The organism is Nesterenkonia sp. E16_10 (genome assembly GCF_017347085.1).
Taxonomy (GTDB): Bacteria; Actinomycetota; Actinomycetes; order Actinomycetales; family Micrococcaceae; genus Nesterenkonia.
In genome coordinates this window covers 1-49,206 of the sequence record NZ_JADPSA010000011.1, presented here as the reverse complement: position 1 = coordinate 49,206, position 49,206 = coordinate 1, and the positions used below count along the sequence as shown (strand labels likewise).

46 protein-coding genes and 3 tRNA genes are annotated in these 49,206 nt (G+C 68.6%); 26 read left to right on the top strand and 23 right to left on the bottom strand.

Annotation, left to right across the window (positions count from 1 at the left end; genetic code table 11):
* The first annotated feature begins 201 nt into the window (after nucleotides 1-201).
* The 3 genes from I2487_RS03795 (at nucleotide 202) to I2487_RS03785 (ending at nucleotide 1,834) form a co-directional block, all read left to right on the top strand.
* Nucleotides 202-278: transfer RNA gene (locus I2487_RS03795), tRNA-Pro, on the top strand.
* 204 nt (nucleotides 279-482) lie between these two features.
* Nucleotides 483-1,175 (top strand): hypothetical protein, encoded by a 693-nt coding sequence (locus I2487_RS03790; protein WP_207170040.1) that lies wholly within the window; start codon nucleotides 483-485, stop codon nucleotides 1,173-1,175.
* A gap of 86 nt (nucleotides 1,176-1,261) precedes the next feature.
* Nucleotides 1,262-1,834 (top strand): TetR/AcrR family transcriptional regulator, encoded by a 573-nt coding sequence (locus tag I2487_RS03785; RefSeq protein ID WP_207170039.1) that lies wholly within the window; start codon nucleotides 1,262-1,264, stop codon nucleotides 1,832-1,834.
* Here I2487_RS03785 and aceB read toward each other — a convergent pair.
* On the bottom strand, nucleotides 1,824-3,425 hold the full coding sequence (aceB, locus tag I2487_RS03780) for a malate synthase A (RefSeq protein ID WP_207170038.1): 1,602 nt from the start codon (nucleotides 3,423-3,425) through the stop codon (nucleotides 1,824-1,826). The two genes, I2487_RS03785 and aceB, sit on opposite strands and share 11 nt — an antisense overlap.
* Before the next feature lie 110 nt (nucleotides 3,426-3,535).
* On the opposite strand from aceB, the gene I2487_RS03775 reads away from it, so the two are divergent.
* On the top strand, nucleotides 3,536-4,318 hold the full coding sequence (locus I2487_RS03775) for an IclR family transcriptional regulator (RefSeq protein WP_207170037.1): 783 nt from the start codon (nucleotides 3,536-3,538) through the stop codon (nucleotides 4,316-4,318).
* Here I2487_RS03775 and I2487_RS03770 read toward each other — a convergent pair.
* The 3 genes from I2487_RS03770 to I2487_RS03760 are packed head-to-tail and all read right to left on the bottom strand — an operon-like array spanning nucleotide 4,299 to nucleotide 7,927.
* Nucleotides 4,299-5,570, bottom strand: coding sequence for a DUF4032 domain-containing protein (locus tag I2487_RS03770; RefSeq protein ID WP_207170036.1), 1,272 nt, complete (start codon nucleotides 5,568-5,570; stop codon nucleotides 4,299-4,301). The two genes, I2487_RS03775 and I2487_RS03770, sit on opposite strands and share 20 nt — an antisense overlap.
* A 9-nt stretch (nucleotides 5,571-5,579) precedes the next feature.
* Nucleotides 5,580-6,389: a trehalose-phosphatase gene (otsB, locus tag I2487_RS03765; RefSeq protein ID WP_207170035.1), complete on the bottom strand. Its 810-nt coding sequence runs from the start codon at nucleotides 6,387-6,389 to the stop codon at nucleotides 5,580-5,582.
* A gap of 2 nt (nucleotides 6,390-6,391) precedes the next feature.
* Nucleotides 6,392-7,927, bottom strand: a complete 1,536-nt coding sequence (locus tag I2487_RS03760) for an alpha,alpha-trehalose-phosphate synthase (UDP-forming) (RefSeq protein ID WP_345941328.1) — start codon at nucleotides 7,925-7,927, stop codon at nucleotides 6,392-6,394.
* A 210-nt stretch (nucleotides 7,928-8,137) separates the two neighbouring features.
* Between I2487_RS03760 and I2487_RS03755 the strand changes: the two genes are divergently transcribed.
* From I2487_RS03755 to I2487_RS03745, 3 genes are all read left to right on the top strand, one after another.
* Nucleotides 8,138-8,989: a DsbA family protein gene (locus tag I2487_RS03755; protein ID WP_207170033.1), complete on the top strand. Its 852-nt coding sequence runs from the start codon at nucleotides 8,138-8,140 to the stop codon at nucleotides 8,987-8,989.
* Between the two features lie 53 nt (nucleotides 8,990-9,042).
* Nucleotides 9,043-9,115 (top strand) — tRNA-Thr (locus I2487_RS03750).
* 72 nt (nucleotides 9,116-9,187) lie between these two features.
* Nucleotides 9,188-10,882: an MDR family MFS transporter gene (locus tag I2487_RS03745; RefSeq protein WP_345941327.1), complete on the top strand. Its 1,695-nt coding sequence runs from the start codon at nucleotides 9,188-9,190 to the stop codon at nucleotides 10,880-10,882.
* Nucleotides 10,883-11,039: 157 nt separating this feature from the next.
* Here I2487_RS03745 and I2487_RS03740 read toward each other — a convergent pair whose 3' ends face one another.
* Both I2487_RS03740 and I2487_RS03735 read right to left on the bottom strand, forming a co-directional pair.
* Nucleotides 11,040-11,345: an AzlD domain-containing protein gene (locus I2487_RS03740; RefSeq protein WP_207170032.1), complete on the bottom strand. Its 306-nt coding sequence runs from the start codon at nucleotides 11,343-11,345 to the stop codon at nucleotides 11,040-11,042.
* Nucleotides 11,342-12,052, bottom strand: coding sequence for an AzlC family ABC transporter permease (locus I2487_RS03735; protein ID WP_345941326.1), 711 nt, complete (start codon nucleotides 12,050-12,052; stop codon nucleotides 11,342-11,344). Before I2487_RS03735 ends, I2487_RS03740 begins: the two co-directional genes overlap by 4 nt.
* A gap of 121 nt (nucleotides 12,053-12,173) precedes the next feature.
* On the opposite strand from I2487_RS03735, the gene I2487_RS03730 reads away from it, so the two are divergent.
* The 3 genes from I2487_RS03730 (at nucleotide 12,174) to I2487_RS03720 (ending at nucleotide 15,167) form a co-directional block, all read left to right on the top strand.
* The gene (locus tag I2487_RS03730; protein ID WP_207170031.1) at nucleotides 12,174-12,872 is read left to right on the top strand and encodes an SDR family oxidoreductase; all 699 of its coding nucleotides are present in this window, start codon (nucleotides 12,174-12,176) and stop codon (nucleotides 12,870-12,872) included.
* Nucleotides 12,873-12,934: 62 nt separating this feature from the next.
* Nucleotides 12,935-13,008: transfer RNA gene (locus I2487_RS03725), tRNA-Val, on the top strand.
* Nucleotides 13,009-13,109: 101 nt separating this feature from the next.
* Nucleotides 13,110-15,167 (top strand): threonine/serine exporter family protein, encoded by a 2,058-nt coding sequence (locus I2487_RS03720; RefSeq protein ID WP_207170030.1) that lies wholly within the window; start codon nucleotides 13,110-13,112, stop codon nucleotides 15,165-15,167.
* 90 nt (nucleotides 15,168-15,257) lie between these two features.
* On the opposite strand, the gene I2487_RS03715 is transcribed toward I2487_RS03720, so the two are convergent.
* Nucleotides 15,258-15,956: a uracil-DNA glycosylase gene (locus I2487_RS03715; protein WP_207170027.1), complete on the bottom strand. Its 699-nt coding sequence runs from the start codon at nucleotides 15,954-15,956 to the stop codon at nucleotides 15,258-15,260.
* A 101-nt stretch (nucleotides 15,957-16,057) separates the two neighbouring features.
* On the opposite strand from I2487_RS03715, the gene I2487_RS03710 reads away from it, so the two are divergent.
* Together I2487_RS03710 and I2487_RS03705 are read left to right on the top strand one after the other, a co-directional pair.
* Nucleotides 16,058-16,291, top strand: coding sequence for a DUF3263 domain-containing protein (locus I2487_RS03710; RefSeq protein ID WP_207170026.1), 234 nt, complete (start codon nucleotides 16,058-16,060; stop codon nucleotides 16,289-16,291).
* Between the two features lie 93 nt (nucleotides 16,292-16,384).
* Complete coding sequence (locus I2487_RS03705) at nucleotides 16,385-16,999, top strand: LytR C-terminal domain-containing protein (protein WP_207170025.1); 615 nt, start codon at nucleotides 16,385-16,387, stop codon at nucleotides 16,997-16,999.
* 54 nt (nucleotides 17,000-17,053) lie between these two features.
* Here I2487_RS03705 and I2487_RS03700 read toward each other — a convergent pair whose 3' ends face one another.
* Nucleotides 17,054-18,256: an acyl-CoA dehydrogenase family protein gene (locus I2487_RS03700; RefSeq protein ID WP_255545916.1), complete on the bottom strand. Its 1,203-nt coding sequence runs from the start codon at nucleotides 18,254-18,256 to the stop codon at nucleotides 17,054-17,056.
* Nucleotides 18,257-18,401: 145 nt separating this feature from the next.
* On the opposite strand from I2487_RS03700, the gene I2487_RS03695 reads away from it, so the two are divergent.
* Both I2487_RS03695 and I2487_RS03690 read left to right on the top strand, forming a co-directional pair.
* On the top strand, nucleotides 18,402-20,153 hold the full coding sequence (locus I2487_RS03695; protein WP_207170024.1) for an AMP-binding protein: 1,752 nt from the start codon (nucleotides 18,402-18,404) through the stop codon (nucleotides 20,151-20,153).
* Nucleotides 20,154-20,291: 138 nt separating this feature from the next.
* On the top strand, nucleotides 20,292-20,798 hold the full coding sequence (locus tag I2487_RS03690; protein ID WP_207170023.1) for a MarR family winged helix-turn-helix transcriptional regulator: 507 nt from the start codon (nucleotides 20,292-20,294) through the stop codon (nucleotides 20,796-20,798).
* 9 nt (nucleotides 20,799-20,807) lie between these two features.
* Here I2487_RS03690 and I2487_RS03685 read toward each other — a convergent pair whose 3' ends face one another.
* From I2487_RS03685 to I2487_RS03675, 3 genes are read right to left on the bottom strand one after another with little or no spacing between them, the layout of a single operon-like run.
* Nucleotides 20,808-21,584 (bottom strand): enoyl-CoA hydratase-related protein, encoded by a 777-nt coding sequence (locus I2487_RS03685; RefSeq protein ID WP_207170022.1) that lies wholly within the window; start codon nucleotides 21,582-21,584, stop codon nucleotides 20,808-20,810.
* A gap of 3 nt (nucleotides 21,585-21,587) precedes the next feature.
* Complete coding sequence (gene mmsB / locus I2487_RS03680) at nucleotides 21,588-22,523, bottom strand: 3-hydroxyisobutyrate dehydrogenase (protein WP_207170021.1); 936 nt, start codon at nucleotides 22,521-22,523, stop codon at nucleotides 21,588-21,590.
* 30 nt (nucleotides 22,524-22,553) lie between these two features.
* A complete protein-coding gene (locus tag I2487_RS03675; protein ID WP_207170020.1) occupies nucleotides 22,554-24,050 on the bottom strand; it encodes a CoA-acylating methylmalonate-semialdehyde dehydrogenase in 1,497 nt (498 codons plus the stop codon).
* Between the two features lie 189 nt (nucleotides 24,051-24,239).
* Here I2487_RS03675 and I2487_RS03670 point away from each other — a divergent pair, with 189 nt between their 5' ends.
* Complete coding sequence (locus tag I2487_RS03670; protein ID WP_207170019.1) at nucleotides 24,240-25,013, top strand: SDR family NAD(P)-dependent oxidoreductase; 774 nt, start codon at nucleotides 24,240-24,242, stop codon at nucleotides 25,011-25,013.
* 61 nt (nucleotides 25,014-25,074) lie between these two features.
* Here the strand turns inward: I2487_RS03670 and I2487_RS03665 are convergent, their stop codons facing one another.
* The 3 genes from I2487_RS03665 to I2487_RS03655 form a co-directional block, all read right to left on the bottom strand.
* On the bottom strand, nucleotides 25,075-26,355 hold the full coding sequence (locus tag I2487_RS03665) for a 4-hydroxybenzoate 3-monooxygenase (protein WP_207170018.1): 1,281 nt from the start codon (nucleotides 26,353-26,355) through the stop codon (nucleotides 25,075-25,077).
* A gap of 140 nt (nucleotides 26,356-26,495) precedes the next feature.
* Nucleotides 26,496-27,239 (bottom strand): IclR family transcriptional regulator, encoded by a 744-nt coding sequence (locus I2487_RS03660; protein ID WP_207170017.1) that lies wholly within the window; start codon nucleotides 27,237-27,239, stop codon nucleotides 26,496-26,498.
* A gap of 50 nt (nucleotides 27,240-27,289) precedes the next feature.
* Nucleotides 27,290-28,672, bottom strand: a complete 1,383-nt coding sequence (locus tag I2487_RS03655; RefSeq protein ID WP_207170016.1) for an MFS transporter — start codon at nucleotides 28,670-28,672, stop codon at nucleotides 27,290-27,292.
* 165 nt (nucleotides 28,673-28,837) lie between these two features.
* Between I2487_RS03655 and I2487_RS03650 the strand changes: the two genes are divergently transcribed.
* The 6 genes from I2487_RS03650 to pcaC all read left to right on the top strand — a co-directional run bounded on the left by I2487_RS03650 (nucleotide 28,838) and on the right by pcaC (nucleotide 33,825).
* Nucleotides 28,838-29,581, top strand: coding sequence for an IclR family transcriptional regulator (locus I2487_RS03650; protein ID WP_207170015.1), 744 nt, complete (start codon nucleotides 28,838-28,840; stop codon nucleotides 29,579-29,581).
* A gap of 107 nt (nucleotides 29,582-29,688) precedes the next feature.
* Nucleotides 29,689-30,486 (top strand): protocatechuate 3,4-dioxygenase subunit beta, encoded by a 798-nt coding sequence (pcaH, locus tag I2487_RS03645; RefSeq protein ID WP_207170014.1) that lies wholly within the window; start codon nucleotides 29,689-29,691, stop codon nucleotides 30,484-30,486.
* A 2-nt stretch (nucleotides 30,487-30,488) separates the two neighbouring features.
* Entirely contained in the window at nucleotides 30,489-31,070 is a 582-nt protein-coding gene (gene pcaG, locus I2487_RS03640) for a protocatechuate 3,4-dioxygenase subunit alpha (RefSeq protein ID WP_207170013.1), read from the top strand.
* A 23-nt stretch (nucleotides 31,071-31,093) separates the two neighbouring features.
* Nucleotides 31,094-32,563, top strand: a complete 1,470-nt coding sequence (locus I2487_RS03635; RefSeq protein WP_207170012.1) for a lyase family protein — start codon at nucleotides 31,094-31,096, stop codon at nucleotides 32,561-32,563.
* Nucleotides 32,556-33,446, top strand: coding sequence for an alpha/beta fold hydrolase (locus tag I2487_RS03630; RefSeq protein WP_207170011.1), 891 nt, complete (start codon nucleotides 32,556-32,558; stop codon nucleotides 33,444-33,446). Before I2487_RS03635 ends, I2487_RS03630 begins: the two co-directional genes overlap by 8 nt.
* Nucleotides 33,439-33,825, top strand: coding sequence for a 4-carboxymuconolactone decarboxylase (gene pcaC / locus I2487_RS03625; RefSeq protein ID WP_207170010.1), 387 nt, complete (start codon nucleotides 33,439-33,441; stop codon nucleotides 33,823-33,825). The genes I2487_RS03630 and pcaC overlap by 8 nt, the downstream gene beginning before the upstream one ends.
* Nucleotides 33,826-33,844: 19 nt before the next feature.
* Here pcaC and I2487_RS03620 read toward each other — a convergent pair whose 3' ends face one another.
* On the bottom strand, nucleotides 33,845-34,660 hold the full coding sequence (locus I2487_RS03620; protein WP_207170009.1) for a MerR family transcriptional regulator: 816 nt from the start codon (nucleotides 34,658-34,660) through the stop codon (nucleotides 33,845-33,847).
* Between the two features lie 151 nt (nucleotides 34,661-34,811).
* Here I2487_RS03620 and I2487_RS03615 point away from each other — a divergent pair, with 151 nt between their 5' ends.
* Complete coding sequence (locus tag I2487_RS03615; protein ID WP_207170008.1) at nucleotides 34,812-35,168, top strand: hypothetical protein; 357 nt, start codon at nucleotides 34,812-34,814, stop codon at nucleotides 35,166-35,168.
* 38 nt (nucleotides 35,169-35,206) lie between these two features.
* Here the strand turns inward: I2487_RS03615 and I2487_RS03610 are convergent, their stop codons facing one another.
* On the bottom strand, nucleotides 35,207-36,409 hold the full coding sequence (locus I2487_RS03610) for a lipid II:glycine glycyltransferase FemX (RefSeq protein ID WP_207170028.1): 1,203 nt from the start codon (nucleotides 36,407-36,409) through the stop codon (nucleotides 35,207-35,209).
* 351 nt (nucleotides 36,410-36,760) lie between these two features.
* Between I2487_RS03610 and groL the strand changes: the two genes are divergently transcribed.
* Nucleotides 36,761-38,398 (top strand): chaperonin GroEL, encoded by a 1,638-nt coding sequence (gene groL, locus I2487_RS03605; protein WP_207170007.1) that lies wholly within the window; start codon nucleotides 36,761-36,763, stop codon nucleotides 38,396-38,398.
* An 84-nt stretch (nucleotides 38,399-38,482) separates the two neighbouring features.
* On the opposite strand, the gene I2487_RS03600 is transcribed toward groL, so the two are convergent.
* From I2487_RS03600 to I2487_RS03575, 6 genes are all read right to left on the bottom strand, one after another.
* Complete coding sequence (locus tag I2487_RS03600) at nucleotides 38,483-38,773, bottom strand: WXG100 family type VII secretion target (protein ID WP_036473115.1); 291 nt, start codon at nucleotides 38,771-38,773, stop codon at nucleotides 38,483-38,485.
* A gap of 237 nt (nucleotides 38,774-39,010) precedes the next feature.
* Nucleotides 39,011-40,573, bottom strand: a complete 1,563-nt coding sequence (locus tag I2487_RS03595; protein ID WP_207170006.1) for a sensor histidine kinase — start codon at nucleotides 40,571-40,573, stop codon at nucleotides 39,011-39,013.
* A 61-nt stretch (nucleotides 40,574-40,634) separates the two neighbouring features.
* Complete coding sequence (locus I2487_RS03590) at nucleotides 40,635-41,363, bottom strand: response regulator (protein WP_207170005.1); 729 nt, start codon at nucleotides 41,361-41,363, stop codon at nucleotides 40,635-40,637.
* 96 nt (nucleotides 41,364-41,459) lie between these two features.
* Nucleotides 41,460-43,118 carry a DNA repair helicase XPB gene (locus I2487_RS03585; protein WP_207170004.1) on the bottom strand — a complete coding sequence of 553 codons (1,659 nt, stop codon included), beginning with the start codon at nucleotides 43,116-43,118 and terminating at the stop codon, nucleotides 41,460-41,462.
* Nucleotides 43,111-45,444, bottom strand: a complete 2,334-nt coding sequence (locus I2487_RS03580) for a helicase-associated domain-containing protein (RefSeq protein ID WP_207170003.1) — start codon at nucleotides 45,442-45,444, stop codon at nucleotides 43,111-43,113. The genes I2487_RS03585 and I2487_RS03580 overlap by 8 nt, the downstream gene beginning before the upstream one ends.
* A 1-nt stretch (nucleotide 45,445) precedes the next feature.
* Nucleotides 45,446-45,712, bottom strand: coding sequence for a hypothetical protein (locus I2487_RS03575; protein ID WP_207170002.1), 267 nt, complete (start codon nucleotides 45,710-45,712; stop codon nucleotides 45,446-45,448).
* A gap of 125 nt (nucleotides 45,713-45,837) precedes the next feature.
* On the opposite strand from I2487_RS03575, the gene I2487_RS03570 reads away from it, so the two are divergent.
* Together I2487_RS03570 and I2487_RS03565 are read left to right on the top strand one after the other, a co-directional pair.
* Nucleotides 45,838-46,221 carry a cold-shock protein gene (locus I2487_RS03570; protein ID WP_036473128.1) on the top strand — a complete coding sequence of 128 codons (384 nt, stop codon included), beginning with the start codon at nucleotides 45,838-45,840 and terminating at the stop codon, nucleotides 46,219-46,221.
* A 2-nt stretch (nucleotides 46,222-46,223) separates the two neighbouring features.
* The gene (locus I2487_RS03565) at nucleotides 46,224-46,679 is read left to right on the top strand and encodes a DUF3027 domain-containing protein (protein WP_207170001.1); all 456 of its coding nucleotides are present in this window, start codon (nucleotides 46,224-46,226) and stop codon (nucleotides 46,677-46,679) included.
* A 25-nt stretch (nucleotides 46,680-46,704) separates the two neighbouring features.
* Here the strand turns inward: I2487_RS03565 and serC are convergent, their stop codons facing one another.
* A complete protein-coding gene (serC, locus tag I2487_RS03560; RefSeq protein ID WP_207170000.1) occupies nucleotides 46,705-47,820 on the bottom strand; it encodes a phosphoserine transaminase in 1,116 nt (371 codons plus the stop codon).
* Between the two features lie 181 nt (nucleotides 47,821-48,001).
* Here serC and I2487_RS03555 point away from each other — a divergent pair, with 181 nt between their 5' ends.
* Nucleotides 48,002-48,730, top strand: a complete 729-nt coding sequence (locus I2487_RS03555; RefSeq protein WP_207169999.1) for an iron-dependent transcriptional repressor DtxR — start codon at nucleotides 48,002-48,004, stop codon at nucleotides 48,728-48,730.
* Nucleotides 48,731-49,206: the final 476 nt, after the last annotated feature.

Sequence of the window (49,206 nt, the reverse complement as noted above, 5' to 3'; positions counted from 1 at the left end):
TGGTACTGCACACTGGAGTGTGTGGGAGAGTAGGTCGCCGCCGGACACTATTTGGTAGAGAGGGTTCAAGCCCGGTCCCTGTGTGGGACCGGGCTTGACCTGTATCCAGAGCACTTTCGCAGCTTTTGCTCGTGGGTGGAGTTCCTGGATAGGATGAACTTCTGCGCGGTAGAGGCCAGCGGCCTCCACAACGCAGAACCACGGGGTGTGGCGCAGCTTGGTAGCGCGCGTCGTTCGGGACGACGAGGTCGCAGGTTCAAATCCTGTCACCCCGACCAAAGAGGCATCAGGGCCGCTGACACTGCAGCAATGTAGTGTCAGCGGCCCTTTGTCGTATGCCCTTCATGAGCGTCCCAGCCTCGTGTCCCAGACGGCAGTATTCCCCGATCTCTGCCCTGCCTCTCCGGGTTCGTTTCGCTGCCCGAGCGTTCAACCCTTACCTGACCCCTCGTCCAGAGTCTGCCCATCCGCGCCATATATCCTTGGACGATACCCAGCAGCATGAGCAGGAGGTCGTCATCGGCTCTGAACTCTCGCGTGGTGAGCACCAGGGCGCCGACGCCCTGCGCCGCACGCACCTCGCCCTGCCTCTGCTCGCCTTCCTGCTGGGGTTCGGCCTGATGCTGCTCATCATGCTGCCCAACCTCTGGGCGCTTCTCGCGGGCACGATAGTCGGAGGTGCCGCCGCGGCGGGCACCTACGGGGCCGTGGTCGGGCGTGCGCAGAGCCGTCTGCGTCTTTCCGAGCGGCTCGATAACGATCGGGAGCGGATGAACGCCGAACTGGCGGAGATCAGTGCCACGGTGCGGAACCGGTCCGCGCAGCTGCCGCCCTCGACCCAGGGACAGCTGCGGATGATGGTGGTCGGACTCGAAGAGATCGTGGACCGATGGGACTCCCTGTCCCGCTATCCCGAACACCAGGATGCGGTGAACCGGACCATCCACCGGCACCTCCCGCGCACCCTGGAGCTGTTCCTGGGGCTGCCCGACAGCGAGAAGCCACGCCACGCGGCGGAGTTCAAGGCCCAGATCGGCCTGTTGGCCGAAGGGGTCGCCAAGACGCGTGACACTCTTGTCTCGAAGAACCTGCAGGCGCTGCAGACCAATCGGTGGCTCATCGAGGAGTCCACGACAGACCCGGATGAGAAGCTCTTCCGGGACAACGGCCTGTAGCCCAGCCCCGGATCGGCCCCTCCTGCGCAGCACCGATGTCGTGCCCGCGATTCTCCCGCCCCTGATCCCGTGAGGACCTGACACCCTTGGCACTCTCCCTGGAGCTGATCACCACGACTGCACGGTCGCTGCTGGTCCAGTACGGTCTCCAGGACGTCTCGATGCGTCGGCTGGCCAAGGAGCTCGACGTCGCCCCAGGAGCCCTGTACTACCACGTGCCCAGCAAACAGGAGCTCCTGCGCAGTGTGGCCCATGAGATCCTCTCGCCGCTGCAGCAGGAGCCCGGCGATGCGCTGGAGCTGATGCTGCGCTTCCGAGAGCTGGTGCTGCCGCTGCGTGACGTGGGTGATCTGCTCCTGCTGGCCTACGCCTTGGACGAGAGCCTGCCGCCGGCGCGACTGCTGCCTGAGCGCCTGATCGCCGCGGGTTGGCCGCAGAGCTCGGCGGAGGAGACCTCTGCGGTGGTGATGCGCTTCGCCCTGGGTGCTGTGGCGACCGAGCAGAATCAGGCCCTGCTGCAAGGCCCGGCCGCGACGCCCCGGCAGGTCCAGAACGCGCAACAGGCCCCACACGCGCAACAGGCCCCACACGCGCAACAGGCCACGGCGGCAGAACGAATCTACCGCCGTGGCCTGCAGAAGCTGCTGATCAGGGCATGAGCTCATAGGCCGGCAGGGTGAGGAAGTCGACGTACTCCTCATCCAGGACCAGCGCGCGCACGATCCCGGCCGCAGGCTCGAAGAACTTCGAGAAGGCCTCGGCATCCTCGATCTCTCCGCGCAGCCGCTCGATCTCTTCATCGAGCAGCCGGGAGACCAGCTCTGCGGTCACGGTGACCCCGGTATCGGCGGTGACGGTGCCGTTGTGGATCTGCTGCCAGACCTGGGAGCGCGAGATCTCGGCGGTCGCGGCATCCTCCATCAGGTTATGGATCGCCACGGCACCGTTGCCGGAGAGCCAGATGGCGGTGTAGTAGACCGCCACGTAGAGGTTCATCCGCACCCCGGCCTCGGTCACATCTCCCTCGGCGGCGGCGACGTCGAGCAGATCTGCGGCGGAGACGTCCACGTCCTCGCGCTGCCGGCCGAGCTGGTTCGGCCGGTCCTTCAGCACCGCGTCAAACTCCTCACGGCAGAGCTCGACCAGGTCCGGATGGGCGACCCATGAACCGTCGAACCCGTCGGCAGCTTCCCTCGACTTGTCATCGCGGACCTTCTCGATGGCCTGCGCGGTGACCTCGGGTTCACGCCGGTTGGGGATGAACGCCGCCATCCCGCCCATGGCGAAGGCGCCGCGCTTGTGGCAGGTCTTGACCAGCAGCTCGGTGTAGGAGCGCATGAAGGGCTGGGTCATGGAGACCTGCGCGCGGTCTGGCAGCACGAACTGCTCACCCGAGGCCCGGAAATACTTGATCAGCGAGAACAGGTAGTCCCAGCGTCCGGCGTTGAGACCGGAGGCGTGGTCGCGGAGCTCATAGAGGATCTCCTCCATGTGGAACGCGGCGGGCAGCGTCTCGATCAGGACCGTGGCGCGGACCGTGCCGTGGGGGATCCCGAGCTTCTCCTCGGCGAAGCTGAAGACCTCGTCCCAGAGCCGAGCCTCCTTATAGTGCTCCAGCTTGGGCAGGTAGTAGAACGGTCCGCGGCCCTGCTCGGTGAGGGTCTTCGCATTGTGGAAGAAGTGCAGCCCGAAGTCGACCAGGGCGCCGATGGCCGGAGTCCCGTCGAGCTGGAGGTGCTTCTCCGGCAGGTGCCAGCCGCGTGGGCGCACCACCACGGTGGGGGTCTCGAGGTCCTCGCGCAGCCGATACTGCTTGCCCTCGGGGGAGGTGAACTCCAGAGTCCCGGAGGCGGCGCCGGCCAGGTTGCGCTGGGCATCGATCACGTTGAACCAGTTCGGGGCCAACGCGTCCTCCAGGCAGGCCAGCCAGACCTTGGCGCCGGAGTTCAACGCGTTGATCGCCATCTTGGCCGGGGCCGCCGGGCCGGTGATCTCCACCCGGCGATCCTGCAGCGCGGCGGGGTGCTCCGCGACCGACCAGTCGGAGTCCCGCACCTGCGCGGTCTCGGCGGGGAAGTCCACGGTGCCGGAGCTCGCGGCTGCCGCCTGCGCGGTGCGCCGATCCTCCAGCAGCTCATTCCGGGTGCCGGCGAACCGGGTGTGGAGCTCCTCCAGGAAGGCCAGCGCCTCCTCGGTGAGGATCGCCTCGCTGCCCGGGACCTCGTAGGGGGCGTGGATGCTGATGCTCATGCGCTGCTCCTTTGCAGGGATGACGAACGTGGACGCTGGAGAACCCTCGGAAGCCGAAGACTATGCCTTGGTGCTCTCGCTCACACCATTCTTGGCATAGAGTTCGCATCATGGAAGCCAATGTCCGCGATGCGGACTCCCAGCGGGTGCAGGTGGTGGAACGCGCCTTCAACCTGCTCACCGTGCTGGCCGGCCTCGGCGGGTGCGCCACGGCCGGGGAGCTCAAGGCCGCCACCGGCCTGGCCGGACCTACGGTGCACCGGCTGCTGCACACCCTCACGGGCCTCGGGGTGGTGCACCAGCTCAGCGATCGGCGATACGCCCTGGGGGCGAACCTGGTGCCGCTGGGGGAGTCTGCCACCCGGCAGCTGGGCGGACCCGCCGTGCCGCAGATGCAGGCGCTGGTGACCGAGCTGGGGGAGAGCGTGAACCTGGCGGCCATGGAGTCGGAGATGATCGTCTACATCGGCCAGGTGCCCTCGCCGCATACGATGCGGATGTTCACCGAGGTCGGACGCCGGGCGCACCTGCACTCCACCGGGGTCGGCAAGGCGCTGCTGGCCGGGATGGACCCGGTGCGGGTGCGCGAGATCCTCGCCGCCACCGGGATGCCCTCGCTGACCGAGAAGACCCTGACCCGCCCGGAGGCGCTGCTGGAGCAGCTGCCGCGGATCGCCGCGCAGGGCTACGCCCTCGACGACGAGGAGCAGGAGATGGGGGTGCGCTGTCTCGCCGTCGTCGTCCCACACGGACCCTCGCCCATGGGACTCTCGGTGTCTGGGCCGACGGGGCGGATGCATGACGGCTTCGTCCGGCATGCGGTGCCGCTGATGCGCCGCACCGCGGTGGAGATCGGGCGGCGGATGAGCCGGCTCAGCCCTCGCCGCGGTTGAGCCGGTCCAGCTGATCGATCACGTCCCCGGGGGGATCGATCATCAGGGTCGCCTCATCGCGCAGGCCCTTGAGCTCCTCCTCGATGAAGGAGGGAAGAGCCTGTTCCAGGCCGATGTCGCGGTGCTCCCGCTCGGAGAGCCGCCAGCGGTGATCGATCAGCTGGTGCATGATCTCCGCCGGTTCGAGCTTATTGCGCAGCTCCTTGGGGATCTGGGAGATCAGCGGCTGGAAGACCTGCTGGGTCCACATATGGGCCGCCACCGCCTCGTCGCCATGCGGATCGGTCTGGGCCCGGTAGGCGTCGATCGCGCCGAGCAGCCGCCGCGCCTGGTTCTCCTGCACGTCGAGTCCGGTGAGGTTCATCAGACGCCGCTGGTGGTGACCGGGGTCGACCACCTTCGGGCGCAGCAGCAGCTTGGAGTCCTCACGCATGGTGCGGATGTCGTACTCCTCGACGTCGAAGCCGAGCTCGTTGAGCCGTCGGATCCGCTCCTCGATGAGCCACTGCTGGTCCGGGTTGAAGGCGGTGTCCCCGGTGAGCTCCTGCCACAGCCCCCGGTAGGCGTCGATGAACTGGTGCGAGGTCGCGATCGGGTCCACGTCCTCATCGACCATGCCACCCTCCATGAGGTCCATCAGCTCTCCGGCGATGTTCACCTGGGCCACGTCCAGGTCATACTCGCGCTGGCCGGTGGAGAGCTTCGGGTGGATCTCACCGGTCTCGGCGTCCACGAGGTAGGCGGCGAAGGCGCCGGCGTCACGCCGGAAGAGCGTGTTGGACAGCGAGACGTCGCCCCAGTAGAAGCCGATCAGGTGCAGCTCCACCATGAGCAGCGCCTGGGCGTGGATCAGCCGCAGCAGCGTCTCCTTGCGCATCATCTGGTTGAACACCGCGCGGTAGGGCAGCGAGAAGCGCAGGTGCCGGGTGACCAGGGCCGGAGAGAGCTCCTCACCCTCCGGGGTGGTGCGCCCGGTGACCTCGGCCACGGGCTTCACGCAGGGGGCGCCGAGCTTGCCCAGCTGACGCAGCATCCGGTACTCGTGCCGGGCTGCCCGCTCGGAGGTCTCCTTGACCGCGATCACCGATCCGCCCAGGTAGGCGAACCGCACGATGTGCCGCGAGATGCCGCGCGGCAGGGCGGCGATGACATCTTCGGGCCATTCCTCCAGCGGCAGGTGCCAGGGCAGATCCAAGAGCTCCTGAGGGATGGTTCCTGAGGCGGTGAGTCCGAGACCGGGGATCGTCGTCATGAGCAGTCCTTAGGAGGTCGGGCGGGTTTCCGAGTGGGCGGCGCTGCGCTGCTGCGCGATGAGGCGCAGCACACCGGCGAGATCCTTCGGCTCAGCGATCCGGTGGCCGGCGGCGGTCTCGCCCTCGCCCACCTTGATCCCGAGATCTTCACCGTGAAGGACCGCGAAGCCGTGTTCATCGGTGACGTCGTCGCCGGCGAAGAGCACCGCATCCGGGGAGGTGTGCTCGCGCAGATCGGTGATCCCCTCGCCCTTGGTGGCCAGGACGACGACGGACTCCAGCACCTTCTTGCCGTTCTTCAGATAGGCGCCGTCGACCAGCGACAACGCTGCCCGGCCGTGTTCGAGGACCCGTTCACCCAGCTCATCTCCCTCGACGTTGCGCACATGCAGCGCGGCACCGGCGGGCTTGTGCTCCACCCAGGCGCCTGGGGCGTCGGCGGCCACCTCTTCCAGGGTGGAGATGATCTGTCCGCGAGCCAGGGTCTCGGTGGTGCTCAGCTCCAGACCAGGGGCATCTGCGCCGAGGTCCTTCTCGGCACCGTGGGAGCCGATGAGCAGCGCGCCCTGCGGCGGCTGCGCCAGCTCACGCAGCGACTCCAGGGAGCGCCCGGAGACGTAGGCCACCTCGACTCCGTCGAGGTCGGCCAGGGCGGCGATGGCCGCGGCGTTCTCCGGGACCGGCCGCGCGTCGGCGGCATTCGAGACCAGTTCGGCCACACACCCGTCGAAGTCCAGGGCGATCAGAATCCGCCGGTGATCGGCGAAGCGCTCCAGGGCGCGGCGCAGGGCCTCATCCATCTCCAGTGGCGATTCCATGCTCAGCCCTTCACACTCGGGGACCCGGTGAGCTCACCCAGCCGGTCCAGGAAGTCGGTGGCCCAACGGCGGACGTCGTGGTGGACCACCTGACGGCGCAGATTCTCCATCCGAGCGCTGGCGTCATGACTGTCCATGGTGGTCGCGCGCAGGATGGCGGCCTTGAGCTCGTCCACGTCATGCGGGTTGATCAGCAGCGCCTGACGCAGCTGATCGGCGGCGCCGGTGAACTCGGAGAGCACCAGCACGCCGTCGTCGCCGCGCCGCGCCGCCACGTATTCCTTCGCCACCAGGTTCATGCCGTCGCGCAGAGCGGTCACCAGCATCACGTCGGCCGCCATGTAGAGCGCGACCATCTCTTCGATCGGATAGGAGTGGTGGAGGTAGCGGATGGCCGGGTGTGAGAGCGTGTCGAACTCCCCGCTGATCCGGCCCACCGTGCGTTCGATCTCCTCCTTGAGCAGCCGGTAGCTCTCCACTCCTTCGCGGGAGGGGCTCGCCACCTGCACCATGCAGACCTGGCCCACGGTCAGCGAGCCGTTCTGGAGCAGCTCCTCGTAGGCCTTCATGCGGTGCCGGATGCCCTTGGTGTAGTCCAGCCGGTCCACACCGAGCAGCACGGTGTCCGGGTTGCCCAGCTCCTCCCGGATCTTCTGGGAACGGGCGATGATGTCCTCGCGCTTGGCCAGCGCGGTGATGGTGGCGGTGTCGATGGAGATCGGGAACTCCTTGGCCTCCACCAGGCGGGCGGCTCCGCTGGGCGGGGCGCTGTTGACCCGCACCGCGGTGCCGCGGTCGGCGTCGGCGTTGAAGCCGACCAGTGGGGAGCCGTGATCCGGTGCCTGGGTCTGCAGCGGCACGTGGATCATCGCGTCCTCCACGTAGTAGCCCATCCGGTTGTGCACCGCCCGGCGGAAGTTGGAGGCGTCGGAGGCGCGCTGGAAGCCGATCAGGTCCGCTCCGAGCAGCCCGCGCAGCACCGAGTGGCGCCAGGGCAGCTGTGCGAACAGGCCCGGGGGAGGGAAGGGGATGTGGTTGAAGAACCCGATGGTCAGATCTGGACGCAGGTCCCGCAGCATCGCGGGCACCAGCTGCAGCTGGTAGTCCTGGACCCAGACGGTGGCCGCATGGGCGGCGACCTCTGCCGCGTGCTCGGCGAAGCGCTGATTGACCCGGCGGTAGGCCTCGAACCAGTGCCGGTGGAAGTCCGGACGGGCGATCACGTCGTGATAGAGCGGCCAGAGCGTGCCGTTGGAGAACCCTTCGTAATAATCCTCGATGTCATCGCTGCTCAACGGGACCGGGACCAGGTGCATATCGCCGTGGTCGAAGGGCTCCAAGACGTCATCGGCGGCGCCGTGCCAGCCGACCCAGGCGCCCTCGGAGCTTTCCATCAGGGGGGCGAGTGCTGTGACCAGGCCGCCGGGGGAGCGTTCCCAGCCGGTGGTCCCGTCCTCGTTCGTGACGTGGTTGACCGCCAGACGGTTGGCCACCACCACGAAGTCATAGCCGTTGCCGTTCTCGGTATTCTCTGGCACGTGACACACCTTTCATGCGTAGCTGCAGACACCCCCTGGCGACAGCGATGCCGTCGTCATGAGCCTATACCCTGGCATCGCGCTCAAGCCTGACCCTGTATCTTGAGCACTGCCGCTCTCGATCACGGCACCATCACGACCCCAGCCACACCGCGATCATGGTCTGCGAATCCCACCAGACGTGATCCAGATCAGTCACCGGAGAACACCATGGCTCGCAGCTCAGATTCCCCCCGCAGCGCCAATGCGCGTGAACAGGCCCGCAAGATGCAGCAGGAGCAGGAGCGCAAGCAGAAGCTCACCTCGGTGCTGCTGCGCGTGGGCGTCGTCGTGGTGGCCCTCGCCGTCGTCGTGGGGCTGACCCTCTTCGTGCTCAACCGCGATGACTCCGGTGCGGCGCCCAGCGAGGGCCCGGCACCGGCCGCGGCCAATGAGCAGGGCGGGATCGTGCTGACCTCCTCCACAGAGCTCGCTGAGGGTGACGAGCTCGGGCAGATCGATGCCTCGAATGTGGAGGACCCCGAGTCCGAGCTTCCCCCCGGCGTCGCCGAGCGTGAAGCAGGCGAGGTGCCGCACATCATCATCTACTCCGATGCCTACTGCATCCACTGTGCGAACTTCGAGGCCGAGCACTCCGCGCAGATGGACGAATGGCTCGAGGAGGGTCTCATCACCTTGGAGTACCGCTCGGTCTCCTACCTGGGCTCCTCCACGAACTACCCGGCCCGGGCGGCCAACGCCTTCGCCTGCATGGCCGAGGAGTCCCCGGAGAGCTACAGCGGCTACGTCGCCCAGGTCACCGCGAACCGGGTCAACAACGACGAGATGTCCAACGACCAGCTCACCGAGCTGGCCAGCGAGACCTTCGACGCCGACCTCGGTGAGTGCATCGAGGACGGCACCTACCGCGCCTTCGCCAGCTACACCACCCGGCACGCCCAGGCCGCCGGAATCGAGGGAACGCCGAGCGTGTACGTGGACGAGGTCTCCTGGGCCGACTCCGAGCGTCCGTTCCGCGAACTGGTCGAGGAGCACATCGAGGAATACCAGTCCGAGAGCTGACGTTGAGGAACTGATACCATCGGTGACTGGCACCCCGCCCTGCGGAGTGCCGTGCCTCCTTAGCTCAGCTGGTAGAGCAGCTGTCTTGTAAACAGCAGGTCGTCGGTTCGAACCCGGCAGGGGGCTCTGAAAACCCCAGAGTGGTATCACCCCAGTGGTGAACCGCTCTGGGGTTCTTTCGTGTTCTATGGAGGATCTGTGCCCGCTTCACCCAATAACGTCTCACCGCAGGTGAAGGCCCAGAGCGCCCGGCCGGCGCGCGAGGACGGCAAGCTGCCTTCGGCCGACAAGCTCACCATCGGTGCGCTGCTGGTCTCCACCTTCGTGATGATCCTCAACGAGACCCTGATGAACGTGGCGCTGCAGCCGCTGATGGTCGAGTTCCAGGTCACCGAGCCGACCATCCAGTGGCTCACCACAGCCTTCATGCTCACCCTCGCCACGGTGATCCCGATCACCGGCTTCCTGATGCAGCGCTACAGCCTGCGTGCGGTCTTCACCGCGGCCATGGGCCTGTTCATCCTCGGCACCGCGCTCGCCGCAGCCGCCCCAGGATTCGAGGTCCTGCTCGCAGGCCGGGTGGTCCAGGCCAGCGGCACCGCGATCATGCTGCCGCTGATGATGACCACCGTGCTCACCCTGGTGCCGCTGCACCGCCGTGGAGTGGTCATGGGCAACATCTCGATCGTGATCTCGGTGGCTCCGGCCACCGGGCCGGCGCTCTCGGGGCTGATCCTGCATCTGGCCGACTGGCGCTGGCTGTTCCTGATGATCCTTCCCATCGCGGTGATCGCCCTTTTCCTGGGCCGGCCGCGGCTGAACAAGGATCCCGGCACGGTCGGCAAGCGGCTCTCGATCCCCTCGCTGCTGCTTGCGGTTCCCGGCTTCGGCGGCGTGGTCTACGGCATCAGCCAGATCGGCGGCGGACACGGGACCCAGGAGGTCTCCGCAGACGCAGCGCCCGGCGTGGACCCGGTGGCCATCGCCGTGCTGATCATCGGTGTGCTGTGTCTGATCGGCTTCGGACTGCTGCAGGTGAAGCTGCAGAAGACCGACTCCGCCCTGCTGAATCTCAAGCCCTTCGCCTTCACCATGTACACCCGGGCCCTGGGCATGATGCTGCTGATGATGATCGCGCTCTTCGGTGCGCTGATCCTGCTGCCGCTGTTCCTGCAGACCATCCGCGGCCTGGACACGCTGCAGACCGGCCTGATCATGCTGCCCGGCGGACTGCTGATGGCACTGATGGCTCCCTTCGTGGGGCGCCTCTACGACCGGGTCGGGCCGAAGCCGCTGGTGATCCCTGGCGCCTCGATCCTGATCATCGCGCTGTTCTGCATGAGCCTGCTCTCACCGACCACCCCTGTGGGGATGGTGCTCGGTCTGCACCTGCTGCTCTCCTCCGGGCTTGCGCTGCTGTTCACCCCGGCCTTCACCACGGCGCTGAACCCGTTGCCCAAGGCGCTGTACTCTCACGGCACCGCGGCGCTGAACACCCTGCAGCAGCTCGCCGCAGCCATCGGCACGGCCGCGCTGGTCGCCGCCGTCGGTCTGGGCACCGCCGCGGCAGTGAACTCGGGGATGAACCCCGAGGACGCCGCCGTCGAAGGCTTCCGGGTCGCGTTCCGGCTGGCCGCGGCGCTGAGCATCGGCACGCTGATCCTGGCCACGACCCTGCGAGCCACCCCTGCTGCCGACCCCGCTGCAGACCCTGCTGCGGAGGCCGACGCCGAAGCCGAGGTCACGGCCTCGGTCTCCGGCGGAACCACCCCGGCCGCTGCGGACGCTGATGGCAACGGGAGTGCCCAGACCAACTCCGAGGCCGTCGTCCCGGAGGCTGCGGACACCGATGTCGAGGATCGCGCACAGGCGGGTTCGAGCACCTCCTCCTGACTACCCCGTCCTGAGCACGCTCGCCTGAGCGCCGAGGGCTGATCGCCCCGACCCCGGTGAGCCCCGTTCGGTCCGCAGATGCGGACCGACCGAGGCTCGCCCTGTCTGGACCCGCAGGGGCTGCGCCTGGGACGGCTTCACCGGTGACCCTTCCGAGTCACCCCAGGGCGCGGATTCCGGCGGCGGCGCCGGCCCCGACCAGCACCACCAGGATGAACGGGGCGCGCAGCAGCAGCGCCAGCGCCGCTGCCAGCAGCGCGCCGAGCCGGGCGTCTATGGTCACCGACGCTTCGGCGGAGAAGGTGTTCATCGCCACCAGGGCGGCGAGCAGGCCGATGGTGAGCATCGCCGAGACCCGCCCCACGGCGGGATGGACCAGCCAGCTCTGTGGCACCAGGTAGCCCAACAGCTTGGTGGCGTAGACCGCGGCGCAGGCCGCCAGCACCCAGAACCACAGGCTCATGCGCGGGCCCCCTTGGACGCGAGTCCCCACGCCACAGCCACGACGGCGGCTGCAAGCACCGGGATCCCAGGCGCCAGCAGGGGCATCGTGACCGTGGTGACCAGTGCGGCCAGGACCGCCAGCGCCCAGGCGTCGAGCGACTTCAGCCGCGGCCACAGCAGCCCCAGGAACGCGGCGACGACGGCGCCGTCGAGCCCCAGCGCCTCGGGCTCGGCGATCACGTCACCGAGCAGCGCGCCCAGCACCGTGGCGAGGTTCCAGAAGAGGTAACAGGCGATGCCGGCGCCCCAGAAGCCTCGACGTCGCTCCACCGGATCCGGGGCCGACATCGCCACCGCCGCGGACTCATCGATGGTCAGCTGTGCCGCGGCGAGCCGTTTGAACCCCCGCGGGTTCAGCAGCGCCTTCATCTGCACCGCGTAGATGGTGTTGCGCCCGCTGAGCAGTGCCGCCGCACCCAGTGCCGCCGCTCCGGTGCCGCCCGAGGCCAGGATGCCGATGAAGGCGAACTGGGAGGCGCCGCTGAAGAGCAGCGCCGAGAGCGCCACTGTCTGCCACAGCGTCATGCCCGCCGCCGTGGAGAGCGCCCCGAAGGACACCCCGTAGAGCGAGATCGCGGTGGCGATGGACAGCCCGGTCCGCAGAGCAGGGGAGCGGCGCAGCGGCACGGGCGCAGCAGGGGTCATCGGCGGGGGCGGGGCTGGCACGCCACACAGTCTAAGGAATAGTGCGCTCGCGCAGACGTTGTGAGAGGAGAGCCGCCGGAAGCATCAGGATCTGGCGGACCCCGATTTGAGCAGGCAATCCCTGATCGCGAAGGAGAACACCATGGCTGAATCCCAGCGCGTCGTCATCATCGGCGGCCACGGCAAGATCGCACTGCTGGCCGCACCGAAGCTGGTCGAGGCCGGCTTCAGCGTCGAGTCCCTGATCCGGGACCCCGACCAGGCCCAGGACGTCACCGACGCCGGCGCTGCCCCCCGGGTCCTCGACATCGAGTCCGCCGACTCCGCAGAGCTGGTCGAGGCCTTCACCGGCGCGCACGCCGTCGTCTTCTCCGCCGGTGCCGGCGGCGGCAACCCCGCCCGGACCAAGGCCGTGGACCACGAGGCCGCGGTGCGCAGCATGGATGCCGCGGTCGAGGCCGGCGTCTCGCGCTACGTGATGGTCTCCTACGCCCGCAGCGAGACCGACATCAACACCGTGGATCCGACGAGCTCGTTCTACCCCTACGCGCTGGCCAAGCATCAGGCCGACCGGCACCTGCGCGGCACCAGCCTGGACTACACCATCCTGGGTCCGGGCGCGCTGACCCTGGAGCCGGCCAGCCACAAGATCACGGTGCTCGCCCCGGCCACCGCAGGTGAGGTCATGTCCAGAGAGGACGCCTCCAAGGACACCTCCCGGGAGAACGTCGCCGAGGTCATCACCGAGACCCTGCGCAGCGGCTCCGCGGTGCGCGCCACGGTGAACTTCCTCGACGGCGAGACCGCGATCCCGGAGGCGCTGGCCTCGGTTTCGTCCTGAGTCTGAACAGGTGGTAATCTTCTGAGGCACGTGAACGCGGAATACCGCGTGCAGGTGCCTCAGGATCTGTAGCTCAGTTGGTTAGAGCGCTCGCCTCACACGCGAGAGGTCGATGGTTCGAGTCCATTCAGATCCACTTTCTTCGCCTGCACTCCAGGCAACATCACTCACACACCCCGCTAGGCCCCGGCATCTGCCAGGGTCCTTTTGTGGTTCTGTCGCCTGCGAGGAGGGTTCGTGGCATCCGAACACACGGAACGGCACCCTACGGGGGGCTACATCGCCGAGGCGATCGACCCGGTGCGCGCAGAGCCCACTGCCGACGTCACTCATATCCCGGTGGTCCACTCCACCCAGGAGATCCTCGAGGAGACCCCCACCGGCTTCGTGCAGACCCTGCGCAGCTCCTTCGCCTCCTCCTGGCACGCCTCTGCCGAAGCCGAGGCGGCGCTGGAATGGGAGGAGTACGACGCCGAGGCGGTGGCGCGCGCCGCGGAGCAGGACGAGAACGAAGCGGCCCGGCACGAGTATGTCGCCGACCCCAGCTTCGAGCAGTCCTACACCACCCCGCACAGCCCGACCGGGCCCACAGACCACTACGCCTTCCCGACCACCGGTGACTGGCACCAGACCGATGCGCTGGGTCCGCAGATCCCGACCGGCCCGCAGGAGACCACGACCTCGCATGCCCAGCGGACCGGTGTGCCGCAGGAGCCGGCGAGCTCGGGACTGATCAGCCTGCCGCACAGCGCGCCGGGCGCGCCGCTGCGGCAGTCTCCGCTGAGCCACTCCCCGCGGCGCCACGCCGTGCAGCGCCCCTCCTGGTTGAAGTCCCGGCTGGGCGGCTCGGGCCGACGTGACCCTGATTTCGACCCGGGAGTCTTTGACCGCAGGCCGCGCTCGCCCCAGGTGCTGCGCCGCATCATGCAGGCCGAGCGTGCGGCGACCGGGACGGTGCCGATCCTCGATCGGCTCGCCGGCACGCCGTTCGAGAACCCATATCAGGCCGAGGCGCACGTGGAGACCGACGAGCTGGCCACGATCGCCTTCGTGCTGGATCTCGGTGAGGCGCTGTTCCGCTACGGAGCCGGCGCGCTGGAGGTCGAGACCTCCATCATCGCGGTCACGGCGGCCTTCGGCATGAAGAACACCGACGCCGACATCACCAACCAGTCGATCAGTCTGAACTGGGCGCCCGACGGGAAGATCCCGTACTCCCGGGTGCGCGTGGTGCGGTCCTGGTCGAACAACTTCCGGGCGCTCGCCTCGGTGCATCAGCTGGTCACCGACATCATCGCCGGCCGGCTTACCCGCAGCGACGCCGAGGACCGGTTGCGGGAGATCACTCGCGAGCCCAAGCCGTATCCCCGCTGGATGGTCACCATCTGCGGTGCGATCTTCGCAAGCTTCTTCGCCGCCTTCCTCGGAGCCCCGCTGCTGGACGCCTCGATGGGCTTCCTCGCCACGATCCTGGTGCTCTGGACCACCCGACAGCTCGCCACCTGGAGGGTGCCCGAGTATTTCGGGCTGGCGGCCGGAGGGTTCATGGCGACCTCGTTTGCGATGGGGGCCTTCGCGATGGACATGCCGATCCGTCCGTCCATGGTGGTCGCCGGCGGGCTGATGATCCTGCTGCCCTCAGCCCGGATCGTCTCGGCGATCCAAGACGGGATCAACGGGTTCCCGATCACAGCTGCCGGTCGTCTGATGTCCTCGATGATCGCCTTCGCCGGGATGACCTCCGGCATCATGGCCGCGGTGGTGATCGCCAACATGCTCGGGGCCCCGGAGATCGAGGTGGCGGTGGGCCTGACCCGGCTCTACCACCCGGCGGTCCTGGTGGCGCTGGTGTTCCTGGCCGCGGTGGCCGCCGCCGTGGTCGAACAGGCGAGCTGGCGGATGCTGCTGCCGATCGGTGCGGTCTCGGCGCTGGGCTTCTGCGCCTACTACGCCGCCGAGGTCATCGGTCTGGGCGAACGCATCACCCCGGTCTTCGGAGCCGTGGTGGTGGGGGCGCTGGGACGGGTCCTGGCGCTGCGCATGGGCTCGCCCCAGCTGGTGGTCGCGGTGCCGGCGATGATGTTCATGCTTCCCGGGCTGATGGTCTTCCGGGGGATGTATCAGATCGCCATGGACGCCTCCACCGTGGGCATGATGGGCGGGCTGACCGAGCTGTTCAATGCCATGATCATCATCATGGCGATCGCTGCCGGAATCGTGCTCGGTGATGTCCTGATGCGACCGTTCACCGCCGGTCTGCAGTCCCATGAGCGTTCCCGGACCCGGCGCCGCTGACCGGTCGGGCCTTGTATGGTCGGCGAGCCTGCGCGGCCCTGCGCCCTGCCGGCATGCACGGCTCTGCGCCCTGCGCGGCGGGGCGGCTGATCAGCCTTCCGCGTCCAGCCGCCAGTCCACCGGTTCTGCGCCGAGCCGGCGCAGCGCCTCGTTGGCCTGCGAGAACGGCCGCGAGCCGAAGAATCCTCGCCGCGCCGAGAGCGGTGAGGGATGCGGGCTGGTGATCACCGCCGTGTGCGCCCCGCGATCCAACAGCGGGGCCAGCTTGCGGGCATCGGCGCCCCAGAGGATCGAGACCAGCGGGGTGCCGCGCCCCACCAGAGCCTGAAGCGCCGCCTCGGTGATCGGTTCCCAGCCGATGCCGCGGTGCGAGGCCGGTGCACCCGCGCTGACCGTGAGCACCCGATTGAGCATCAGCACCCCCTGCCGCGCCCAGGCCGTGAGATCCCCGTGGGGACTGCGCGGGATCCCCAGGTCGGACTCGAGCTCGGTGAAGATGTTGCCCAGGCTCCGGGGCAGCGGACGGACCTCGGGGTCCACCGCGAAGGACATGCCGATGGCGTGGCCCGGGGTCGGGTAGGGGTCCTGACCCAGGATCAGCACCTTCACCGCGTCGAAGGGCTGCCGGAACCCGCGCAGCACCAGCTCCGGAGCCGGAAGCACCTGCTCCCCGGCCTCGCGGCGTCGGGTCAGCTCCTCGCGGACGGTCTCGAAGTGCGCGGACTGCCCAGCCAGGGCTCGCTGCCATCCTGCTTCCAGGGGGGCGATCAGTTCAGTCTCAGATGTCATCGCCTCCACCATAGGACGCCCAGCCGGTTCAAGACACCGGCGGATCCATGCGCGTCGATATTCCTGCAATGCGCGCCGCCCAGCCGTAGGATGACGGGGAGATGATCACTGAACAGGAGAAGAAGATGCTCGACCTGGAGCGCCAGTGGTGGAAATACGCCGGCGCGAAGGACGAGGCCATCACCGAGACGCTCCAGATGTCAGCCGTGGCCTACTACCAGGCGCTGAACCGGCTGATCGACACGGAGGAGGCGCTGGCCCACGACCCGATGCTGGTCAAGCGCCTGCGCCGGCAGCGAGACGCCCGGCATCGCGCCCGGGCGACCCGCCGCTGAGCGCCGTCGAACAGCGCAGCACCGAGCACCGGGCATCCCAGCACCGAGCATCGCAGCACCAAGCATCGCTCCCGCACCTTGAGGACAGGACCTATGAGCCAGCATCCGCACGACGAGTTCGACGACGTCCCGCCGTACCAGACGGGAGAGGCCGGCAAGCACCGGGCTCCAGGCGCCGCCGGAACGGGCGGGGCCGGTGGCAGCGGTCTGCGCTGGATCGGACTTCTGGCGGTGTTCGTGCTTCTGGTCGGGGCCTTCGCCTACTTCATCATGCCGATGTTCTCGGACCCGGAGGCGGACACCACCGCCGAGGACCAGGACGCGGTGACCGAATCCGAAGACCAGGCCGAGGATGAGGATGGGGATGCAGCCGAGGGTGAAGCAGACCCGGAGCAGGAGCCCGCCGGGCCGCAGCCGGCCAGCGACACCGAGACCCCGGTCCAGGTGGCCAACTACCAGGGCATCGAGGGCGGCGCCTCATCGATGAGCGCGGAGCTCGAGGAGCTGGACTACAACGTGGTCTGGAACGGCGACTGGAACTTCGAAGAGCGCGCCGAGACCCCCGCCGTGGTCTACCCCGCGGGCTCCGGAGAGGCCGAGCAGGCGATCGCCGAGGAGCTCGCCGAGAGCTTCGGGGCCGGGACCGTGGAATCCCACGACCAGGCCAGCTTCGTGACCCTGATCATCGGGGAGGAATACGAGGGCTGAGCCACCGGGGCGCTCCAGCGGGCCATGGATCGCCGAGCCAGGGGCGCCTCCGGCTCAGGTCCTGCGGTGCGGCGCGAAGGCGGAGACCCCGGTCAGTTCACGTCCGGCGATCAGCAGGTTGATGCTGTGGGAGCCCTCATAGGTGTAGATCGCCTCGATGTCGCCCGCGATCTTGGCCGCCTCGTGATCACTGAGGATCCCGTTTCCGCCGAAGATCTCCCGCGCCGCGGCAGCAGACTCTCGTGCCAGCCGGGTCAGCGTGGCCTTGCCCAGCGAGGCATGCATCATGCTCAGCCCACGATCGGTCTGCAACCGGGTCAGCTCTGCCATATACGAGGTCGAGACCGCCAGGTTTCCCGCCACCTGGCCCAGCGCGGCCTGAATGAGCTGGAACGACGCCAGCGGCACGCCGAACTGGTCGCGCCGCAGCGCATAGTCCCGCGCGATCTCCAGCAGCGCCTGCTGGGCCCCGACCGCCTGCCAACCCACCCAGGCCCGCGAGCTGCGCAGCCCCTCGTTCGCCGCGGCGAAGGAGGTCGCCCCCGGCAGCAGCGCATCCTGCGGCACGATGACATCGAGCTCGATGTCTGCGTTGGGCATGATGCGCAGACCGGTCTTGTGCCTGATCTTCTGGGCCCGGTACCCCGCGCTCGACGTGGGCACCAGGAAGCCCTTGACCTGCCGGTCCGCGGTGTCCCGAGCCCAGACCAGGGCGACGTCGGCCACCGTGCCCATGCCGATCCAACGCTTGGATCCCTGGATGCGCCACTCTCCGCCGCGCAGGGTCGCCGAGGTGGCCAGTCCGCCGGCCACGTCCGAGCCGTGATCGGGCTCGGTGAGGCAGAAGGCGCCGAAGCTGCGCAGCTCGCGCAGCGCCGGCAGCCATTCCTCACGCTGGCGCTGCGAGCCCAGGGCGTGGATCATGCCGACGATGAGCTCATTATGAATGCCGATGACCGCAGAGATCGAGATGTCGGCGCGGGCCAGCGAGGCGTGGGCAAGCCCGCGGAACAGCGGCGAGGAGCCGTCGAGGCACAGTTCGCCCAGCCCGACGCCGCCCAGTCCGGCAAGCATCTCGAGCGGAAGGTCACCCTCGTTCCAGGGTTCGAGGGACTGTCGTCGAATGTTGCGCTGCGCGTACTCGTCGATCATGCCCAGCCGGTCCCGCTCTGCCGGGCTCAGGTGGCGAGCCAGCTGCATCAGGTCCGGGTCTTCAGAGACGAGGTCTGCGGCGCCCTTGGCTTCCTGCATGGTCATCGAGGTCTCCTTATCGTGCGGCGGGCCCGGTCCGGGAGGTCCGAGGGACATCTCACTGCATGTACAACTGCATCTTTACCGACTATATGACTTCCAAGTATATTCTAGAGTGACCGGCGTCACGTACACCTCGAGGAGAAACACCATGACAGTCACCGAAGAGTTCCGCGCAGCACGGGACCAGCTTGTGGGTGCTCAGCAGGACTGGGAGCGCGCTCGACGGGATTTCGTCTGGCCCCGGTTCACCCACTTCAACTTCGGCTTCGACTGGTTCGATCAGGTGGCAAGGAGTCCCGAGCGATCGGGCCAGGACGCGCTGGTGATCCTGGAAGAAGATGGATCACGGCTCACCCGCAGCTTCGCGCAGCTGAGTGAGGACTCCAACCGGGTGGCCAACTGGATGACCGGCATCGGGGTCAGGCGCGGGGACCGGATCCTGCTGATCCTGGGGAACCAGGTCGAGCTGTGGGAGACGATGCTGGCCGCGATCAAGCTCGGCGCCGTGCTGATCCCCACCACGACCCAGATGGGCCCGCATGACCTGGAGGACCGGGTCAGCCGGGCCGAAGCGAGCTGGGTCGTGGGGGACTCCGCAACGCTGCGCAAGTTTACCCAGGTCCAGGGCGACTACGCGCTCCTGCATGTGCCCGGTGTGTATGCCGATCGGCAGGCGGCGGAGCCGCCTGAGGTGCCCGGCCGCACCGTGCATCCCTACCAGGAGGCCTACGCGGCCTCCCCCGAACTTGAGCAGCTCGTGCCGACCGCCGCCGACGAGACGATGCTGCTGTACTTCACCTCGGGCACGACCTCGCAGCCCAAGCTGGTCGAGCACAGCCACACCTCATACCCGGTGGGGCACCTCTCCACGCTGTACTGGATCGGACTCGAGCCTGGAGACGTGCATCTGAACGTCTCCTCGCCGGGCTGGGCCAAACACGCGTGGTCGAACTTCTTCGCACCGTGGATCGCCGAGGCCACCATCTTCCTGTACAACTTCAGCAGGTTCGATCCCGCGGCCCTGATGCGCTCCATGGAGTCCGCCGGCGTGACCAGCTTCTGTGCCCCGCCCACGGTCTGGCGGATGCTGATCAAGGCGGACCTGACGCAGCTGAAGCGGCCGCCTCGTGTCACGGTCTCGGCCGGAGAGCCGCTGAACCCGGAGGTCATCGAACAGGTCCAGCGGGCGTGGGGGCGCACGATCCGCGATGGCTTCGGGCAGACCGAGTCCTCGCTGCAGATCGCCAACCCTCCGGGTCGTCGGGTGAAGTTCGGTGCCATGGGTGTCCCGCTGCCGGGATTCGACGTCGTCCTGATCGATCCGGTCTCGGGTGCGGAAGCCGATGAGGGAGAGATCTGCCTCGCCCTGGACCCACGTCCGGTCGGTCTGATGAAAGGCTACTACGGCGACGAGGCGAAGAACGCGGAGGTCTTCCGAGACGGGTACTACCACACCGGGGATATCGCCTCCCGTGACGAATACGGGGTGATCACCTACGTCGGGCGGGCCGATGACGTCTTCAAGTCCAGCGACTATAAGGTCTCGCCGTTCGAGCTGGAGTCGGTGCTCATCGAACACCCGGCCGTGGTGGAGGCCGCCATCGTGCCAGCGCCGGACGAGCTCAGGCTGGCGGTGCCCAAGGCGTATGTGACGCTGGCCTCCGGGTGGGAGCCGAACGAGGCGACCGCGACCGAGATCCTGCAGTTCGCGCTCACCAGACTGGCGCCCTATCAGCGGATCCGGCGCATCGAGTTCTCTGAACTTCCCAAGACGATCTCGGGCAAGATCCGGCGAGTGCAGCTGCGTGCCTCAGAGGAGCAGCGCGCCGAGGCCGGGGCGGGACGAGAAGGATTCGGGGTGGAATACCGCGAGGCCGACCTGGGACTCAAGCGCCCCTGAGGACGACCTGCTGAGCGGCCACTCAGATCACGGTGCGCCCCGAAGGGTGGTAGCACGTCCGACCGTTGCTGATTCCCGGATAAACTCCGGTGCATCCAAAGAATGCTCGGACCGAGCACGAACAAGGAGACGCCCTTCATGCACCCCCCGCTTGCGAAGGATCCCATCGCCGAGATCCAGAAGAACTGGGAGCTTCAGGGATGGACGGCCGCGGCCGCCCCGGCCGCGGCGGTGACCGCCATCATGCGGACCCAGCAGATCCTGCTGGGGCGAGCGAGGGACATCCTGAAGCCGTTCAAGCTGACTTTCGCCCGTTACGAGGTGCTCGCACTGCTGGGGTTCTCCCGTGAGGAGCGGCTGCCGATGAACAAGGCGAGCCAGTTGCTTCAGGTCCACCCGACGTCGATCACCAATGCCGTGGACCGGCTGGAGTCCGCGGGTCTGGTGCGCCGGGAGCCGCACGACTCCGACCGACGCGCCATGCTTCTGGTCCTGACCCCGGAGGGCAAGCAGGTGGCCGAGCAGGCGACCCGGGCGCTCAATGAGCAGCTTTTCGAGGACACCGGTTTCGAGGCGGAAGAGATCGATCAGCTGAACACCATCCTGGCGAACTTCCGCCAGCGAGCGGGCGACTTCCCCCCCTGAGCCGCTGGGTCAGCGATGTCGCCACTGCGGTTCCCGCTTCTCGCGGAACGCGCGCATGCCCTCGGACTGATCCTCCAGGGAGAACATCGCATGGAACATCCGCCGCTCGAGCATCAGGCCCTGATGCAGCGTGGAGTCGAAGGCCGCGCCCACGGCCTCCTTCGCCATCTGCGCGGCAGGCTTGGACTTCGAGGCGATCAGCTCCGCGACCGCTGTGGCCTCCGCGAGGGTGTCCGCATCGGGCACGACTCGTGAGACCAGGCCGATGCGCTCGGCCTCCTCGGCATGGATGCGCCGTCCGGTCAGGATCATGTCCATCGCCTTGGCCTTGCCCACCGAGCGGGTCAGTCGCTGTGAGGCGCCCATCCCCGGGATCACCCCCAGGTTGATCTCGGGCTGACCGAATCTCGCGCCCTCCCCGGCCACGATGACATCGGCCATCATCGCCAGCTCGCACCCTCCGCCCAGCGCGTAGCCGTTCACCGCGGCCACGATCGGGGTGCGCAGCCGGGTCAGGTCGTCCCAGGGGCGGAACCAGTCCGCCGCATACATTCCCTGATGATCCTGCTCCGCCATCTCGGTGATGTCGGCGCCGGCCGCGAACGCCTTGTCCGAGCCGGTGATCAGGATCGCTCCGATCTCCGGGCTGGCGTCGAACTCTCCTGCGGCGCGGACCACCTCCTGCATCAACAGGGTGTTCAGGGCGTTCAGGGATTCCGGCCGGTTCAGCGTGATCCGCCCGACCCGTGCGGCGGTGGTGACCAGGATCGTGGAATATTCGGTCATGCCTCATGCTCCTGGGTGGTGGGAGTTGTCTCGGATGGTGTTGATGATGCCGGAGAAGTCCTGCCGCGCCCCGGGGCCCTGGGCGAACTCGGTGAAGATGGCCGCGGCGAGTCGTCCCAGCTGCGCGTCGACGCCTTGCTCCTGTAGCGCGTTGGTCGCGAGGGTGAGGTCCTTGGCCATCAGGGCACCGGCGAAGCCAGGCGTGAAGTCCCGGTTCGCCGGGGAGCTCGGCACCGGCCCGGGGACCGGGCAGTTGGTGGTCAGCGCCCAACACTGCCCCGATGCGTGGGAGACCACATCGTAGAGCGCCTGGTGGTCCAGTCCCAGTCGCTCGCCCAGGACGAAGGCCTCCGCCACGGCGATCTGGCTGACGCCCAGGATCATGTTGTTGCAGACCTTCGCGGCCTGGCCCAGGCCGCTGCCGCCGCAGTGGACCACTCGAGCGCCCATGATCTCCAGCAGCGGGCGGATCTCTTCGAAGACCTCCGGCCGGCCCCCGGCCATGAACGCCAGGCTTCCGGCCTCCGCGCCCACCACGCCCCCGGAGACCGGTGCGTCGGCGGCCCGGAAGCCGGCGCGCTCGGCCAGCTCCGCGGCCTGCTGCGCCTCGGAGATGTTGATCGTGGAGCAGTCCAGGAAGATCGTCCCCGGCCGGGCAGCAGAGAGCAGGCCGGGGGAGTCCTGATAGGCCGAGAGCACGTGCTTGCCGGAGGGCAGCATCGTGAGCACCACGTCCGAGGTCGCCACGGCCTCGAGCGGGTCGGTGACGGTCTCGATGCCGTTGGAGCGGGCGACCGCCACGGCGTCGGCGCTGAGGTCGAAGCCAGCGACCGCCACGCCCGCCTGGACCAGGTTCGCCGCCATCGGGCCGCCCATATTTCCGAGTCCGATGAACGCCACGCTGGGGTGTGCCGGGGTTCCGCCGGTGGTGCTGGTCATCGAAGCGCCTCCTGGATCGACCGCCATGGCTCAGCTCCCCTCGGGCATGGTGAAGCGGGCGCCCTCTTTGGTGCCCGAGGGCCAGCGCGTGCTGACCGTCTTGGTCTTGGTGTAGAACTTCAGCCCATCTTCGCCGTGCTGATTCAGGTCCCCGAACCCGGAGGCCTTCCAGCCGCCGAAGGTGTAGTAGGCGATGGGCACCGGGATCGGCACGTTCACCCCGACCATCCCCACCTCCACCCGGGAGGTGAAGTCTCTCGCGGTGTCGCCGTCGCGGGTGAAGATCGCCACCCCGTTGCCGAACTGGTGCTCCGTGGGCAGCCGGAGGGCCTCCTCGTAGTCGCGAGCCCGGGCGATGCACAGCACCGGACCGAAGATCTCCTCCTGATAGATGCGCATCGCCGGCGTGACGTGGTCGAAGAGCGTGGCGCCGATCCAATACCCGTCCGGGTGGCCCTCGACGACGACGCCGCGCCCGTCCACCACCAGCTCGGCACCCTCTTCGACGCCGAGCCCGATATAGCCCTCGATCCGGGACTTGGCGTCCGCGCCGACGACCGGGCCGAAGTCGCTGGAGGGATCCAGCGAGGGCCCGACCACGAGCTTTTCGATGCGCTCCAGGAGTTTGGCGCGCAGCGCCTCGGCCGTGGCCTCCCCGACAGGCACCGCGACGGAGATGGCCATGCACCGCTCACCGGCGGAGCCGTAGCCGGCACCGATCAGTGCGTCGGCGGCCTGATCGAGATCGGCATCGGGCATGATCACCATGTGGTTCTTCGCGCCGCCGAAGCACTGGGCGCGTTTCCCCTGCGCGGCGGCCGCGGTGTAGATCGACTGGGCGATCGGGGTGGACCCGACGAATCCGATCGCCTTCACCCGGGGGTCCTCGATGAGCGCGTCCACCGCTTCCTTGTCCCCGTTGATCACGTTCAGCGTGCCCGGCGGCATCCCGGCCTGAAGCGCCAGCTCAGCGAGGCGCAGCGGCACCGAGGGGTTGCGCTCCGAGGGCTTCAGCACGAAGGTGTTGCCCGCCGCCAGAGCGGTCCCGGCCTTCCAGAGCGGGATCATGGCGGGGAAGTTGAACGGGGTGATCCCGGCTACGACCCCGAGGGGCTGACGCAGACTGTGGACATCCATGCCGGTGCCCGCGTCATGGGAGAACTCACCCTTGAGCAGATGGGGTGCTCCGGCGCCGAACTCCACGACCTCCACGCCGCGCTGGATGTCACCCTTGGCGTCCTCGAAGGTCTTTCCATGTTCGTTCGAGAGCGTCTCGGCAAGCTCCTCACGGTGGGTGCTGATCAGCTCGACCCATTTGAGCAGGATGCGGCCGCGCCGCTGGGGGTTCATCGCCGACCACTCGCTGAAGGCAGCCTGGGCCGAGTCGACGGCCTGAGAGACCTCCGTGGCGCTGGCCAGGGGGACCTGGGCGGTGACCTCGCCGCGGACCGGGTTGAAGACCTCGCGGCTGCGCCCGGAGGCGCCGGGCACGTGTCTGCCATGGATGAAGTGGGTCAGATCCGTCATGGAGGTGCTCCTTCGCGTCGGGATCAGCCTCGGGGCTGCCTGCCGAGGTGCTGATCGACCTGGTGGCGCATGTGATTCAGCTCTCACTGTGTTAGCCTAAGCTCGACTTATTGGAAGTGCAACTATCGCTCTTGCGACCGGTATCTGGGCCGGTGCGGCGGGATCGAGGCGAGGAAGAGGGAGACGCGGATGGAACTCTCTGGAGCCAGCGCGGTCGTCAGCGGAGGTGCCTCAGGCCTGGGCCATTCCACCGCCCAGACGCTGATCGCCGCCGGGATGCAGGTGGTCGTCGTGGACCTGCCCGACGCCGGGGACAGCACGGCGCGGGCCGAGGCGGTGGCCTCGCTCGGCGAGCATGCCAGCTTCTGGCCCGGGGACATCACCGATCCCGCCACCTCCCGCGAGGCTGTGGCGGCCGCAGTTCAACAGGGGCCGCTGCGGGTCGCGGTGAGCTGCGCCGGGGTGGCCACGCCGGGGAAGCTGCTGGGCCGAAACGGCCCGCTCTCGAGTGAGCAGTTCATGGGAGTCCTGGCCATCAACGTCGGGGGCACGGTGAATCTGATGAGCCAGGCGGCCGCCGCGATGGCGTCCAACGAGCCCTCGGACGGCGAGCGCGGGGTGCTGGTCAACACCGCCTCGGTGGCGGCCTTCGAGGGCCAGATCGGTCAGATCGCCTATGCGGCCTCCAAGGGCGCGGTGGCCTCGCTGACGCTTCCCGCGGCCCGGGAGCTCGCCCGCCACGCGATCCGGGTGATGACCATCGCGCCCGGGCTCTTCGAGACCCCGATGATGGCGGGTCTGCCCGAGGAGGCCAAGGAGTCGCTGCGCGCCAAGACTCTGCATCCGGCTCGACTCGGTGCGCCCGAGGACTATGCCCGGCTGGTGATGCACATCGTGGGCAACCCGATGCTCAACGGCGAGACCATCCGGCTCGACGGCGCGATCCGGCTGGAGCCGCGATAGCCGAGGCGCTCGCGGTCCGGGCGGGCCTCGAGCGGTCCGAACGCCCCGGTCCCGTGACGGCTCAGTCGCTCCATCCGGTGTAGGAGTCCGCGAAGTAGGCCTGCCCGTACACCGAGCCGGTGATCGCGTCGAACTCGCCGCGGCGTCGTCGGTGGGTGAAGGGGTTCTCCTCGGGCTGACGGTGCAGCAGATTCGTCGCCCAGTAGGAGAAGTTCTGCGCCTTCCACACCCGGTCCAGGGCGGTGCGCGAATAGCGGCGCAGTGCCGCCGGGGTCTCGATGCCCGAGCCGGTATCGCCGGACTCGGTTCCCCCGGTCCCGGTTCCCCCGGGCCCGGTCCCGGTCCCGGTCTCGGCTCGGTCGGCGCGCAGCTCGGTGATGAACTCCTCCACACAGGGCACCAGCGCCCGCACATCGGCGAAGGCTAGATTCAGCCCCTTCGCCCCGGTCGGCGGGACCGTGTGACCGGCATCCCCGGCCAGCGCCAGCCGGCCATGGCTGAGCGGGTCACAGACATAGGACCGGAAGGGCAGCACGGTCTTCTCGATGATCGGTCCGCGCTTGAGCTGGACCCCGCCCTCGGTGCCCAGCACCGCCTGGATGTGGTCGAAGATCGCGTCCTCGGACCAGCTCTGCGGATCGGTGTCCGGGTCGCACTGGAAGTACATCCGCTGGACCGTCTCATTGCGCTGAGAGATCAGCGCGAAACCGAGCTCGGAGTTCGCGTAGATCAGCTCCGGGGCGGTCGGCGGCGCCTCGCACAGGATCCCGAACCAGGCGAAGGGGTAGGAGATGAAGTGATCGGTGCGGACCTGCTCGGGGATCAGCTTCCGGCACATGGAGCGGGACCCATCGGTGCCGACGATCAGATCGGCCTCGATGCTGCGCTCCTGGCCCGCCGCATCGGTGAAGCTGATCCGCGGAGCCGCGGTCTCCACGCCATGGACCTGGGTGTCGGTGACGGCCCAATGGATCTCCCCGCCCTCGCGCTCCCAGGCGTTGGCCAGGTCGAAGAAGACCTCGTTCTGCGGGTAGAGCCAGACCGAGCGTCCGACCAGGGCCTGGAAGTCGATGCGGTGCTGCTCGCCGTCGAAGCTGAGCACCGTGCCTTCATGCTCATGGCCCGACGTCAGCACGCGCGACCCGACCTCGGCGTCGAGGAGCATGTTCACCGTGGCGGCCTCGAGGATCCCCGCACGCTGGGTGTGATGGATCGTGTCCTTCGTGCGGGTCTCGATCACCGCGGCGGAGATGCCCCGACGCTTCAGCAGCAGCGCGGTCATCAGCCCCGCCGGGCCGCCGCCCACGATGCCGACCTCGACTCGGGTTCTATGTTCGGTCATGGGTCTCCCTCTCGATGGGCCGCCGCGGTCCAGGCGTCTTCCGGTCCCGCCGGTTCGGCCCGGTGCAGACCAGTCTGCTCAGCGGATGTGCCCGGCGCCACATGAATCCCATTGAATGCGATGAGCCGAGGGGCCTGGGGTCAGGTCCTGCCGCTGATCTCCCGCTGGATGCCCCGGGCAGCGATCTGCAGCATCTGCACCCAGGGCGCGGGACGGCGGGCGACGTCGTCGTCATCGGTGACCACGCCCAGGGCGGCCACCACCGCGCGGCCGCGCTGCCGGATCGGCACCGCGACGCCGGTGACCTCCCGCTCGATCACCCCGGTCTGCGCGCAGTAGCCCTGCTGGCGCACCTGCTCCAGCCGGTCCTCGGAGATGATCTGCGAGGGCGCGGCCTCCCGGTGGTGGGTGCGGTAGAAGGTGCGGAACTCGGGCGAGGCATGGGCCAGCAGCACCAGGCCGGTGGCCGAGACATGCAGCGGCAACCGGCCGGCCACGCCGCCGTGGATGCGTGGGGCCTCCCGCGCCGAGAGTCGGTCCACGAAGAGCACCTCATGGCCTTCGATCACGCCGAGCTGCACATGCTGACCCATCACGGTGTGCACATCCGAGAGATAGGGCCGGGCGCGCACGGCGAGCTTCATCGTCGGCGCCGAGCGGTTGGTCATCTCCCAGAGCCGGGTGCCGACCATGTATCCGGCGGGCAGCGACTCCAGCCAGCCCAGCTCGGCCATGTCGCGGCAGAGCCGGTGCGCGGTGGCCGGCGGCAGGCCCGTGCGCCGCGCGATCTCCGCGGCGCTGAGCAGGCTGTCGGCCGCCGAGAAGGTCGAGAGCACCCGATCCAGCCGGGCCAGGACCGAATCACCGGTGCGGGAGTTCGCCATGGATCACATGCTAGCTTCCACGTCCGCGCTCGACCCCGGTACGGTCGGGGTCATCCCCGGCCCGCCAGCGCCTGGGCGCGCAGCTCGCTGGCCGTGCGCTGGTGCAGCGAGATCCGCAGCACGACGACGGCGGCCAGCGCGACGATGATCCCGGCACCGGTGTAGAGCGCGGTGGGGGTGGCGCCGACGTCCAGCAGGGCGCCCACGGCGATCGGCGCGATGATCGCGCCGGTGCGGCCCACGCCCAGGGCGACGCCCACTCCGGTGGAGCGTAGCCGCGGCGCGTAGGTCATCGGGGCGATCGTGTAGATGCCCGAGATGCAGCCATTGATGATCATGCCCAGCAGCATCCCGGCGACCAGCGCAGCCGGCAGCCAGGCGGTGGCGTTGATGAAGACGATGAACATCACCCCGGAGCCCAGGGCGAAGGCCGCCTGGACTCGACGCACGTCCCAGCGGGAGGCGAACACGCCGTAGAGGACCGCGCCGATGGTGCCGCCGATCATCAGCATGATCCCGCCCATGATGCCCTCGTCGGTGGAGAAGCCCACCTCGGTGAGCAGCTGCGGGGTCCAGGTGTTGGCGAAGTAGAAGCCGAACATCACGATGAAGAACATCGCCCACAGCAGCAACGTGCTGCGCCGGTTCTCCGGGTTGAGCAGCTGCGCGTAGGAGTTCTTGGAGCGCCCCGGCGTCTGGCTCGCCTCGGTGTCGAGGTTCTCCAGGATCACCGGCCCGGTGATCCCCATCCGGCCGGCGATCGCCTCGGCGCGGCGCTGTTCGGAGCCGTCTCCGGCCGCCTGCGGGCTGGCGGCGCGGGCGCCGAGGAAGTCCAGAGACTCCGGCATCTTGAGCCAGACGAAGATCACCGCCAGCACGGTCACGGCACCGCCGAGCAGGAAGACCGCCTGCCAGCCGAAGTTCCCGATCAGCGGGATGGCGGCCAGGCCGCCCAGGGTGGCGCCCACCGGGTAGCCGGCGGCATAGATGCTCATGCACAGGCCGCGGTACTTCGCGTTGGAGTACTCCGAGACCAGCACGGTCCCGGAGGTCAGGATGCCGCCCACGCCGAGTCCGGTGATGATCCGCCAGGCCATCAGCTCCGGCATGGAGGAGGCGGTGGCGGAGAGGAAGAGTCCCGCGGCGTTGATGATCATCGCGATCATGAGCATGCGGCGCCGTCCGAAGCGGTCCGCGAAAGGGCCCACCCAGATCGCGCCCAGGGCCATGCCGATCAGGCCCCCGCTGAGCAGCAGGCCCAGCTCGGTGCCGGTCAGACCCAGGTCCGCGGAGACCGGGTTGGCGGTGAACGCCATGGCTTGGACGTCATAGCCGTCCAGGCCCATCAGGGCGGTGGCGAGGGCGACGACGAACCACTGGTAGCGGCTCATCGGGCGAGAGTCGATGGACTCGCGGAGGCTGGTCTGGGTCATGGGGAATCTCCTTGCACGGTGGTGACGTTCCGTGGCTCAGCTCACAGAACCCGTTGGACGCTAGCCCCTCGTGACCCAGGGCACAATCCCAGCCTGAAGTTCGTCACCGGTGGATCATTGAATGAGATCAGCCTTGCCCTTCCGGGGCGCGGCTAGGCTTGGCTCATGGCAAACTCGCCCAGCGGTGACGCGGTCCTGGATCGCGCGATGCGCATCCTCGCGGCACTCGAGACCCGGCCCAGCCTTCCTGCCGGGGAGCTGATCGACGCGGCCGGGCTGCCTCGGACCACCGGATACCGGCTGCTGCGCACCATGCGCGCCCATGGGCTGCTCGCCACCACGGCCTCCGGGGAGCTGGTCCTGGGCCAGCGGCTCTGGGAGATCGCGCAGCGCGCCCCGATCAGCCGGACGCTGCGCACCTCGGCGCTTCCCTTCATGCACGATGTCAACGCGGTGGTCCGGCAGACCACCCAGCTCGCGGTGCTCGATGAGCACGGGGTGCTGATCGTGGAGCGGATCTCGCGCCACGGGGCGGTGGTCAACCCGGCGGAGGTCGCCACGACCATGCCGGCCCACCTGACCTCGATGGGTCACGTGCTGCTGGCACATTCCCCGGCCCATGTGGTGGACCGCTGGTGGGCTCCGAGGCAGCAGCTGATCGCCGAGTCCCGCCCGCAGCTGCGACGGGAGCTCGCGGAGGCGCGGACCCGGGGCCATGCCCAGCTCAGCGGGATGATCAACGCCGAGACCACGGGGGTCTCGGTGCCGGTGCTGGGCGCCGACGGCCACGCGGTGGCCGCGCTCACCGTGGTGGTGCCGCGCGGCTCCCGCGAGATCCCGCAGTTCCTGATGGCGCTGCAGACCGCCGGGCGCGGAATCAGCCGCGCCCTGGACGGGCTGAGCCATTGAATGGCAATCGTGTGGCGGGTCGAGTCCTCCAGCCCGCAGACTGAACGAGAACCACGTCACACCCCGGCGATCTCCGCCGCGGATCCCCCTCGAGGAGCGAGAGCCCCATGGCCGAGAAGAACACCGACCCGGACGCCGCCGTCCTGTCCCAGGCGGAGATCGACACGGAGATCGCCGCCATCCACGCGGAGTATCGAGCTCAGCGCGACGCCGGCGCTCCGGTGGAGACCAACGCCCGGCTGAACTTCCCGCCGTATCGCAGCTCGCTGCTGCGCCATCCCACGAAGTCCCTGCACCACGCGGACCCCGAGGACATCGAGCTGCACAGCCCCGCTTTCGGCCACCGCGACGTCTCCGCACTGGAGTCCGATCTCACGATCCAGCACAACGGCGAGCCCATCGGGGAACGGATCATCGTGACCGGCCGAGTGATCGACGGGGACGGCCGCGCCGTCGCCGGCCAGCTCGTGGAGATGTGGCAGGCCAACGCCGCAGGACGCTATATGCACAAGCGTGACCAGCACCCCGCTCCGCTGGACCCCAACTTCACCGGAGTGGGACGCACCCTGACCGGGCCCGACGGCGAATACAGCTTCACCACCATCAAACCGGCCCCGTATCCGTGGAAGAACCACAACAACGCCTGGCGCTCGGCGCACATCCACTTCTCGCTCTTCGGCACCGACTTCACCCAGCGGATCGTGACCCAGATGTACTTCCCCGGGGACCCGATCTTTGCCCTGGACCCGATCTACCAGTCCATCACCGACCAGGCGGCCCGCGATCGCCTGGTCGCCACCTATGACCACTCGGTCTCCCAGCATGAATGGAACACCGGCTACCGTTGGGACATCGTGCTCTCCGGAAGCAACCGCACCTGGGCCGAGCAGGAGGAGGAGCACTGACCATGAAACTCACCCCGACCCCCGGCCAGACCGTGGGCCCCTTCTTCGGCTACGCCCTGCCCTACGCCGGCGGCGAGGCTCTGGTGGACCGCTCGCACCCGAGTGCCGTGCGGCTGCACGGCACCGTCTACGACGGCGACGGCGTGCCCGTGCCCGATGCGCTGCTGGAGATCTGGCAGCCGGATGAGCACGGAGCGATCTCCCGGCAGCCAGGATCCCTGCACCGCGACGGCTACACCTTCACCGGGTGGGGCCGTGCCGCCGTCGACGGCGCAGGGCACTACAGCTTCACCACCCTGGAGCCCGGCAGTACCGGCCCCGAGGTCGCCCCCTACGTCCTGGTCACCATCTTCGCCCGCGGGCTCATGGACCGCCTCTTCACCCGGGCCTACCTGCCCTCCGAACCGGCCACGCTGGAGCGGGACCCGCTGCTGAGCTCGGTGCCCGCAGAGCGCCGACACACCCTGCTGGCCAGCCGCGAGTCCGACGGCAGCCTGCGCTTCGACATCCATTTCCAGGGCGAGGATGAGACCGTGTTCCTGACCTATCCCAACACCCCGCAATTCACCGGCCCCGTGGATTGACCGACAGGAGCGCACCCCTCGCCATGACTGGACCCTACGGAATCCTCAGCCCGGTCTGGGCCGGCACCTCGACGGCGCGGCTGATGTCCGAGGAGTCCATCCTGCGGGCCCTGCTGCGCGTGGAGGCCGCCTGGGCCCAGGCGCTCGCCGATGCTGGCGAGGCCCCGGCGCAGAGCGCCGCCGCCATCACGGCGATCAGCCGGGACCCGCAGCGGGCCGGGATCACCGTCGAAGACATCGCCTCCCAGAGCCCCGGCGGCGGGAACCCGGTGATCCCGATGCTGGGTGCCGTGCGCGGTGCGCTGGCGGCCACCGGTGACTCCGACGCCGCGCTGCACCGCGGAGCCACCAGCCAGGACATCCTCGACACCGCCCTGATGCTGCTGTGCCGGGAGGCCGCAGCGGAGCTTCTGACCGATGCACGCCGGGCCGGCACCGCGCTGAGCAGGCTCAGCCAGGACCATCGCGACACGCTCTGCGTGGCCCGCTCGCTGACCCAGCACGCGCTGCCGACCAGCTTCGGGCTGCGCTGCGCCGGCTGGCTCGATGGGCTGACCCATTCGATCCGGCGACTGGAGCTTGCCGCGGCGGCGCTGCCGCTGCAGTGGGGCGGCGCCGTCGGCACCCAGGCCGCCCAGTGCGACGCGCTGGGCACAGGGCAGACCGCCGCGCTGAGCGAGGATCTCGCCGCCCGCCTGGGCCTGTGCCCGATGTCGCGCCCCTGGCACACCCAGCGCCAGGTGATCCTGGACCTCGGCTCGGCGCTCGCCGGCCTGCTCGCCGCGCTGGGCAAGGTCGCCGCAGACGTGCTCACCCTGCAGCGTCCCGAGATCGCTGAGCTGCGTGAGCCGACGGCGCCCGGCCGCGGAGGATCCTCTGCGATGCCCCAGAAGCAGAACCCGGTGCTCTCGACCCTGATCCGCTCCGCCGCCCTGGCAGGCCCAGCCCAGCTGAGCACGCTCTACCTGGCGGCAGCCACCGCCGAGGATGAACGCCCGGCAGGAGCCTGGCACGCCGAATGGCCGAGCCTTCTCGAACTGACCCGGCTCAGCGGCGGCGCCGCCGCCCGGGCCGCCGAGCTGCTCGAAGGTCTCGTGGTGCGCCCCGAGGCGATGGCGGCGAATCTGCGGCTCAGCGGCGATGCCGTGCTCAGCGAGCGTGTGATGGCCCGGATGGGGGACTCCTTCCCCGGCGGAGGCAAGGCGCTGCAGGATCTGGTGCGACGCAGCGCCGTCGAAGCTGTTCCGCTGCGAGATCTGCTGAAGGAGAGCCTCGGTGCGGCGATCACCGCGGCGGAGCTCGATCAGCTGCTCGACCCGAACCAGTACCTGGGCCGGGCGCAGGAGTTCATCGATTCCGCCGTCAGCGACTTCCATCGATACGGGGTCGCTCACCGCAACGCCACTCAGCACGACGCCACTCAGCACGACGCCACTCAGACCGCCGCCACTCAGACCGCCGCGCCGTCGGAAGGACCCATCGATCATGCCTGAGCCCACCGAGCCCGAGCCCACCCAGCCTGAGCCCACCGAGCCCGAGCCCACCGAGCCTGCGCCCACCGAACCGGGGTCCGCCCTGAGGCTCGTTCCGCAGCTGCTCTGCGGGTCGGTGGAGGACCTGCGCAGCGGCACCCGCCCGGTGCTGGTGCTGGGGCCCTCCCTGGGGACCAGCGTCGCGGTCCTGTGGGAGGGTGCTCTGGAACATCTGCAGCAGAGCTTCACCGTCATCGGATGGGACCTGCCGGGACACGGGGCCGCCGCGCCGTATACCGCGCCCTTCGAGATCGCCGACCTCGCCGACGCGGTGGAGGAGCTCCTCGCGCAGCTCACGAAGACCCACGGAATGCCGGAGGATCTCCCGGTCTACGCCGCCGGGGTCTCGATCGCCGGCACCGTCAGCCTGACCCTGGCGCTGCGCCCGCAGACCAGGTTCACCCGGCTGGTCGCGCTGTGCACCGCCGCGAAGATCGGTGACCCGCAGATGTGGCGCGAGCGCGCCGAGCTGGTCGCCCAGGCGGGGACGCCCACCATGGTCGAAGGATCGGCCCAGCGCTGGTTCGCCCCAGGGTTCATGGCTCGGCAGCCTGCCGTGGTCACCGGACTGCTGCGCTCGCTGCAGCACACCGATCGACACTCCTATGCCCAGGCCTGCCGGGCACTGGGTCGCTATGACCTGAGGCCCGAGCTTGCCAGCGTCGCCCGGCCGCTTCTGGTGATCAGCGGGGCACAGGACCCGGTGTGCCCACCCTCGGCGGTCCAGGACCTCGCCGCCGCCCCGCACACCAGGACCGCAGTGCTGGACGGCGTCGCCCATCAGGCGCCGGCCGAAGCCCCCGACGCCACCGCACGACTGCTCAAGGAGTTCCTCAATGACTGATTCCAGCTACCAGGAGGGCATGAAGGTGCGCCGTGAAGTGCTCTCCGATGCCCACGTGGACCGCGCCGAGGCGAAGAAGGACAGCTTCACCGAGGACTTCCAGGAACTGATCACCAACTACGCCTGGGGATCGATCTGGACCCGGCCCGGTCTGGACCGCCCCACTCGCTCGGTGATCACGCTCACCGCATTGATCGCCGGCGGCTACTGGGAAGAGCTCGAGATGCACATCCGTGCGGCGCTGCGCAACGGGCTCACCGAGGACCAGATCAAAGAGGTCTTCCTGCAATGCGCGATCTACTGCTCGGTCCCCGCCGCGAACACCGCATTCAGCATCGGCCGGCGGGTCCTGGAGGAGGAGCGCAACAAGGACGCCTGAGCCTCAGGGCCTCAGGGCTTCACGGCACGGCTTTCTCTGAGATCGGCCAGCCGATCTCGGTGACTCCGGGGTGCGTCGGTGCGCCGTGGAGATAGGTCTCTCGAATCGGACCTGCTGCGCCACCGCCCAGGTCCGCTACGTGGCTTCCCAGCTCGGCATAGGCCTGCCCGACGGTGTCATCGGAACCTCGGTGCACGGCGACCGCCATCCACGACGCGGGAAGCGTCTCAAACGCTGCCTGCCCTGCTGGTGCTGGTGCTGGTGCGTGAGTCTCCGCGACAGGAAGGAAGAGCGCGCACCCGCCGCGCTCGTGAAGGAACAGCTCGGTGGACCAGAGCCCACCCAGGGGTCCGGTGGGCTCGATCCCGGTCCGCTCGAGCTCTTCCCACAGCGCACGGCGCGTGTCCTCGAACCAGCCGCCCAGTGCGGGCAGCTCGATGGTGTCCCGAAGGATCAGGACCTCGATCGCCGGTGCCCGGCGAATCTCGATGGGTATGGGAGTCTCCACCAGGAGCTCTCGCAGCGAGGTCACAGCGCTGCGCGTGGCCGCCAGTCGCTCTTCCATCCGACGCAGATGGACCGTGATCGCGTCACGGCGGGCTGCCTGACCCTGCGCCTGCAGGACCCGCTTGATCTCATCCACCGGCATGTCCAGGGACCGCAGGTGCTGGACCACTCGGGCGTCACGGATCTGCTCCGCATCGTAGAGTCGATAGCTGTTCACCGGGTCGACGGCGGCGGGTTCCAGCAGGCCCACCTGGTGATAGAAGCGCAGCGCCTTGGCGCTCAGCCGGGTCGCCCGGCTGAAGTCTCCGATGGTCATGAAAGCTGCCATGGTCACATCCTCGTCCACTCGCCTCGGATCACGTCAGGACCGAGAACTCCGCGCCTGACGTGTCTTGACCTTGCCCCCAGGGGAAGGCCCAGAGTCTCCAGACAGATCGGTGTTCGGTGAACACCTCCACCTCCGACATCCGGGAGCCCCCATGCCATACAGCACCATACGCAGGACTGAACTTCCCGCCGTCGTGACCGCCTTTCTGGCCTCCGACGCCACCTCGAGCCCTCAGGCCACCGCAGAGCTGTTCACCGACCAAGCGGTCGTGCTCGACGACGGCCGCACCTACAGGGGTCGCGAGGCGATCCTCGGCTGGCGCAAGGGGGCCGCACGGGCATTCAGCTACACCAAGACGATGCGCTCGGCACGCCAGCGCGGGCCCCTCATCGAGATCGTCGAATGCCTCGAGGGCGACTTTCCCGGCGGCCGGGTCGATCTGCGCAGCACCTTCACCGTGGAGCCGGCGGGGCTGATCTCTTCGCTGAGGATCACGGTCGCAGACTGATCAGCCGCTCGGGGCCGGGACCGCAGTCCCCGGCCCGCTCAGCGTCGCGACATGTACAGGTTGAACGCCTTGGCCAGCAGTGGATTGACCGGGTAGTCCCATTCCCCGAGGGTCTGAACCACATCGGCGCCCATGGTCGTCTTGAACCGGGTCAGCCCGGCCAGCGGGTACTCCGGGTCCAGTGAGGGGCTGAGACCGCCGAGGTCATACCACTGGCAGCCCGCGGCGAGCGAGTCCTCGATCTGACGCAGCTGCAGCGCCCGCGGCGCATAGCGCTTGCGCTCCTCGGAGGAGGATGCGCCGTAGACGTACCAGGCGAACTGACCCTGCCGGACATAGATCGCCGCAGCCAGGAGCTGATCCTGGAAATGCGCCAGGTAGAGCGTGCATTCGCTCAGCGGTGAAGCGTTGAGCTCGCGGTACATGTCTTGGAAGTAGGAGAGCGGCCGGCCGGTGAAGTCATCACGGTCGGCGGTCTCGGAGTACAGCGCGTGCCAGGCGGCGAGGTCGGACTCGCCGCCGACGCTCACCTCGAGCTCGGAGCGGGTGGACTTCTTGGTCTGGCGGCGCGAGGACTGATCCATCCGGGCCAGCACCTCATCCAGGGCCAGGCTGTCACCGGCCCGATCGGTCAGGGGGATGCGGGCCTGGAACTGCGGCTGTCCGGCCTCGAAGTCGGTGCTCGGCGCGGGGGCCTTGAAGCCCAGCGCGCGCAGCTCTTGCTGCCACTTCTCGGCCTGGGCGGCACCGACCGGATCACTCTCGAGCGGCTCGAGCTCTTCGATGCTGGTGTTCTCCCCGGCGGCCAGGGCGCGACGGACCTCCTTGGCCTCCCAGCGGCGCAGCACCGAGGGCAGGCCCATGCGGATCAGGAAGGCTCCGGAGGTCTTCAGGTAGGCGATCAGCGGCGGGAGCAGTCGATGAAGGTCGACGGCGGCCGGGTCCATGACCGGTCCCTCGGCCAGATAGGCGAGCTGCTTGTTCCCCAGCAGTGGCACCGCGGCGGGGATCGGGAGCCGACGCAGGAGCACCAGCGTCGCGGCCACCGGCGCGGAGTCCGGCCCGGCCTCGGCGTCGAAGACTCCGAGGCTCTGGGCCTGCCACTCCTGCTTCACTGCGGGCCAGCGCGGGTTCTGCAGGAACGAGGCGGTCTGATGTTCGGCGAGGAAGCGGGTGTGCTCCTCGGGGCTGATCGGGCGGACCTGGTACACGGCGGCGACGCCTGAATCTCTATGCTCCATCACGCCTCAAGGGTACCGTCTGGTTCCTGCGCCGCTGGGAGATCAGGTTCGGGCCCGGTTGCGCTTCGTCACCCATACACGGTGCCGCTTCGCAAGGGCGGCGGCACAATCTGCCCTCGGCGCAGAGGTTTGCACTCGGTAGGGGAGAGTGCTAAAAATTGGTTTAGCACTCTCGTGTCGAGACTGCTAGAGGAACCTGAGCAGGTGAGGCCATACAGAAGTTTCCGGTGACGCGGGAACGGCCGTCCGTCGCGGGCACCTGGAATGGTTCGACCCAGCAGACGCGAACACGTCTGAAAGTCACACACCACGGCTTGAGATCAGCCGAGTCCAGGAAGGACACGCGCCACTATGGCAAAGACTATTGCATTCGATGAAGAGGCACGCCGCGGCCTCGAGCGCGGACTGAACGTCCTCGCCGATGCCGTCAAGGTCACCTTGGGTCCCCGCGGCCGCAACGTCGTGCTGGAGAAGTCCTGGGGTGCCCCCACGATCACCAACGACGGCGTCTCCATCGCCAAAGAGATCACGCTGGACGACCCCTACGAGAAGATCGGCGCCGAGCTGGTCAAGGAGGTCGCCAAGAAGACCGACGACGTCGCTGGCGACGGCACCACTACCGCCACCGTCCTCGCCCAGGCCCTGGTCAAGGAAGGCCTGCGCAACGTCGCCGCCGGTGCCGATCCGATGGCGCTCAAGCGCGGCATCGACATCGCCGTGGAGTCGGTCACCGCGGAGCTGTTCAAGTCCGCCAAGGAGATCGAGACCACGGAGCAGATCGCTGCCACCGCCTCCATCTCTGCCGGTGACCCGCAGATCGGCGCCCTGATCGCTCAGGCGCTGGACAAGGTCGGCAAGGAAGGCGTCATCACCGTCGAGGAGTCCAACACCTTCGGTCTGGAGCTCGAGCTCACCGAGGGCATGCGCTTCGACAAGGGCTACCTCTCCGGCTACTTCGTCACCGACGCCGAGCGCCAGGAAGCAGTCCTGGAGGATCCCTACATCCTGATCGCGAACTCCAAGATCTCCTCGGTCAAGGACGTCATCGGCGTCCTCGAGCAGGTCATGCAGTCGGGCAAGCCGCTGCTGGTCATCGCAGAGGATGTCGAGGGTGAGGCCCTGGCCGCACTGGTGGTCAACAAGCTCAAGGGCACCTTCAAGTCCGTGGCCGTCAAGGCCCCCGGCTTCGGTGACCGTCGCAAGGCCATGCTCGCCGACATCGCCATCCTCACCGGTGGCCAGGTCATCGCTGAAGAGGTCGGCCTGAAGCTGGAGAACACCACTCTGGAGCTGCTCGGCACCGCCCGCAAGGTCGTGGTGACCAAGGACGAGACCACCATCGTCGAAGGTGCCGGCGAGGCCGACGAGATCGCCGGTCGCGTGGCCCAGATCAAGGCCGAGATCGAGAACTCCGACTCGGACTACGATCGCGAGAAGCTCCAGGAGCGTCTGGCCAAGCTCGCCGGGGGCGTGGCAGTCATCAAGGCCGGCGCCGCCACCGAGGTCGAGCTCAAGGAGCGCAAGCACCGCATCGAAGATGCCGTGCGCAACGCCAAGGCCGCTGTGGATGAGGGAATCGTCGCCGGCGGCGGTGTGGCCCTGATCCAGGCCGGCGCCCGCGCCTTCGCGACCCTGCAGCTCAGCGGAGACGAGGCCACCGGCGCGAACATCGTGAAGTTCGCCGTGGAGGCCCCGCTGAAGCAGATCGCCATCAACGCCGGCATGGAGGCCGGAGTGGTGGCCGAGAAGGTTCGCGGACTCCCGGATGGCCACGGCCTCAACGCCGCCACCGGTGTCTACGAGGACCTGCTTGAAGCAGGCGTCAACGATCCGGTGAAGGTGACCCGCTCTGCACTGCAGAACGCCGCCTCCATCGCCTCGCTGTTCCTCACCACCGAGGCCGTCGTCGCCGACAAGCCGGAGAAGCACTCCGCTGGTGCCGGTGCCGAGGGCATGGACCCGATGGGCGGCATGGGCGGCATGATGTGATCAGCTGACTCGCTGATCCCTTGCGCCCCGCCGCTAGGGGAGAACCCCGTCGCAGACCTGGTCTGCGGCGGGGTTCTCTGTTGCTCAGTGCCCGAACATCCGGGTGTTCGCCGACTCGGTCTCCTCGTACTGGGTGGAGGCTGCCGCCATCGCCTGACGCACGCTGGCCAGCGACTGCTCCACCTGGGCCTGGGTGCCTCGCCATTGGGTCAGCACATCCTGGAACGCGGTGGAGGCTGCGCCCTTCCAGGACTCCTGGAGCTGGCGCAGCTGAGATTCCATCGAGCTGACATCGGTCTGGATGCGGCCCAATGTGGCTTCTACGGTCTGACTCTTGGCCAGCAGCTCCGCGGTGTCGATCTGAAGAATTGCCATGGTTCTCTCCTCGGGTGACCAGCACCACCGGTGCAGTTCCGGTGCAGTTCCGATGCAGATCAGGTGCAGGTCGGGTGCGGACGGGGCCTGGTGCCCTGCCCTGGTCCGAGCCACCGTACCCAGCTCCACGGCGGCGCAGCGCCGCCGGAGACAAGCTGTGGAACGCCCGAGCCAGGCACGGGCGTCCGGCCGGACTGGGGAAGAGCTCGGGGGTGCTCTCGGCGCCGGTTCCGGGGCTCACTCGGGGGTGTGATGCTCCCGAGCCGCCGCGCGCAGCTGGTCCAGCTCGTCCTCGTCGATGTCGGTCTCGTGATCGCTCTGATCATCAAGGGCCACCATGGGCAGCCGCAGCGTCATGGTCGCTCCGCCGCCGGCGGTGGCGCTGTGGCGCACGGTGCCCTGGTGCTGCGCTGCGATCGCGGCGCAGATAGCCAGCCCGAGGCCGGTGCCGCCGGTCTCGCGCTGCCGGGAGTTGTCCGCCCGGTAGAACCGCTCGAAGATCTTCGCGGCGTCCTCGGCTGCGATCCCTTCGCCGTGGTCGCGGACCTCCAACACGGCGTCGGTCTCACCGCCGGCGCCGGCCTGGGTGCCAACTGCGATCTCCAGCGGAGTCCCCTGTGGCGTGTAGCGCAGCGCATTGGTCACCAGGTTCATCACGATCTGGCGGATCTTGCCCTCATCGCCCACGGCGGGTGCCGCTGCCGGGGAGCCGCCGTCGAGGCCGATGACCCGGGTCTCGCGATCGGGTGCGTTGACGGCGAGGTCCATGATCGAGTCGTGGGCGATCAGGTTCAGGTCCAGTGGTGCCTTCTGCAGCGGACGCTGCTCATCCAGGCGGGCCAGGGTCAGCATGTCCTCGACCAGCTGGCCCATCCGCTTGGCCTCGGACTCGATCCGGCCCATCGCCATGCCGACGGCCTCGGGGTTGTCGCTGACCCCGCCCTGGCGGTAGAGCTCAGAGAATCCACGGATGGTCACCAGCGGGGTGCGCAGCTCGTGGGAGGCATCCTGGATGAACCGCCGCATGTTCTCCTCCGAGGTGCTCTTGGCCTGGAAGGCGGTCTCGATCTGTTCCAGCATGACGTTGAGCGAACCGGAGAGCCGGCCGATCTCGGTCTCCGGCGGAGCGGTGGTCTCCACGCGCTTGGAGAAGTCGCCGGCGGCGATCTCTGCTGCGGTCTTCTCCACGTGGAAGAGTGAGCGGAAGGCCCGGGTGACCAGGGCGTAGGCGATGGTGGAGGCACCCAGGGTGGCCATCAGCCCGATGGTGGCCACCAGGAACGTCGCACGTTCCACCGAGGTCTCGACCTGTTCCAGCGGCAGCGCGACCGCCAGGCTGTCCTCTCCGTTCTCCAGCGGCATCACGTGCACGCGCCAGCCGCGGGAACCTTCCTGGGTGCCGGCGACATCGAGGACCTCACCGTCCTGCCAGAGCTCGAAGACCTCGTCGAAGGTCATGCTCGGGATCTGTGGGATGTCCCCGCCGGAGCCGGCCGGCTGGGTGGAGGTCGCCTGCAGCAGCTCCCCCTCTGAGTCCATCAGGATCCCGTAGAAGCGCAGGATGGACTGGGTTTCGCCGATCTCCGGGGCGCTGCGCCGGGTGAGGAACATCGAGACGTTGTTCGCGTTGGCGTAGATGTCCTCGTCGAGGTTGCGCAGCAGCTCCTGGCGGAACAGCGAGGCCGAGACGAAGGTGGTCACGAACAGCGTCAGCACCAGCAGCCCGGACATGATCAGCACCAGCTGGGTCCGCAGTGAGGCCTTGCGCCAGGTCTGGGTCACGGAACTGAACGGGCGCATACGCAGACCTTACGTGCCGCGGGGTGTCAGGGTGGGCACCCGCACGGCTTCGATCGGTCTGTTACAGGCCCTGCGAGCGCTGACGGCGCTCCCAGGTCTGGAGCACATAGCCGACCCCGCGCTTGGTCTGGATCATCGGGGCGCCCTCGGAGCCGGACTCGATCTTCCGGCGCAGGTAGGAGATGTAGGACTCCACGATGGAGGCGTCGCCGTTGAAGTTGTACTCCCAGACGTGATCCAGGATCTGCTGCTTGGAGAGCACCCGATTGGGGTTCATCATCAGGTAGCGCAGCAGCTTGAACTCGGTGGGGGAGAGCTCCACCATCTCGCCTCCGCGGCGGACCTCGTGGGCGTCGTCGTCGAGCTCGAGGTTGTCCACCACGATCACGGCGTCCTCGTCCTGGAACGGCGCGGTGCGGCGCAGCACGGCTCGGATCCTCGCGACGACCTCATCGAGTGAGAACGGCTTCGTGACGTAGTCGTCGCCGCCCACGGTCAGGCCGGTGATCTTGTCATCGGTGTCATCGCGTGCGGTGAGGAAGAGCACCGGGAAGTGCTTGCCGGCGGCGCGCAGCCGTCGGGTGACGGTGAAGCCGTCCATATCGGGCAGCATCACGTCCAGGACCGCGAGGTCGGGCTGGAAGGTCTCTGCGGTCTCCAGCGCTTCACGGCCGTTTCCGGCCGCGGCGACCTCGAATCCGGCGAACCGCAGCGAGGTGGCCAGCAGTTCACGGATATTGGGCTCGTCATCGACGACGAGGAGCTTGGCTTCAGGAGTCTTATCAGTCACGCCGTCAGTCTGCTCCCGGTATCTGGGAGATCGCTGGACGCTTCCTGTTTGTTGAGTGGTGCCTCGGTGCTTAATCGCCCGCCGAGCGCTCGGGATTCAGACGATGTCTTCGGCGTCGAGGATCGAGTACCCGTAACCCTGCTCGGAGAGGAACCGCTGGCGGCGTGCCGCGTACTCCATGTCCACGGTGTCGCGGGTGACCACCGAGTAGAAGTGCGCCCGCTTGGGATCCTCGCCCTCGGCGGCGGTGCCTGGGCGCAGCAGCCGTCCCAGGCGCTGCGCCTCCTCCTGTCGGGATCCGAAGGTGCCAGAGACCTGGATCGCCACCGAGGCCTGAGGCAGGTCGATGGAGAAGTTCGCGATCTTCGAGACCACCAGGACCTCCAGCTCGCCGGCGCGGAAGGCGTCGAACTGCTTCTGCCGGGCGGCCACGGAGGCTGATCCGGTGAGCACCGGAGCCCCGAGCTGCTCGCCGAGGCGTTGAAGCTGCTCCACGAACTGGCCGATCACCAGGACCTGCTCGCCCAGATACCGGTGGCGGGCCACCAGCCGGGCCACCACGGCGTCCTTGACCTCGGCCCCGGCGGCCAGCCGGTGCCGTTCCTTGTCTGCGGCGGAGGCATACTCCATCCGCAGGCTGCGCGGCATGTCGGTGCGCACCTCGATGCAGGTCGCCGGGGCGATCCAGCCCTGGGCCTCCATCTGCTTCCACGGCGTGTCATAGCGTTTGGGCCCGATCAGCGAGAACACCTCGCGCTCCCGGCCGTCCTCACGGACGAGCGTCGCGGTCAGGCCGAGCCGGCGGCGGGCCTGGAGGTCCGCGGTCATCCGGAAGATCGGGGCCGGCAGCAGGTGGACCTCGTCGTAGATGATCAGTCCCCAGTCGTGGCCGTTGAGCAGCTCCAGGTGGGTGAAGAGCTCGTTGCGGCGGGCCGCGAGCACCTGGTAGGTGGCGATCGTGACCGGACGGACCTCTTTCTTGGCGCCGGAGTATTCGCCGATCTCCTCCTCGGTCAGCGAGGTGCGCTTGAGCAGCTCCGCCTTCCACTGCCGGGCGGAGACGGTGGAGTTCACCAGGATCAGCGTGATCGTGCCGGAGGTGGCCATCGCGGCGGCCCCGACCAGCGTCTTGCCGGCACCGCAGGGCAGCACGACGACGCCGGAGCCGGCCTGCCAGAAGTTGTCCACCGCCTCCTGCTGGTATCCGCGCAGCGCCCAGCCGTCCTGGCGCAGCGCGATCGGATGGGCGGTGCCGTCGACGAACCCGGCCAGGTCCTCGGCGGGCCAGCCGAGCCGCAGCAGCTGCTGCTTGAGCTCGCCGCGGGCCTGTCCGTGCACCGCCATGGTGTTCTCATCGATCTCGGGCCCCAGCAGCGAGGTCAGCGTCTTGGCGTGGCGCACCTCGCTCAGGATGCCGGGCTCCTGGCTGCGCAGCACCAGTCCATGGACCGAGTCCTTCTCCAGGCGCAGCCGTCCGTAGCGGCTCATCGTCTCGGCGATGTCCACCAGCAGCGCGTGCGGCACCGGGAAGCGGGAGTGGTTGAGCAGGGTGTCGACCACGTATTCGGCGTCGAACCCGGCGGCGCGAGCATTCCAGAGCCCCAGCGGGGTGATCCGGTAGGTGTGGATGTGCTCCGGTGCGCGCTCGAGATCCGCGAAGGCCGCGACGGCTCGCCGGGCGGCATCGGCCGCGGGGTGATCGACCTCCAGCAGCACGGTCTTGTCCGACTGCACGATCAGCGGTCCATCAGCCATTGCTCTCCTCTAGGTTGCCCGGGTGCTGCGCAGATGCCTGCACGGAGCTCCCTTGCGGTGGGGTCTGTTGCGAGGTGGTCTCCTCCACGGCCGCGATGCGGTGCAGCATCACCGTGGCATCGCCCTGATCGTCTCGCACCCGGATCCTGACCCGCCCGGCGTTCATCCCGGTGGGCACTCCGGTGAGCCGGTGCGTGCTGCCCTGCGGGGAGACTCGGATCAGCGTCAGCTCGCGCCGGGCGGCCAGTGCCGAGCGCAGCGTGCCGATCACGTCCTGGGTCGCAGCGGAGTCGGAGGACGACGACGGCGCAGCCCGCCCGGCCTGCCGCAGCGCGGCAGCCGTCGCGCGCAGCAGGTTCTCATCCTGCTCGCCCGGCTGCGCGCCGGTGATCCGCACCGGAGACTGCTCCCAGGGGGAGCTCTCCAGCGCCCAGGACGCGGTGTGCTCGGCAGAGGTGCCCGCAGGCTCGCGGCGGCGACTCTCGGGCTCCGCCTCGGTGTGGCGCGCGGTGTTGAAGCCGGCCTCGGTCAGCGCCAGTTCCAGCGCCTTCGCGGGGGCTCGGCAGATCAGGATGTCCTCGGCCAGGACCTGCAGTCCGAGACCCTCGAGCCCGGGATCCGCCAGCAGCGCCGCACGCTGGTCCGCGTCGGTGACTCGCAGCCAGGCGCCGGCCTCGCCGATCTGCACCCCGCGCCAGGTGCGCGCAGCATCTTCGACCTGGGTCCGCAGCGCGGCCGGCACCTCGGTGAGGCTGTGCGCTTCGAGCCAGGTCAGCATCCCGGCCCCGGTCCATCCTCGGGTGAGGCCGCGGTGCAGCGATTCGGGGCTGAACCGGAAGGTCGGCACGGCCCCGTGTCCCTCGCGCTGGGCGAAATCGGCCAGCGCCGCGGCGCTGCCGGGGGAGAGCGCGCCGGTGGCGATCGCGGTCAGGTCCGACTGGACCAGGATGGTGTCCACCTGGGCCGGCATGGTGGATGCCAGCCGCTCGGCGAGCCGGCTGAGGCCCGGTCGCCAGCGCGCGCCGGGGCTCGGGGCGGGGTCTTGGCGCACCGCCTCCCGCGGCTGCGACCCCTCAAGCAGCGCGTCTCCTGCGGTGCTCAGCGTCCCCACGGCGAAGAGGCCCAGCCGTTCGGCCTCGCGCATCAGCCAGGGCAGCAGGTGCATGACGCGGGCGCTGAGCAGCGGCCGCTGTGCAGCGAGCCGGCGTGGCAGCGCGCCGGTCAGGGCGTCGGGGCCCGGAAGGTCATCTTCGGGCAGGTTCAGCGCATAGAGCTGTCCCTCGCGTCCGGATGGCTCCCCGATGAGCCCGGCTGCGGTCTCCAGCAGCGCGCGCCGCAGCGCCTCGGCGTCCCCGCGCTGGCGGTCCAGGCCCAGCGTCGGGGCGATCCGGCTGCTCGGATGGGGTCCGCGCAGCAGCATCGGCGCGCGGGGCGCCAACAGCCACCCGGAGACCAGCAGCTGGTGCTGATGCTGGCGCGCCGCGGCTGCCCATTGCTGCGCCAGCCGCCCGGGGGACCAGGACTGGCCGTCGGTGAGCTCGATGAGCCCGCAGGCGGCCGTGAGCTCCAGCAGCCAGCCGATCTCTCCGACGCTGGCGTCGGAGCCGGTCACAGCCCCGAGGGTCCCGGCGCTCGCGCGGCCCCGGGCGGAGCTCGAGGCGGCGGGAGGCCCCCAGCGCGCGGAGGCCGCAGCGATTCGGCGCAGTTCGCGCATCCCCACCCCGCCGGTGCGCAGCGTGGTGGCGGGGGAGGCGGTGAGCAGCGCAAGCAGCTCCGCGACGTCGTCGAGCAGCTCGGTGATGGCGGCCAGCGACGCGTTCTCGATCACCGCGGCCGAGGCGCGGGCCGGGCTGGGACTCGGCGCGGAGGTGGCCGCGAGGGTGCCGGCGAGCTCCGGCAGGTGCGCGGTGAGCGAATCGATGATGTGCGGAAGCCTGGCCGGGGTCCCCAGGTCCTGCGCCGACTCGGTCTCGCTGAAGAAGAGCCCCGCGGCGTGCAGCGCCTCCACGGCGTCCGAGTCTGGAGCTTGCGCTGAGTCTGGAGCCTGCGCTGAGTCCGGAGCCTGCGTCGCGGCTGGAGTCTGCGCTGAGTCTGGAGCCTGCGTCGCGGCGCGGGCGAGGGTCACGGCGGCGCCGAGCGTCACGGCATCCAGGCGCTGCAGGTGGGTGCGGATGCTGGCCTCGGACCCCACCCGCACGGCCAGCGTGGTCAGATCCTGCGGGCTGGGCGCCAACAGGTCAGGGCGCAGCCGCAGCAGCCTCGCCAGACGGTCCTCGTCCCAGGTCTCAAGGCGCGCAAGCAGGGCTTCCAGGCTGAGCAGGGACACTTCAGCCGATGCCGGTGCCGCGGCGGCGCCGGTTCACCGAGAGCAGCAGAAACGCGATCAGCAGCGCGAATCCCAGCGGAAGGCCCCAGAGAGCTGCGACATAGAACGCCGGATGCGGGTCGGTCTCCATGAAGTACAGGCTCAGGATGACCAGCAGGGCGATCCCGGACAGGGCGGTGATGACCACCCCGGACCAGAGCAGCGCCTGGGCGGGGCGGGAGCCGCTGCGCCGGTGCGCGCCATGGGCGGCGCTCGTCGTGGAGGACATGCGGCGATTCTACCGCGCAGCTCCGGGAGTCCGGCGCCCAAGTTCGGGCTCCGGCACGGACGGCGGTACTCTAGAGGCCTTGATCATCAGTATCCGTCTCCAGCGATTCATGAGGTAAGCGCACCGTGCCAACCGGGAAAGTGAAGTGGTTCGACGCCGAGAAGGGCTTCGGGTTCCTGACTTCAGATGACGGCCAAGAGGTGTTCCTGCACTCTTCTGCCCTGCCGGCGGGAGTGCCCAGCGTCAAAGCGGGCGCACGCATGGAATACGGCATCGCCGACGGCAGGCGCGGCAAGCAGGCGCTCTCGGTGCGGCTGCTCGAAGAGGCTCCCTCCGTGGCCCGCGCCACCCGCAAGCCTGCCGACGAGATGGCCGAGCTGGTCCAGGACCTGGTCAACGTCTTGGAGAACTCGACGGGAGCGCTGCGCAACGGGCACTACCCGCAGACCGCGCAGTCGAAGAAGATCGCCGCGATGCTGCGCCGTGTGGCCGATGAGTTTGATGCCTGATCATGACTGAACAGACCCCCGAGCCGGTCGCCGGCGAGCAGTCCGGTCCCGAGCAGCCCAGTGCAGTGAAGACCAAGCCCGAGCCGGCGGCCCGTACGCGCCGTCCCGGCAAGCCGAAGCTGGATGCGCTCCTGGCTGAGGCCGTCGATCTCGCCCACGACGCGCTCTACGAGATCGCCGAGCCCGAGCAGGTGGGAGCTCACCTCGGCGTCACCGCCGAGGGAGACCGGCTGCTCACGCACCGTTTCGCCGCGGCGAAATCTGGCTACCGAGGCTGGGAGTGGTTCGTCACCGTGGCCCGCGCCCCCCGTGCCAAGCTGGTCACCGTCTGCGAGATCGGTCTGCTTCCGGGCGAGGATGCGCTCATCGCTCCCGAATGGGTGCCCTGGCTGGAGCGGATGAACGACGAGGAGCGGCAGGCTCACCAGGCGGAGCAGGCCGAAGCCGACGAAGGCTGAGCCTGCCCCGCTTCGATGAGTCGGGTCAGCGACCCAGCACGTGGTCGATGCAGTGGAGCAGCCGGGTCACGTCCTCGGGCTCGATGGCGGTGAACGTCGCGATGCGCAGCTGATTGCGACCCAGCTTGCGGTACGGCTCGACGTCGACGATCCCGTGGGCGCGCAGCGTCTTGGCCAGCTCGGCGGCGTCGACCTCTTCGGCGAAGTCCACCGTGGTGATCACATTCGAGCGCTCCGCCGGCTCCGCGACGAAGGGCTGAGCCAGCTCATGGGCTTCGGCCCAGGCGTAGACCCGCCCCGCGGAATCTGCCGTGCGAGCGGCGGCGAAGTCCATGCCACCGAGCTCGTTGAGCCAGCGGACCTGCTCGTTGAGCGTGACCAGCGTCGCCAGGGCCGGGGTGTTGTAGGTCTGATTCTTGCGTGAGTTCTCGATCGCTGTGCTCAGCTGCAGGAATTCCGGCACCCACCGGGCGGCGGCAAGCTTCTCGGCGCGCTCCAGGGCGGCGGGCGACATCATGGCCAGCCACAGCCCGCCGTCGGAGGCGAAGTTCTTCTGCGGACCGAAGTAGTAGGCATCGGTCTCGGTGACGTCCACCGCCAGCCCGCCGGCGGCGGAGGTCCCGTCCACGAGCACCAGTGCGCCGTCGTCGGCCCCCGGCACCCGTTTGACCGGGGCCGCGACTCCGGTGGAGGTCTCGTTATGCGGCCAGGCGTAGGCATCCACACCCGGCTCAGGCACCGGCGCGGGCAGGGTGCCCGCCTCGGAGGTCAGGATGCTGGAGGCCTCCAGGAAGGGGGCGGTATCCGTGGCCTTGGCGAACTTGGAGCCGAACTCCCCGAAGGACAGGTGCTGCGCCCGCTTCTCCACCAGACAGAAGGACGCGATGTCCCAGAAGGCGGTGGAGCCGCCCACGCCGAGGATCAGCTCATAGCCGGCGGGGGCGCCGAAGAAGCTGTGCAGCCCCTCACGCACCTCACCGACCAGATTCTTGACCGGGGCCTGCCGGTGGGAGGTGCCCAGCAGCTCCCGCCCGGCCGCTGAGAGCGCCTCGACCTGCGCAGAGCGGACCTTGGAGGGCCCCGCGCCGAAGCGGCCGTCCTGCGGAAGCATCTCGTGCGGAATGGTGACGCGCTGGGACATGGGAGACTCCTAGATCGGTGAGCGGCGGTGGGCCCAGGAGCTGGCCTGGGCGGTCGCATCGGTCAGCGTCATTGCCGAGGGGTTCCGGTGCGGAACTATGCTGTACAGCAGCTGCTTCCACCAGGACGAACAGCGCCGAGGCTCACGTTATCAAGGCTCGGCGCAGGAGAGTGAGTCACACGTGACCGATCTGATCGACACCACCGAGATGTACCTGCGCACGATCCTTGATCTCGAGGAGGAGGGGATCGTGCCGCTGCGCGCCCGGATCGCTGAGCGTCTCGAGCACTCCGGTCCCACGGTGTCCCAGACGGTGGCGCGCATGGAGCGCGACGGCCTGCTGGTGCTCACCACAGACCGTCGGCTGCAGTTCACCGAGTCCGGCCGAGACCTCGCGGTGCAGGTGATGCGCAAGCATCGACTCGCCGAACGCCTGCTCTCCGACGTGATCGGACTGGAATGGCAGTACATCCACGAAGAGGCCTGCCGCTGGGAGCACGTGATGAGCGAGCGTGTGGAACGTCGACTGGTGGAGATCCTGCAGTCACCGGTGGAATCCCCCTACGGCAATCCCATCCCCGGCCTCGAGGAGCTCGGGGTGGTGCTCCCGGAGCCGCCTCCGGTGCCGACGAAGATCACCATGCGCCACGCCGCCGAGGCGGATCCGGAAGGGCTCGACGATTCGCTGTGGATCGTCAAGCGCCTGGCGGAGTCGATCCAGATGGAGCCTGAGGTCCTGGAACAGCTCCTCGAGGCGGGGCTGCGCCCCGGCGGGGCGCTGCGGCTGCGCGGGGTGAATCAGGCCTACGTCATGCTGGGGGTCGTGATCGCGCCCGACGAGCAGCTGGAGGTCGAGCTGCCGCTGGAGGTCGCCCAGCACCTGTTCGTGGAACTCTCGCCGACCTACTGAACGCCCTCCCGGGGCCTCTCAGTGCTGCCAGGTCGCCGCTAGGTCACGGTGAGATGACGCACATTGTCACGAAATGACATACGTCGCGCGGACCCCTCGTGTCCACACGGGAACCCCCAAGATCGTCCCTGACAAGGGGTTATGAAGAATTTCCAGGCGTTGCCCAGGCGTGGCAACCTCTGCCTGAGGCCGGGATCAGCGGTGCTTTCTGCATCGACCGTGACCTGAGCGTGACAATTTTATCGATCTGTTATAACGTCGTACTCGTGCTCGCGGCAGATGTCCGAAGTCGCAGCGCCTCCGTCAGATCTTCTCCTGCCGCTGACCGGAGCACGAAAACTACCGCAAGGCAGGGTGCGGGGCATCGCGGTCGATCGAGACCTGAAGAACGTGAGCTTCCGGGCTCACACTTCACACCAGGCGGCCCCGCAACTACAGGGAGAGGTTTCCAGAGAAGTGACAGACATGACTTTCGT

Coding starts and splice junctions, on each gene's coding strand:
- I2487_RS03685 (WP_207170022.1), bottom strand. CDS start 21,584: ATGACCGAATATTCCACGATCCTGGTCACCACCGCCGCACGGGTCGGG.
- I2487_RS03565 (WP_207170001.1), top strand. CDS start 46,224: ATGACTGAACAGACCCCCGAGCCGGTCGCCGGCGAGCAGTCCGGTCCC.
- I2487_RS03610 (WP_207170028.1), bottom strand. CDS start 36,409: ATGGAGCATAGAGATTCAGGCGTCGCCGCCGTGTACCAGGTCCGCCCG.
- I2487_RS03740 (WP_207170032.1), bottom strand. CDS start 11,345: ATGAGCCTGTGGTTCTGGGTGCTGGCGGCCTGCGCCGCGGTCTACGCC.
- groL (WP_207170007.1), top strand. CDS start 36,761: ATGGCAAAGACTATTGCATTCGATGAAGAGGCACGCCGCGGCCTCGAG.
- pcaC (WP_207170010.1), top strand. CDS start 33,439: ATGACTGATTCCAGCTACCAGGAGGGCATGAAGGTGCGCCGTGAAGTG.
- I2487_RS03615 (WP_207170008.1), top strand. CDS start 34,812: ATGCCATACAGCACCATACGCAGGACTGAACTTCCCGCCGTCGTGACC.
- I2487_RS03775 (WP_207170037.1), top strand. CDS start 3,536: ATGGAAGCCAATGTCCGCGATGCGGACTCCCAGCGGGTGCAGGTGGTG.
- I2487_RS03575 (WP_207170002.1), bottom strand. CDS start 45,712: ATGTCCTCCACGACGAGCGCCGCCCATGGCGCGCACCGGCGCAGCGGC.
- I2487_RS03585 (WP_207170004.1), bottom strand. CDS start 43,118: ATGGCTGATGGACCGCTGATCGTGCAGTCGGACAAGACCGTGCTGCTG.
- aceB (WP_207170038.1), bottom strand. CDS start 3,425: ATGAGCATCAGCATCCACGCCCCCTACGAGGTCCCGGGCAGCGAGGCG.
- pcaG (WP_207170013.1), top strand. CDS start 30,489: ATGAAACTCACCCCGACCCCCGGCCAGACCGTGGGCCCCTTCTTCGGC.
- I2487_RS03755 (WP_207170033.1), top strand. CDS start 8,138: ATGGCTCGCAGCTCAGATTCCCCCCGCAGCGCCAATGCGCGTGAACAG.
- I2487_RS03700 (WP_255545916.1), bottom strand. CDS start 18,256: ATGACCATGCAGGAAGCCAAGGGCGCCGCAGACCTCGTCTCTGAAGAC.
- mmsB (WP_207170021.1), bottom strand. CDS start 22,523: ATGACCAGCACCACCGGCGGAACCCCGGCACACCCCAGCGTGGCGTTC.
- I2487_RS03705 (WP_207170025.1), top strand. CDS start 16,385: ATGAGCCAGCATCCGCACGACGAGTTCGACGACGTCCCGCCGTACCAG.
- I2487_RS03695 (WP_207170024.1), top strand. CDS start 18,402: ATGACAGTCACCGAAGAGTTCCGCGCAGCACGGGACCAGCTTGTGGGT.
- I2487_RS03715 (WP_207170027.1), bottom strand. CDS start 15,956: ATGACATCTGAGACTGAACTGATCGCCCCCCTGGAAGCAGGATGGCAG.
- I2487_RS03620 (WP_207170009.1), bottom strand. CDS start 34,660: ATGGCAGCTTTCATGACCATCGGAGACTTCAGCCGGGCGACCCGGCTG.
- I2487_RS03670 (WP_207170019.1), top strand. CDS start 24,240: ATGGAACTCTCTGGAGCCAGCGCGGTCGTCAGCGGAGGTGCCTCAGGC.
- I2487_RS03710 (WP_207170026.1), top strand. CDS start 16,058: ATGATCACTGAACAGGAGAAGAAGATGCTCGACCTGGAGCGCCAGTGG.
- I2487_RS03660 (WP_207170017.1), bottom strand. CDS start 27,239: ATGGCGAACTCCCGCACCGGTGATTCGGTCCTGGCCCGGCTGGATCGG.
- I2487_RS03655 (WP_207170016.1), bottom strand. CDS start 28,672: ATGACCCAGACCAGCCTCCGCGAGTCCATCGACTCTCGCCCGATGAGC.
- I2487_RS03635 (WP_207170012.1), top strand. CDS start 31,094: ATGACTGGACCCTACGGAATCCTCAGCCCGGTCTGGGCCGGCACCTCG.
- I2487_RS03665 (WP_207170018.1), bottom strand. CDS start 26,355: ATGACCGAACATAGAACCCGAGTCGAGGTCGGCATCGTGGGCGGCGGC.
- I2487_RS03595 (WP_207170006.1), bottom strand. CDS start 40,573: ATGCGCCCGTTCAGTTCCGTGACCCAGACCTGGCGCAAGGCCTCACTG.
- I2487_RS03770 (WP_207170036.1), bottom strand. CDS start 5,570: ATGACGACGATCCCCGGTCTCGGACTCACCGCCTCAGGAACCATCCCT.
- I2487_RS03690 (WP_207170023.1), top strand. CDS start 20,292: ATGCACCCCCCGCTTGCGAAGGATCCCATCGCCGAGATCCAGAAGAAC.
- pcaH (WP_207170014.1), top strand. CDS start 29,689: ATGGCCGAGAAGAACACCGACCCGGACGCCGCCGTCCTGTCCCAGGCG.
- I2487_RS03630 (WP_207170011.1), top strand. CDS start 32,556: ATGCCTGAGCCCACCGAGCCCGAGCCCACCCAGCCTGAGCCCACCGAG.
- I2487_RS03675 (WP_207170020.1), bottom strand. CDS start 24,050: ATGACGGATCTGACCCACTTCATCCATGGCAGACACGTGCCCGGCGCC.
- I2487_RS03730 (WP_207170031.1), top strand. CDS start 12,174: ATGGCTGAATCCCAGCGCGTCGTCATCATCGGCGGCCACGGCAAGATC.
- serC (WP_207170000.1), bottom strand. CDS start 47,820: ATGTCCCAGCGCGTCACCATTCCGCACGAGATGCTTCCGCAGGACGGC.
- otsB (WP_207170035.1), bottom strand. CDS start 6,389: ATGGAATCGCCACTGGAGATGGATGAGGCCCTGCGCCGCGCCCTGGAG.
- I2487_RS03650 (WP_207170015.1), top strand. CDS start 28,838: ATGGCAAACTCGCCCAGCGGTGACGCGGTCCTGGATCGCGCGATGCGC.
- I2487_RS03600 (WP_036473115.1), bottom strand. CDS start 38,773: ATGGCAATTCTTCAGATCGACACCGCGGAGCTGCTGGCCAAGAGTCAG.